This is a genomic window from Hoyosella rhizosphaerae (assembly GCF_014643175.1).
Lineage (GTDB): Bacteria > Actinomycetota > Actinomycetes > Mycobacteriales > Mycobacteriaceae > Lolliginicoccus > Lolliginicoccus rhizosphaerae.
In genome coordinates this window covers 1-57359 of the sequence record NZ_BMJH01000005.1, presented here as the reverse complement: position 1 = coordinate 57359, position 57359 = coordinate 1, and the positions used below count along the sequence as shown (strand labels likewise).

The 57359-nt window shown below is 57.6% G+C and carries 29 protein-coding genes; 2 read left to right on the top strand and 27 right to left on the bottom strand.

Translation table 11 applies throughout. The features are described from left to right. Positions 1-248 precede the first annotated feature (248 nt). From IEW73_RS16180 to IEW73_RS16110, 15 genes are all read right to left on the bottom strand, one after another. Entirely contained in the window at positions 249-20465 is a 20217-nt protein-coding gene (locus IEW73_RS16180) for a non-ribosomal peptide synthase/polyketide synthase (RefSeq protein WP_188677823.1), read from the bottom strand. 562 nt (positions 20466-21027) lie between these two features. Next, on the bottom strand, positions 21028-22221 hold the full coding sequence (gene tuf, locus IEW73_RS16175; protein WP_188677820.1) for an elongation factor Tu: 1194 nt from the start codon (positions 22219-22221) through the stop codon (positions 21028-21030). 136 nt (positions 22222-22357) lie between these two features. After that, positions 22358-24475 carry an elongation factor G gene (fusA, locus tag IEW73_RS16170; protein ID WP_188677815.1) on the bottom strand — a complete coding sequence of 706 codons (2118 nt, stop codon included), beginning with the start codon at positions 24473-24475 and terminating at the stop codon, positions 22358-22360. A gap of 164 nt (positions 24476-24639) precedes the next feature. Beyond that, on the bottom strand, positions 24640-25110 hold the full coding sequence (gene rpsG, locus IEW73_RS16165) for a 30S ribosomal protein S7 (protein WP_188677812.1): 471 nt from the start codon (positions 25108-25110) through the stop codon (positions 24640-24642). Further along, positions 25110-25484: a 30S ribosomal protein S12 gene (gene rpsL / locus IEW73_RS16160; protein ID WP_188677809.1), complete on the bottom strand. Its 375-nt coding sequence runs from the start codon at positions 25482-25484 to the stop codon at positions 25110-25112. Before rpsL ends, rpsG begins: the two co-directional genes overlap by 1 nt. A gap of 410 nt (positions 25485-25894) precedes the next feature. Next, positions 25895-26473 (bottom strand): DUF3558 domain-containing protein, encoded by a 579-nt coding sequence (locus IEW73_RS16155; protein WP_188677806.1) that lies wholly within the window; start codon positions 26471-26473, stop codon positions 25895-25897. Then, positions 26463-27026 (bottom strand): DUF3558 domain-containing protein, encoded by a 564-nt coding sequence (locus IEW73_RS16150; protein WP_188677803.1) that lies wholly within the window; start codon positions 27024-27026, stop codon positions 26463-26465. Before IEW73_RS16150 ends, IEW73_RS16155 begins: the two co-directional genes overlap by 11 nt. Before the next feature lie 35 nt (positions 27027-27061). Then, positions 27062-27688 carry a TetR/AcrR family transcriptional regulator gene (locus IEW73_RS16145; protein WP_229676082.1) on the bottom strand — a complete coding sequence of 209 codons (627 nt, stop codon included), beginning with the start codon at positions 27686-27688 and terminating at the stop codon, positions 27062-27064. Continuing rightward, entirely contained in the window at positions 27685-28494 is an 810-nt protein-coding gene (locus tag IEW73_RS16140) for an enoyl-CoA hydratase family protein (RefSeq protein WP_188677800.1), read from the bottom strand. The genes IEW73_RS16145 and IEW73_RS16140 overlap by 4 nt, the downstream gene beginning before the upstream one ends. A gap of 140 nt (positions 28495-28634) precedes the next feature. Then, entirely contained in the window at positions 28635-29792 is a 1158-nt protein-coding gene (locus IEW73_RS16135; protein WP_188677797.1) for an acyl-CoA dehydrogenase family protein, read from the bottom strand. Between the two features lie 2 nt (positions 29793-29794). Then, complete coding sequence (locus IEW73_RS16130; protein ID WP_229676081.1) at positions 29795-31810, bottom strand: acetyl/propionyl/methylcrotonyl-CoA carboxylase subunit alpha; 2016 nt, start codon at positions 31808-31810, stop codon at positions 29795-29797. A 5-nt stretch (positions 31811-31815) separates the two neighbouring features. Next, entirely contained in the window at positions 31816-33414 is a 1599-nt protein-coding gene (locus tag IEW73_RS16125) for an acyl-CoA carboxylase subunit beta (protein ID WP_188677794.1), read from the bottom strand. Further along, positions 33411-34580 (bottom strand): acyl-CoA dehydrogenase family protein, encoded by a 1170-nt coding sequence (locus IEW73_RS16120; protein WP_188677791.1) that lies wholly within the window; start codon positions 34578-34580, stop codon positions 33411-33413. The genes IEW73_RS16125 and IEW73_RS16120 overlap by 4 nt, the downstream gene beginning before the upstream one ends. A gap of 21 nt (positions 34581-34601) precedes the next feature. Then, positions 34602-36308: an acyclic terpene utilization AtuA family protein gene (locus tag IEW73_RS16115; RefSeq protein ID WP_229676080.1), complete on the bottom strand. Its 1707-nt coding sequence runs from the start codon at positions 36306-36308 to the stop codon at positions 34602-34604. 35 nt (positions 36309-36343) lie between these two features. Continuing rightward, complete coding sequence (locus tag IEW73_RS16110; RefSeq protein ID WP_188677789.1) at positions 36344-37162, bottom strand: TIGR03084 family metal-binding protein; 819 nt, start codon at positions 37160-37162, stop codon at positions 36344-36346. Positions 37163-37357: 195 nt separating this feature from the next. On the opposite strand from IEW73_RS16110, the gene IEW73_RS16105 reads away from it, so the two are divergent. Together IEW73_RS16105 and IEW73_RS16100 are read left to right on the top strand one after the other, a co-directional pair. Continuing rightward, positions 37358-37855 (top strand): SixA phosphatase family protein, encoded by a 498-nt coding sequence (locus IEW73_RS16105; RefSeq protein WP_188677786.1) that lies wholly within the window; start codon positions 37358-37360, stop codon positions 37853-37855. 44 nt (positions 37856-37899) lie between these two features. Continuing rightward, positions 37900-38649 (top strand): acyl-[acyl-carrier-protein] thioesterase, encoded by a 750-nt coding sequence (locus IEW73_RS16100; protein WP_188677783.1) that lies wholly within the window; start codon positions 37900-37902, stop codon positions 38647-38649. Between the two features lie 78 nt (positions 38650-38727). On the opposite strand, the gene IEW73_RS16095 is transcribed toward IEW73_RS16100, so the two are convergent. The 12 genes from IEW73_RS16095 to IEW73_RS16040 all read right to left on the bottom strand — a co-directional run bounded on the left by IEW73_RS16095 (position 38728) and on the right by IEW73_RS16040 (position 57271). Continuing rightward, positions 38728-42681, bottom strand: coding sequence for a DNA-directed RNA polymerase subunit beta' (locus tag IEW73_RS16095; RefSeq protein ID WP_188677780.1), 3954 nt, complete (start codon positions 42679-42681; stop codon positions 38728-38730). A gap of 168 nt (positions 42682-42849) precedes the next feature. Beyond that, positions 42850-46323 carry a DNA-directed RNA polymerase subunit beta gene (rpoB, locus tag IEW73_RS16090; protein WP_188677775.1) on the bottom strand — a complete coding sequence of 1158 codons (3474 nt, stop codon included), beginning with the start codon at positions 46321-46323 and terminating at the stop codon, positions 42850-42852. Positions 46324-46790: 467 nt separating this feature from the next. Next, positions 46791-47444 carry a hypothetical protein gene (locus IEW73_RS16085; protein ID WP_188677772.1) on the bottom strand — a complete coding sequence of 218 codons (654 nt, stop codon included), beginning with the start codon at positions 47442-47444 and terminating at the stop codon, positions 46791-46793. Positions 47445-47581: 137 nt separating this feature from the next. Continuing rightward, on the bottom strand, positions 47582-48268 hold the full coding sequence (locus tag IEW73_RS16080) for a hypothetical protein (protein WP_188677769.1): 687 nt from the start codon (positions 48266-48268) through the stop codon (positions 47582-47584). A gap of 138 nt (positions 48269-48406) precedes the next feature. Further along, on the bottom strand, positions 48407-49657 hold the full coding sequence (locus tag IEW73_RS16075; protein ID WP_188677766.1) for an MCE family protein: 1251 nt from the start codon (positions 49655-49657) through the stop codon (positions 48407-48409). Continuing rightward, positions 49654-50901 carry an MCE family protein gene (locus tag IEW73_RS16070; protein WP_188677762.1) on the bottom strand — a complete coding sequence of 416 codons (1248 nt, stop codon included), beginning with the start codon at positions 50899-50901 and terminating at the stop codon, positions 49654-49656. The genes IEW73_RS16075 and IEW73_RS16070 overlap by 4 nt, the downstream gene beginning before the upstream one ends. Positions 50902-50915: 14 nt before the next feature. Continuing rightward, positions 50916-52202 (bottom strand): MCE family protein, encoded by a 1287-nt coding sequence (locus tag IEW73_RS16065; RefSeq protein WP_188677760.1) that lies wholly within the window; start codon positions 52200-52202, stop codon positions 50916-50918. Next, complete coding sequence (locus IEW73_RS16060) at positions 52202-53197, bottom strand: MCE family protein (protein ID WP_188677757.1); 996 nt, start codon at positions 53195-53197, stop codon at positions 52202-52204. The genes IEW73_RS16065 and IEW73_RS16060 overlap by 1 nt, the downstream gene beginning before the upstream one ends. After that, on the bottom strand, positions 53194-54258 hold the full coding sequence (locus IEW73_RS16055; protein ID WP_188677753.1) for an MCE family protein: 1065 nt from the start codon (positions 54256-54258) through the stop codon (positions 53194-53196). Before IEW73_RS16055 ends, IEW73_RS16060 begins: the two co-directional genes overlap by 4 nt. Beyond that, a complete protein-coding gene (locus IEW73_RS16050) occupies positions 54255-55601 on the bottom strand; it encodes an MCE family protein (protein ID WP_188677750.1) in 1347 nt (448 codons plus the stop codon). Before IEW73_RS16050 ends, IEW73_RS16055 begins: the two co-directional genes overlap by 4 nt. Next, positions 55598-56458: an MlaE family ABC transporter permease gene (locus IEW73_RS16045; RefSeq protein WP_188677747.1), complete on the bottom strand. Its 861-nt coding sequence runs from the start codon at positions 56456-56458 to the stop codon at positions 55598-55600. Before IEW73_RS16045 ends, IEW73_RS16050 begins: the two co-directional genes overlap by 4 nt. Positions 56459-56461: 3 nt before the next feature. Next, the gene (locus IEW73_RS16040) at positions 56462-57271 is read right to left on the bottom strand and encodes an MlaE family ABC transporter permease (protein WP_188677744.1); all 810 of its coding nucleotides are present in this window, start codon (positions 57269-57271) and stop codon (positions 56462-56464) included. Between the last annotated feature and the right edge of the window lie 88 nt (positions 57272-57359).

Genomic DNA, 57359 nt, shown 5'->3' with positions numbered 1-57359 from the left:
GACGAGCGCTTATCCAGATTCACATACGAGACACTCCGGTCACCCTCAACCAACGCAACAGCAGTGGGATCCACCTCAAACGCGGAAGCCATCAACTGCGGAAGAAGTTGTGTTCGTGCCTGATTGCCGCTGTTCATCAATCCAAACCATCCGTATACGCTGAGGGTTAACGCGCGCTAATGTCGCAGTAATCCTATACGCATACAACTAATTTAGATCGCTAGTCTCCAGGTCTGACTCCTGAGCTGTTACGTCCCAACGGCGAACTCCATAGTCCCGTCGCTGTTCCATTTCGCCAGCACTCCGGTTCGGACAATTCGTCGAACGTCTTCACCATCCGGCGCCGGAATAATGTGGGTTGCCGTGCGACGAGGATCGTTCAAGTATTCGCGGGCGTGCCCAGTTCCACCGAGGTAGATCTCTCCTGTTTCTCCGTCGCCGACGGGGGCAAGGTGGGTGTTGAGTACCGCTAGTTGCATCCCGCGCAGTGGCTCTAGTTGGAGTCCCTTATCGCTGGCGGTGAAGTAAGCGGCGGGAAGTGCTCCATCAGGGGCGAAGAGTCCCGTCTTCCTGTCGCCACTTCCGTTTACGCCAGCGTCGAGCGCCACCCGCCGGAGGTGGATGTCGCTGTCACCTTGGTGTTCGCTGACGACCACTGGGGCACCACTATGAGCGGCCAGTGTCACAGCGAGGATTGTCATACTTGGGTGCTGATCCTCCGGAAGCGCCACCCGCGCGTCGGCGTTAACGCCCAGCCTCGATTGCAGGTCTGCCACCACACTGGCGATACCTGTGTGTGCGATCCCGCTTGCGCCCTGACTGCTGGTTGTGAAGTAGGCAGTGTTGGTCGTGCGGAGCGTTCCGAGTCGGTCATAGAACGAGATGGGGGTGGGCGGCTTTGTTTTCAGTTGCGCCTTGGTGCTTTCGTCGTCTAGCGCAATTACTGTGCCGTCCTCCGCATTTACAGCGATGGCACCCTGCGTGACTACAGCTACCGGTGCGCTGGTGGGCGTTGGTGAATCGACGCTGAGCAGTTCAATTGCCGCACCTGTCTTGGCGACGGCCCAGATCGCCACAACCATCTCTGTTGATACCGGCAACGCAATCGCGACACTTGTTTCCGGCGCTGCACCGTGAGCGATGAGGAGACGCGCCAACCTGGAGGACCTCTTGTCGAGGTTCATGAAGTTGACGTTCTTTTCCGCTCCCACGATGGCGGTACCGGTGGGGTTGGATTCGGCGCCGCGAGCCAAGATTTGCGCCAAAGTTTCCGGCGTCACCGCGGGTAGTCCATCCATAATTGCGGTGTCACCCGAGGCTGCGCTAGTCGGCTTTGACCCGCCTTGCACGATGGAGCTAGCTTCCTGCTCATCAACGATGTCGATGTCACCGATGATGATGTCCGGGTTGTCCGTGACGGCGTCGATGACTCGACTGAAACGGCGCCCCAGGCGCAGCATTGTGGATTCGTCGAAAATGTCTGTGCGGTATACCAGGGATGCGGTAATTCCTGCCGGGACCTGCTCGTCGGAGAACTTCTGTTCCAGCGTGAGTAGCACATCGAATTTGGCGGATTCCACTGCGCCTTCGAACGGCGCAATGGTCAGTCCTGGCAGTTCCAGCTTTCCTTGCTGTGGGTTTTGCAGACTGATCACCACTTGTGTCAGTGGGGCGTGCGCCGTGGTGCGTCGTGGTGACAGTGCTTCGACGAGTTGCTCAAACGGAATGTCGGCGTGTTCGAACGCTTCGAGGTCGACCCGGCGTACCTGGTTGAGGAACGCGCTGAAAGTGTCATCCGGTTGGACGTCAGTGCGCAGTACGAGGGTATTGACGAACATGCCGATCAGGTCATCAACCTGTTCCTCGCCGCGACCTGCCACCGGGGAACCTATGGGGATATCTGTGGTTCCGGTGATGCGGGACAGCGTGGCGGCGAATATGGCGTGCAGCACCATGAAAAGTGATGAGCCTTGTTCGCTGCCAAGCTTCATTAGCGCGCTGTGCGATTCTTCGCTGATCGCGAATGACGCCACACCGGCTTCCATCCCTGCATACGCGGGCCTCGGTCGATCTGTCGGCAGGTCGAGTAGGTCTGGCAATCCAGCCAGTGTCTTCTTCCAATAGTCGAGCTGCTCACTAGCAACCGAGTTGGGGTCGTTAATGTCGCCGAGTGCCTCGCGCTGCCAAATAGCGAAGTCGGCGTACTGAATTTCTAGTGGGTCCCACGCCGGTGCTTCACCAGCTGATCGTGCTGCGTAGGCCAGCATGACGTCCCTGGCCATCGGCGTCATCGATTCTCCGTCGCCGATGATGTGGTGCACCACAATGGCCAGGACGTGCTCATCGGGGGTGAGCTGATAGAGCGCGCTACGTAGCGGCACCTGCGCTGTGACATCAAACCCTGCTGTCACCAGCGAAGTGATGCGTTCCACGATGTTAGCTTCAGTAACCGTTTGCACCTGCATGTCGACATTGATGTCACGTGTAGGCACGATCTGTTGCCGAGGCCCGTTGGCAGAATCCGGGAACTTAGTGCGCAGTGACTCGTGCCTATCGAGAACATCATGCACAGCCATGGCGAGCGCTTGCGCGTTCAACTTCCCCGACAGGCGGACAATGAGCGGCATGTTGTATGCCGCCGAGTCCGGTTCGAATCGGTTGATGAGCCACATGCGCTGCTGCGCTAAGGACAGTGGGATGTGCTCTGGGCGTGGGTCCGCCGGAGCTAGCGGAGGCCGCCCCGCCCCGAGTGTCTGTGCATGTTCCACCCGGTGCGCGAGTTCGGCGACGGTGGGTGCTTCGAAGAGATCCTGCAGTCGCACTTTAACGCCGAGCGCGGTACTTATTCGCGCCACTGCTTTCATCGCTCCGAGCGAGTTACCACCGAGATCAAAGAATGGTGCTTCGATGGACACCTGGGGGTAGCCAAGAACCGTCGCATAGATCTCTGCGATTGTTTCTTCCACTGGGTTTGTTGGGGCAACGTACTCGTCGGTTGGCGCCCCGAACTGTGGCGTAGGGAGTTTGCGCCGGTCGAGCTTCCCACTCGGGGTGAGTGGGAACTCTGTGAGGACCTCATACGCTGAGGGAAGCATGTACGGAGGCAGAACCGCAGACATGTGTGCACGGATCTGCTCCACGTCTGGTTGCTGATCCTGAACCGCCACAAGATACGCAACAAGTTGGTCACCTGCGCGCTTGTCGTGGTGGACTTGCACATGGGCTTTGCTCACGTCCGGGAGCGCGGTGAGCACCGATTCGATTTCGCCGAGCTCGATGCGGAAGCCGCGAAGTTTAACCTGGAAATCAGTGCGTCCGAGGTAGTCGAGTTGGCCGTCTTCGCGCCATCGTGCGAGGTCACCAGTGCGGTACATTCGTTCGCCGGATTCCCCGTAGGGATTTGCTACGAATCTACTCGCGGTGAGTCCAGTGAGATTGCCATAGCCTCGTCCTACACCTATGCCGGATACATACAGTTCGCCACTCACGCCTGTGGGAACTGGTTTGAGGTCAGCATCGAGGACATACAGTGTGATGTTCGGAATCGCAGCACCAATGGGCACCGAGCCGTCACCATCTGGGGTGACTTCGGCCCATGACACCACGTCAGATGCTTCGGTGGGGCCGTAACTGTTGAAGATCCGCACACCGGCGGTGAGTAGATTCGCGATGGGTTTACGCCTAATCGCTTCCCCACCTAGGAACACCATCTTGGTAGCGGTCAATACGCCTTCGGTATCGGTCTCCACCAGCGCTTCGAACGCGCTTGGCGACATATTGCTTAACACCACTGAGTGTTGACGCACCGATTCAATGATGCTCATCGGATCGAAAGGATCGTCGGCGAGAACTAGCGTCGCACCGGAGAACAGCGCCGTCCAAACATTCTTTTGCGTTAGGTCAAATCCCGGCGAGGAAGCGACAAGCACGCCGTCACCTGGATTTAGGTTGGTGGCGTCGCGGTACCACTCAAGAGTGTTGGAGATTCCGGCCATCGGCACAAGTGTTGGCTTGGGGCGACCGGTTGATCCTGAGGTTGAAATGACGTAGCCGATACGTGCGCCGGCGCCACGTTCTTGCCAACGGTCCGGCAGCGCCGTAGACGGTTCTGCCACGTTTTCGATCATGTGGTCAATCCGCAGCACGCTGCGCGGTGGCAACAGCGTCTCCCAGTGCCCCGGCGTATCTGCGATTACCGCAACCGCCTGGGTGTCTTCCAGAACAGCTTCGATCCGGTCTGCTGGGAACTTAGGGTCTACCGGGGCGTATGCCGCGCCCGACTTCCACACGGCGAGCATGCCGACTACCCAGTGCACGCTTCGGGGCAGCATCAATGCCACAACATCGTCAGGCTTCACACCGAGTTCCACCAGTTGCGAAGCCACTGCTGTGGACGCTTCGTCAAGGTCGCGGTACGTCATGGAACCGGCAGAGTCGTGAATAGCCACCGCACTGAGGTTCGACGACTTCGCGGCCTCAAATTGTTGGAGTGGCGACAACTCGCCGGATGGCCGTCGTGCACCAGTCCCAATACTTGTAAGCCACCGTTGCTCATCGTCGCTCAGCCATGCGAGCTCACGCACAGGGATGTCGGGGTTGCTTAATATTCCCGTCAGGAGCTGCGAGAAACGTTGCCCGAAGGTCGCAATCGTTGACTCATCGAATAGGTCTGTCGCATAGGTGAATACGACCCGTATCCCGGCGGGTTCGGTGCCATCTTGCCACTGCTGTATCACGGCAACATCGAGGTCGAACTTGACGGTGTGAGTGTCAATTTCCACCGGTTTAACGGTGAGGCCGGGAAGTTCGAAGTGTGGCGCACTCGCATTCTGGAACGTCAGTAGAACCTGGAATAGCGGTGCATGCGCGCGCGATCGAACAGGGTCGATCATGTCGACGAGACGTTCGAACGGCACATCGGTGTGCGTAAAGGCTGCGATGTCCCTCTTCCGGACGTCGTTGAGGAACTCCGTCAGTGTGAGATGTGGATCCACCTGCGTACGCAACACAAGGGTGTTGACGAACATCCCCACGAGGTCATCGAGTGTGCGATGACCTCGCCCTGCCACCGGGGTTCCGATGGGGACGTCGGAAGTTCCCGACAACTTGGCCAGCAATATTGCCAGTGTCGCGTGGACCACCATGAATGGTGTTGCATTGTGCTGCCGCGCAAACTCACTTAGCTGAGTCTGCAGTGCCGAATCGAACTCGAAATCGTATTGCGCTCCGCGCTGAGACATCACCGCTGGGCGGGGCCGGTCAGTCGGAAGTTCGATGAGTTCAGGCAATTCTTCCAACGCATCGGACCAGTACCGAATTTGCTGACTGATCAATGCTTCAGGGTCTTCTTCAGAGCCCAGAACTTCATGCTGCCATGCGGCGAAGTCCGAGTACTGTACCGACAGCGGCTCCCAGCCTGGTTCATGCCCGTTAGCTCGTGCCGTGTAAGCAACCATGACGTCGCGGGCCAGTGGGGCTAGCGACTCACCATCAGCTGCAATGTGGTGGACGACCATTACCAGCACATACTCGTCGTCATCCATGCGGAATAGCCCAGCGCGGACCGGCGCCTGACGGGTGACATCAAAACCTGTTGTTGCCAACGCGGAAGCCCGTGCGATCAATTCGTCTTCCGAGTTGACCTCAGCTAGCGCAAGGATGGTAGCAACATCGCGTACTGGCAGCACATGAGGTGTCGGGGTCTCATCAACAATGGAGTAGACCGTCCGCAGCACTTCGTGTCGGGTGATGACGTCACGAATCGCTTCGGACATGGCATCGACGTCGAGTGTGCCGGTTAGCCGCAGCATGAGCGGGATGTTGTAGGCGGGTGATGCTGGGTCGAGTTGGTTGATGATGAGCATGCGGTTCTGCGCCATCGACAGCGGTGGCGTGGAACCCTCTGGGGCCGGTACTAGTTCGGGCCGGTTGGTGCCGGTTGTGGCTGATTCGACGGCGGCAGCGAAGTCAGTGACGGTGGGTGCGTCGAATAGTTCTCGGACACCAATTTCGCGGCCTGTTGCTTCGCTGGTGCGTGCTACAACACGGGTGGCGGATAGTGAGTTTCCGCCGATGTCGAAGAAGTTGTCGTCCGCGCCGACGCGTTCCCGTCCGGTGATTTCACCGAAGATTCCGGCGATGATTTCTTCCATCGGTGTGGCCGGGGCGCGGAACTCTTTTTGTAGCAGCGCGAGGTCCGGCGCGGGTAATGCCTTGCGGTCTGTCTTGCCGTTGACGGTGACCGGTATCGCATCGAGTTGGATGATGGTTTGCGGAACCATGTAGGGCGGTAGCGCTTGGCCAACGTGGTCGCGGAGCGCATCGATATCGAGTTGCGTTTCTGGCGTGGACGCAACTGCGTAGGCGACTAGGACATCTCCTACATGTGCGTCATGGAATACGTCGACCACGGCCTGTGCAACGGTGCTGTGCTGGGTGAGGGCAGCTTCGATTTCGCCGAGTTCGATTCGGAGGCCCCGGAGCTTTACCTGGAAGTCGGTACGTCCGAGGTATTCGAGGGTGTGGTCGTGTTTCCACCGTACGAGGTCGCCGGAGCGGTACATGAGCTCGCCGTCGGTGTATGGGTTGGCCACGAAACGGGACGCGGTCATGCCGTGGCGGTTGTGGTAGCCACGGGCGAGGCCGACACCAGCGATGTACATTTCGCCAGCAACGCCGACGGGTACTGGGCGTAGCCGGTCATCGAGCACGAGGATGTTGGTGCCGACGATGGGGCGACCAATGTCCACGGGGTTGCCAGGCTCCATCGGCGCGCTGACGGTGGACCAGATTGTGGCTTCGGTGGGCCCATAAAGGTTGAGCATGCGGCGCCCCGGTGCCCACTGCGCTACGAGCTCAGGCGGGCACGCTTCACCGGCCACGAGGAGCGTTTCGATGCTGTTCATCGCTTCGGGTTCGATGGAGGCGAGCACGGAGGGTGTGATGACGGTGTGGGTGACATGCTGTTCGCGCAGTACTTGTCCTACGGCGCCTGCTGCGTCGCGCCCTCCACCTGGTACGACGACCAGGGTGGCTCCGACGCCGAATGCCATGAGCAGTTCGAACACTGATGCGTCGAAACTTGGTGACGCAACCTGTAGAACTCGGGATTGTGTGGTGAGCCCGAATGCGTCGATTTGTTCGGCGACAACTGATGACAGCCCAGAGTGCGTGACGACGACACCCTTCGGAAGTCCGGTGGAGCCCGAGGTGTAGATCATGTATGCCGCAGATGTTGGCGCGACGGGTTGAATTTCAGTTATGGGCGCCGTTGATGCTGCGGCTAGTTCTCCCGCAATCGGAGCGCCGTCGATAGCAATCCAGTCGATGGAGTCGGGCAGAGCCTCCTGTGCTGACTCAAGTGCCACACCGATGATGGCGTCCGAGTCAGTGACCATGTGGATGATGCGGTCTTCTGGGTAGGAGGGATCGACCGGAACATACGCTGCACCGGCTTTCGCTACTGCCCATATCGCGGTGACAAGTTCGGCGGAACGCGGCATGGCCAACGCGACGACTGAGCCCGCGGTAACCCCGTGGCCGAGCAGAACTCGGGCGAACGCGTTGGAGCGTGCATCGAGTTCTCCGTAGGTCAGTTCGGTATCGCCGACGACGATCGCGGTTGCCGTCGGGTTCTTTGCTGCCGCACGGGCGAAAATCTCGGGCAGCGTCAGCGTTGGAGGTGCGTCACCGCCACGAACCGGGACGATAGCGGCGTGTTCGGCACCACTGACGAGGTCGATATCGCCGACGGGGCTTTGCGGAGCGGCAAGTACTTGTCCAAGGAGATGAACAAACCTGTCGGCGAAGCCCGAAATCGTCGCCTCGTCAAAAAGATCGGTGGCATAGACAAAGTGTCCACGCATACCGCTTGGCGCACCGTCGTCGTCCCATTGCTCAGCAAGATCGAGCATCAGGTCAAATTTGGTTGTGTGCACGTCTACTGTGTGGAATTCGGCTGCGACACCGTCCAGGTCGAACGCGATGGGGTCAGTGTTTTGGAACGCAAGCACCACTTGGAAGAGCGGGGCGTGCGCGCTCGACCGTGTGGGCTTCAGTGCATCAACGAGTTGCTCAAAGGGCACATCGGCGTGTGTGAATGCCGCGAGGTCCCTGTCCCGCACATCGGCGAGCAAGGTTTCGAAAGACTGCTCTGGATCGATGGGGGTCCGCAACACAAGGGTGTTGACGAACATTCCGACGAGCGGGTCGAGTGCACGCTCACCACGACCGGCTACCGGCGTGCCTATGGTGACATCGTCCGCGCGCGCAATCCTGGCCAGGAATGTGGCGAAAGCTGCATGCACCACCATGAAGATGGTCGTTCGGTTGTCGCGCGCAAGCTGTTGCAAACCGGACTGAAGGTCAGCCGGTATTGCGAAACCAAACGTCGCGCCGCGTTGCGATTGGGAAGCTGGTCGCGGGCGATCCGTCGGAAGTTCCAACAAGTCAGGAACCCCAGCGAGAGTGTCCCGCCAGAAAGCGATTTGGCGCCCTGCGAGCGACTCAGGGTCAGTGTCGTCGCCGAGCAATTGGCGCTGCCAGATAGCAAAGTCCGCGTACTGCACAGACAACGGTTCCCACTGCGGGGTATCACCGGCGGCCCTCGACATATACGCAGCCACAAGGTCGCTGGCCAGCGGATTCAGTGACGCACCGTCCGCCGCGATGTGATGAACCACCACGAGCAGCGTGTGCTCGTCTGGGGCCGTGCGAAGCAAGGCAGCACGGATCGGTGGCTCGGCTGTGACATCAAAGCCCACCGATGCAAGCGCGAACAGCTCCCGGTGAAGTGCTTCCTCCCCCGCCACGTCGACGGGTGAAACATCGAGATCCACCTTGTTAGCAGGCAAGACCACCTGCACAGGTTCGCCGTTGCGTGTCGGGAACACCGTGCGCAACGATTCGTGGCGGCCCACAACATCGTGGAGTGCTTCTTGCAACGCTGCCACGTACAGCTTGCCCGTGAGCTTGAGAACGAGTGGCATGTTGTACACCGCAGATGCGGAATCGTAGCGGTTGAGGAACCACATACGTTGCTGCGCAAGTGACAACGGGATGTCGCCGTCCCGGCTTTGTCGAACCAGTTTGGGGCGGTTTACCGTACGGGCACTCTCATGCTCGACCATTGCAGCAAGCCCCGCAACGGTGGGCGATTCAAATAGATCCCGCAGCGTCAGTTCGGCACCGAACGCATCGTTGATACGCGTAGTGACAAGGGTTGCGCTCAACGAGTTACCACCGAGATCAAAGAACGAGGTAGTAGCGCCAACGTGTTCGCGGGACGTTACTTCCGCGAAGATTCCCGCAATGATTTCTTCAACTGGGCCGGATGGGGCGATGTACGCTCCCACTGCTGTACCGAGTTCTGGCGTCGGCAGTGCTTTTCTGTCCAACTTGCCGTTGATGTTCAAGGGGAATTCGTCGAGAGCCATGATCACGCGCGGCACCATATACTCAGGTAATTTCCCGGCGGCGTACTTCTTGATGCCCTCTACTGAGACGCTGGTACCTGCCTGCGCGGTGACATAGCCGACGAGTTGATCTCCGGCAGCCGCGTCGTGGTGCAGTACGACTACGGACTGGTCAACATTGTCCGCCGTTTGAAGCACGGCTTCGATCTCGCCGAGCTCGATACGCAGACCGCGCAGCTTCACCTGGAAGTCGGTACGGCCGATGTATTCGATCTCGCCGTTCTTGCGCCAGCGGACAAGGTCACCGGTGCGGTACATGCGTTCCCCTGGCTCACCGTAGGGGTTAGCCACAAACCGGTCAGCGCTGAGATCTGGGCGTCCGACGTACCCACGGGCAAGTTGAATACCAGCGAGGTAAAGCTCGCCGTGCACGCCGATAGGAACTGGTGAAAGTCGGTTGTCGAGAACGTACACCTGTGTATTCCACACGGGCGCACCAATCGGCACGGTGACAGTGTCATCAGCGGTGTACTGGTGGTAGGTGACGTCGACCGCGGCCTCCGTCGGACCGTACAAGTTGTGCAGTTCTGTGTCGGACAAAGCCGCGAGGCTCGCCGCGGTATTGGGCGCAAGCGCCTCACCACTAGCGAACACAAGCCGCAGTGTGGAGATGGAATCTCGCCAACCACTTTCGGCAGCAGCTGCCACAAACACTGCAAGCATCGATGGCACAAAGTGGAGCACCGACACACGTTCCCGAGCAATAAGTTCCGCCAAATACGCCGGATCTCGGTGCCCGTCAGGAAGTGCGATGACAAGCTTCGAACCGATTTGTAGAGGCCAGAAAAACTCCCACACCGACACATCGAAGGTGAACGGAGTCTTCTGCAGGACAACGTCCGCAGGGGTCAGTTGGTACTCGTCCTGCATCCACAGCAACCGGTTGACGATGGCCCGGTGCGACACTGCAACACCCTTGGGTCGGCCGGTTGAGCCTGAGGTGTAGATGATGTAAGCGATGTTGTCCGGCAAAATTGGGCCGACAAGTTCCGTATCCATCAACTCGCCAGCGTCGTGCCCACTGACGTCTAGTTTATCGAGCTCAAGAGCGGTGATCCCGGCTGCTGACGGCACCCGGTCCCGTGTAGTCGTTACCACGCACACAGGGTCTGACGACGTCAGTACCCATTCGATGCGGTCCGCAGGGTGATCGGGGTCGACTGGCACGTAAGCGCCACCGGCCTTAACGATGGCGTACATTCCGACGACCATCTCAAGTGACCGCCGCATGACCAACGCCACGCGCGACTCCGGGCCTACACCCAGACCAATGAGGTGCCGGGCAAGCCGGTTCGACCATTCGTCAAGTTCAGCGTAGGTAAGTGACCGGTTTCGGTACTTCAGAGCAATCGCATCTGGCGTCCTTGCCACCTGCTGCGCAAACAACTCCACCAACGTCGTGTCGGGGCATGAATGTGCTGTGTCATTCCAACCAGCTTTTCCGGTGTCGCCCAACGCAAAGTTTTGCCCCAGCGCACCCAGAGCAAGCGAGGTGTCACCAGCAACCGCATCCAGGACAGGAACAAGCCTGTCTATGAGGCCGACAGCAGTTTCGTCATCCAGGGCTCCTGTGGCATACGTCAACAGCGCCAACGCGTAATGGCCGTCATCGTGGATGCGTGCGGCACCAATGCGCTCAGCAACGACACGTGCTCTGTCCTGGACCTCCTGGTAACTGATCTCGGCACCATCTACGACAAAAGCGGACCCGTTGGGGTCGTCCAGAATCGCGGATTCGACGCGTTGCTGCAATCGACCTGCTGGCCCTGGCTTTGAGGTAAATAGGTTCTGCTCTCGATCGCTAAGCAGGCTGATATCGCCAACAACGACATTGTGGTCAGCAACGACTGACTCCAGCACTCTCGTGTACCGCTCGGCATATTGTGCGATGGTGCGCCGCTCGAACAAGTCAGTTGCGTAGGTGAACTGTGCTTTGATCCCGGTGTGCTCACCGCTGTCGGTGTGGGTTTCCTCCAAGGTGAGCATGAGATCAAACTTGGCCGTATTAACGTCAAGGCCGTCCGCAACGACCTCAAGCCCACTTAACGCGAACCGCACCGGGTCCGTGTTTTGGAACGCCAACATCACCTGGAACAGCGGTGAATGGTCACTCGTCCGCTCAATCCCAAGTTCCCGCACCACACGTTCGAACGGAACATCAGCATTGTTAAATGCCGCAATATCTTGAGACCACACCTGTCGAAGCAGGTCCGAGAATGTGGCATCGGACTCAACCTGGGCCCGCAAAACTAGGGTATTGACGAACATCCCAGCGAGCCTGTCCACGGCTTCATCGCCACGTCCAGCAACCGGTGTACCGATCGCAATGTCGCTCGTTCCAGACAACCTGGCAAGCAAAGTCGCCAGCGCGGCGTGCGTCACCATAAACACCGTTGCATTGTGTTGGCGCGCAAGCTGGTCAAGTTTTTTGTGGATCTCGGCGTTGATGTGAAAAACAACAGTTTCGCCGTTAAGTGACTGTGTCGCCGGACGAGGATGGTCCGTCGGCAGGGGCAACAACGGCGGTGCGCCACGCAACGTGTGCGTCCAGAATGCCAATTGCTGCGATACCGCACTAGTGGGGTCAGTATCGTCACCCAGCACTTCTCGTTGCCACAAAGCAAAGTCGGCGTACTGAATCGGTAGCGGCTCCCATTCAGGTGCCGCACCAACCATGCGACGCGAATACGCATACATCAGATCTGCCGCAAGCGGCGCCATAGATGCACCATCGGCGACGATGTGATGCACCACAATAGCGAGGAAGTGCCGGTCCTGAGCGGTGCGGAACAACCGCGCGCGAATCGGCAGGTCATGTTGCACATCGAACCCGCGGGACACGAACTCCACCGCTGATTTCTCGGCGGGGTGGTTGTCGGCGTCCTGATCCTGTTCCAAGATTGGGACATCCTCGACATCCAACGCAATGTCGACTTCGCGCATGGGGAGGATCAACTGGTGTGTCCCCTCCATATCGGCGGGGAACAGTGTGCGCAATGCCTCGTGGCGTTCCAGAATGTCGCCCATCGCTGCCCGCATCGCATCAACATCGAGTTCGCCACTGAGCGCTACCCCAAATGCGATGTTGTACACCGGCGATGTGGGGTCGTATTGGTTGATGAACCACATGCCCTGCTGGGCTAGGGACAACGGAATACGCGCCGGGCGCTCTTTCGCCACCAGCGCGACGCGACCAGTGTGGTCAGCGCTGCTCGCCATTGCCCGCACAGCAAGTTCAGCAACAGTGGGAGCTTCGAATAGTTCCCGAACCCCAAGCTGACATCCGAGAGCCTTGTTGACCCGCGTGATCACCTTCGTTGCCGACAGCGAGTTTCCACCGAGGTCAAAGAAGCTATCACGCACTCCCACACGTTCAAGCCCCAGAACGCTAGCAAATACATCGGCGACGGCAACCTCTGCAGGAGTCGCAGGCGCGACGTAGATGTCGTCTTGGGACGTGAAAACAGGTTCCGGTAGCCGTGCACGATCAAGCTTGCCGTTGACCGTCAATGGAATCTCATCAAGCACAACGATGGCTGAGGGAACCATGTGTGAAGGCAGTGACTGCCCAACAAACTCCGTCAGCTCAGCCTGCTCGGGCGTCGCCCCTGCCACCGGCTTTACGTAGGCAACAAGACGAGTGATGTCAGTTTCCCCGGTATGTCCCAAGGTAACTGCGAAGTCCACATCTGGGTGTGCGCCAAGCACCGCATCGATCTCACCAAGTTCGATACGGAAACCGCGCACCTTGACCTGGAAGTCGGTACGACCAAGGTACTCAATCTCGAGTTCTCCGGACGGTCCGGCAAGGGTCCACCGCACCAGGTCACCAGTGCGGTACATCCGATCGCCCGGCGCCCCAAATGGGTCAGCGACGAATCGCTCCGCCGTCAGACCCGGGCGGTCGTGATATCCGCGGGCCTCACCAAAGCCTGCTACAAACAGTTCGCCTGGCACCCCAACAGGGACAGGGCGCAGCATGGAATCCAAAACCACACCGCGTGTCCCACGAATGGGTGGACCAATGGTGACTACCGGCTGGTCCGGCGCCATGGGGTCCGAAATCATCACCATGATGGTGGTTTCGGTCGGGCCATACCCGTTGTACATGCGACGACCCGGCGCCCAACGTGCAACGAGGTCCGCGGGAACGGCCTCACCGCCAGCCACGACATGCTGAAAAACATCGAGCCCGGCAGGGTCTACCGACGCGAGCGCTGACGGCGTAATAAACGCGTGAGTCGCAGCATTTTCGCGGATGATATCTGCGAGTTCCTCGCCACCAAAGGTGCCTGGTGGAACCACCACCATCGTCGCTCCGGTCCCGAATGCCAGAAGATATTCGAGGACCGATGCGTCAAAGCTCGGGGACGAAAAGTGCAACACGCGTGAGTCTTGCGTGACGGAGTACCGCTCACGTTGTTCGGCAGCGAAGTTGGCCATGCCGCGGTGCGTCACCACCACACCCTTGGGCACACCTGTGGAGCCCGATGTGTAGATCATGTACGCAGTGTTGGCGACGCGAATCTGTGCACGACGATCGTGATCGGTTACTGGCGCAGAAGAAAATTCACTGATTGCTGATTGCACATCGGGGTCGTCAAGAACGATCCATTCAGTGGTGTCAGGCAACCCGTCACGCTGAGCCATAAGGGTCAATCCGACAGCGGCACCCGAATCGTCGAGCATGTGTTCAATACGGTCTGCTGGGTAGCTTGGGTCCACCGGAACAAAAGCTCCACCGGACTTCACAACCGCCCACACGCTGAGCAAGGATTCTTGCGAGCGTGGCAGGCCAAGTGCCACGAACTGTTCGGTACGCACACCTCTGGCAATGAGGTAGCGGGCAACTTGCGACGAACGCGCATCAAGTTCGGCGTAAGTCAGCGTTCGGTCGCGATCAATAATCGCGATGTTGTCAGCGGCGTTCGCAGCCGTCTCAGCGAAAATATCCGGTAGCGGACGCGGCGTTTGTCCAGCAGGACCGTTAACCGGAGCAAGTTGGCTGCGCTCCCCCTCAGTCAAGACGTCGAACTCACCGAATGTTGTATCCGGCTTGTCTGCGATGCTGACCAAGGTGCGCACCATGCGCTGCAGCAACGACGTCATACGCTCCGCTGCAAGCAAGTCCGGGAAGTACTTCAAAATGATCTTCAACGCAGGTTCAGCGTGCGTGATGACGGTGACCGGGTAGTGCGCCGCGTCCAACCCCTCGATGTCAACGACTCGCATACCAGCAAGGTCGACGTCCTCACCGAGTCCAGCACGATCCACCGGGTACGACTCAAACACCGTCAATGTGTCGAACAGGGCCCCGTTGCCAGCCACGTCCTGGATCTCAGCAAGTTGCACATAGTGGTGTTCGAGAAGGTCAGCTTGTTCGCCTTGGACGCGCGTCAGCAACTCCGTGAAAGTTTCTCGCGGATCAAGCCGCAACCGCACCGGCAGAGTATTGATGAACAGGCCGATCATCTCTTCGACGCCGTCAAGTTGCGGCGGGCGCCCCGATACCGTGGCACCAAACACTAAGTCAGTGCGTGCCGTTTCCGTGGATAGGACGATTCCCCACGCAACCTGAACAACGGTGTTCACCGTGACACCTAGATCTCGTGCAACATGAGTGATGCGCGAACTCAGTTCAGCGCTGAACTCGTGCACTACTTCACGCGAAGGTGAGTCGTGCTTGCGCGCCCGTTCCAGCGGAATAAGCGTGGTCGGCTCGTCGAGGCCAGAAAGAGCATCCCGCCACGTTCGCAAAGACACATCCACGTCTTGCTGCTGAACCCACTCAAGGTAATCCTTGTACGACCGTGCAGACGGAAGCGAAGCCGTATCTCCATCGGAAACATACAACGCAATGAGGTCGCGCAGGTAGAGCGGTGTGGACCACCCATCCATCAAAATGTGATGGTTCGTGAGAACAACCCGATAGTCGCCCTCTCGCAGTTCCAACACAGTTACGCGCACCAAAGGTGCCGCAGTCATGTCAAACCGCTGCGACCGGTCTGCCTCCAAGAACTCGGCCAGCCCCGAATCTGGATCATTTGTGTTCGTGAGGTCGAGGTATTCGACGCCAACATCTACGGCACCAGCAACAACCTGAAGCGGGTCGCCATCCGCCGTTGCCGTGAACGCTGCGCGCAGGTTCGGGTGCCGCGCAACGACGCCCCGGACGGCGCGCGAAAGACGCTCCACATCCACGGCACCGCGAACATGCAGGACAAGTTGGACCATATAAGCGTCCACGCTGTCCTCAGCTAGCACTGCGTGAAACAGCATCCCCGCCTGCAACGGTGATAGAGGCCAAATATCAGCCAGCGACGGGAACTGCTGCTCCAAAGCCGCGATCGTGTCTTGGTCTATGTCGACCAGGCCCACATCGGATGGTGTAAGGCCCCCGGCAACCGGCGACTGCGCGTAATCGCAGACCGCGCCCAGAGCAGCCTTCCAGTGCTCGGTGAACTCGGAAATCTCAGCATCGGCGAAGAGACCCGACGGATACAGGACAACGACCTGCAGAACCTGACCGGCATCGGAAGGAGAAATCATCGCCGTAATGTCCAAAGCCCCGGGTGCGGCCATGTCTGGGGCGAAGGTGAACATCATTTCATCGGAGTCGTCGGCTGGCATCCAACCAAGCTCACGTAGACCCTCAGGAACTTCACCCGTGACAAACCTGCCCAGATAGTTGAACATCACCTGCGGGTTGGCTGCCCCCAGGCGTGCGGCACCGTCGGAATGCAAATACCGCAGCATGCCGAAACCAACACCGCGATCTGGAACCGATCGCAGCTGCTCCTTCACCGACTTAAGGACGACACCCGCATCCTCGCCACCGGAAAAAGCATCAGCAATATCGACATAGCTTGCATCGAACCGCACAGGTGCGATCGTGGTGAACCAACCCAACGTGCGGCTCACATCGGCGCCCGGTACAGCAGCTTCTTCTCGGCCGTGCCCTTCCAAGCCGATAAGAGGAGTCGTTGCGCCCTTCCACCGTGCAAGGGCGAGGACGAGCGACGCAATCAAACCGTCGTCCACTCCGCCGCGCAAGACCTCAGGAACAGTGGTCAACAGTGTTTCAGTAGCATTCGGCGTGATCTCGAACGTGGCGCGCTTCAAGGTGCGGTTGACATCAACCACGGGGTCTAGTGCCCGCGATCCGAGGATAGGTTCATCGCCCTGGATCATGTCTTCCCACAGCGTAAACTCGTCGGCTCGCGACTCCGCCATTTCCTTCAGACCGTGGGCCCAGCGTCGGAAAGATGTCCCCACCGGCGGCAATTCTGGTAGCCCGCCGTCGCGAATTTGTGCCCACGCTGCAATGAGGTCCGGTACCAATACGCGCCACGACACACCATCAACAGCGACATGGTGAATCACAAGCAAGACGCGACCGGCGGTATCGGGGCCTAGGTCGAACCACACCGCTTGCAACATGCGACCCGTTGATGGGTCGAGTCGTTCAGCCGATGCAGTGAGTGACTCCGACACAGCCGAAGCAAACTCAGCGGTACCAGGGGCTGCGTTTGGGCGAACCCTGGTGACGACTTCGTTTGCCGCGATACTCCCCGCGGGCAGTACTTCCAAGCCACTCCTACTGACGCATGCGCGCAGCAGATCATGGTGGTCGACAACAGCTTGCAAGGTTGCAGCGAGACCGTCTGCGGTGATGCCAACGGGCAACGTCAGCAGCGCGGCTTGCGAATACTGACCGAAGTCCCCGCCGCGCTCCACCATCCACGACATCACTGGAGTGAGCGGCACCGAACCTACGCCGCCGCCCTCAAGTTCGTTAAGAACAACCACATCCGTGGTTGCGTCAATCGACTTCGCTACCTGTGCAAGTGCAGCAACGGTTCGCCGCTCAAACACATCCCGAGGCGTGATGAGGATGCCCGCGGCTTTAGCGCGAGACACAACGTGGATGGACATGATGCTGTCGCCACCAAGTGCGAAGAATGAGTCATCAAGTCCGATTTCCGGGAGCCCCAATGCGCTCGCGAAAATCTCCGCAAGGATGCGTTCAGTTTCGTTCTTCGGGTCACGCGAGGACGACACCATCGCCCCGAAATTTGGTTCCGGAAGGGCTTTCCGGTCAATTTTTCCGCTCGCGGTTAGCGGGAGGCTATCTAAGACAACCAGCACAGACGGAACCATGTAGCCGGGCAGAAACTCTGCCACGTGACGGAGCACATCGCCGTCATCGACAACTGTGCCTTCAGCCGCGACGACATAGCCGACAAGCCTGTCTGGGGTGCCTTCACCCCGCAAAACCACAGCCGTCGCCTGGGCGACGCTGTCGTGACTGAGCAGTGCTAGTTCAATCTCGCCCAACTCGATGCGGAAGCCACGAAGCTTGACTTGGAAGTCGGTACGGCCGATGTACTCCAGTTCTCCATCTGCCCGCCACCGCACAAGGTCACCAGTGCGGTACATCCGCTCGCCAGAAGTTCCCTGCGGGTTGGCCACAAACCGACCGGCCGTAAGCGCCATCTGTCCGCCATAACCGCGGCCAACGCCCACACCGGCTACATACAGTTCCCCGGCAACACCAACGGGAACAGGCTGCAGTCTGCGATCGAGAACTAACAAATCAATGTTCGGCACCGGATGCCCAATAGGCACAGACACCGTGTCCGCGTCTGTCATCCGCGCGTAAGACACCACGTCCGACGCTTCGGTAGGGCCATAACTGTTGACCAACGAAACACCAGCGCCAAGCAGACCGCTCAGCGGGCGTGGGCGGATAGCTTCGCCACCCAGAAAAACCGTTTCCAGTCTTTCCAGCACGTGGCCAGTGTCAGCATCGACGAGCGCTTCGAAAGCAGACGGCGACATATTGGCGACCGCGACGTCGTACGTTTCGACAGCTGGCAAAATGTCGGCGGGGTCAAACCCATCCTGCGCGAGCACAATCGTCGCGCCACTTGCCAGCGCCGCCCAGACGTTCTTCTGTGTGAGGTCGAAACCAGGCGATGACGCGATCAGAACACCTCGGCCCTCGCCGATCGCCAATTCGCCTCGATACCAGTTCACGGTGTTCGCTACACCAGCCATCGGAACTACCGTCGGCTTAGGCCGCCCGGTCGAACCGGAGGTGGAAATGATGTACGCAGTTCGCAAACCCGCACCCGGTGCAGACCAGGGATCGGTCGCCGGACGGTAGCAGTCACCTGATGCAGCAAGAACGTCCACGTCGCACACAACCCGCTGACCGTCCGCAACAAACGACTCGTGCTCCCACCCTGCTAGGCACACCACTGCGGCTGCCTCAGTATCAGTCAGTACGGCATTCAGCCTGTCGGTGGGGAATGTCGGGTCCACCGGGGCATAGCCCGCACCCACCTGCCAGGCCGCGGCCATCGCCACCACCCACTCCACCGACCGGGGCAACGCAAGCGCGACAACATCATCTGGGCCCACACCGCGGCGATGCAACTGCGCCGCAAGCGCGTCCACGGCCCGACTGAAGTCGCCATATGTCACATGCCGATCACCCGCAACCACCGCGAGCGCTGACGACATATCCGCCTGTGAGGCCTTCAGAACCGCCCTCACAGCGATGGTCGGAGAATCTTCCGAAGAATCCTCGCGAGGTCCCCTAGACCAGGCCAGTACCGCCGCTGATTCTTCATCATCCATCAACGTGAGGTCTTGAACCACGACGCCATCGGCAGCTGCGACAAAGTTCTTCAGGTAACGCAAGAAGCGTTTGTGATGCCGTGCCAGTTCACTCTCGGTGTACCTATTAGGGTTTGCCTCAAAATCGATATGGATGCGCTCCTGCCCCGTAGCCGGGTACAGGTTCACTGAAAGGTCCTCGACGGGACCCGTGCTCAAAACACTGAGCTTGCCAACAACGTCTCCCAGGCGAACCTCCGGCTGGAACATCATGATGTTCACAGTGGGTCCAAAGAACTCACGATCAGCCGACAACGTACCTAAGTCGCGACGCAAGTCTTCATACCGATAACGCTGATGCCGCAACGCCGAAAACAACTGCTTCTGTACGTATTCCGACAATTCCTGCGGAGTTTGGTCGGGCCGCACCACAACTCGCAGCGGAACCACATTGGATACCATTCCGCCCGATGAACGCATAGTTTTTGTGACACGAGACGACACAGGCAGGCTCAGAACAACCTCGTCAGATCCGCTCACCCTCGCGAGATACGCGCCAAGCGCGGCGATCGTTACCGGCGCCCACGACCCGTTGTACTGCGCCGCAGACTCCTCCAACCCTGCATCAGTACTGGGGTCGACGTCCTCCGACAGGACAAGACTCCGTGGAGCTGCTGGCGCTGAGCGCAACGCCAACGTCACCTTGTTAGGCATATCGTGCGCGTAGTCAACCCAGAACTCACGGTCACGCTCAAACCGACTGGAATTCCGGTACTTGACCTCGGAATCATAGATAGCGCGAAGCGATTCCGTCGGCATAGGCGACGGTTCCCGCCCGACGACAAGCGCTGAATAGACTTCCGCGATACGGCTGATGAGATTCATCCCGCCGAATCCGTCAATCGCAATATGGTGCAGACGCATGTACCAGAAATAGTGCTGATCAGCGAGCTTCAGCAGCACCGAGCGACCCAACGCCCCGGCGGTGATATCAATTGGCGTCGAATATTCAGACCGCATCCACTCGCGCGCTGCCGCTTCTGGGTCCGCCTCTGACGAGACGTCGAGGAATTCAAGTCTCTGTTCGAGCGTGGGGTCGACTAATTGCCGCGGTTCACCGGATTCAGTATCGATGATGCGCAGATACCCTGAGCCCAATTCTCGCCCAGCTTGCAATATCGCTGCAGATAGCTGGTCACGCTGGACGTCGCCGAAAACCTCAACAAACTGCGCAATCGCAATGGGGGTTTCGGGCGAAAGTTGATGAGACATCCACATGCTGTATTGAGCGGCGGAGAGTGGAAAAGAGCGACGACCGTCTCCCTGAGAATCGTGGTAATCAAACTCAGGTACATCAGTGTGGCTCACGCGGTTTCTCCATCTCTACCCGCAACAGCGGGACGCATCTTCCTGCCGCTCACAACTTCGTTGTCGAGGCAACAGCTCAACGGACAGCGCACTGCCACGTTCACCGTACTCACGTTGGCAGCACAAAGGTGTTCAGACCCCAGACTTCTGTCTTAGGGCACCACACTTGTTCACGACACGAGACCGTCCTCCACTTCCTAGACCTAGTGTGTCAGTTTAGTGGCTTTAGGTAGCTACCTGGCTTGCAACAGCAGGTATTAGGTGCAATTTGCTGAATACAGCACATTAAGCCTGCGGCTGCGAGCCGCAAAGCCGCCACTAAACGATCGTGTGGGACACAGCCTTACCAGCTATCACCACGAGTTTTCCAATCACGTTCGAGGTCGCCCTCCATTGACCGTTATGCGAGGGCGACTTCGTCACGGATAGCTATGAGGTGTTTGTCTCATTGTGACTATGCAAACAATGCCACCTCAGAAGTTCATCACAGCACTCGCACGCAAAAGGCGCCCCCCCAGATGACTGGGAAGACGCCTCTTACAGTGCTGTATGCGAAACTAGATCACTTGATGATCTTGGTAACGCGACCTGCACCCACGGTGCGGCCACCTTCGCGGATCGCGAAGCGGAGGCCCTCATCCATGGCGACAGGCTGGATTAGCTTGACGAGCATGTCGGTGTTGTCACCTGGCATGACCATCTCGGTGCCCTCAGGAAGAGTAACCACACCGGTAACGTCGGTGGTGCGGAAGTAGAACTGAGGACGGTAGTTGTTGAAGAACGGGGTGTGACGTCCGCCTTCGTCCTTGGACAGGATGTACGCCTGGCCTTCGAACTCGGTGTGTGGTGTTGTCGAACCTGGCTTGACAACAACCTGTCCACGCTCAACATCTTCGCGCTTGATACCGCGGAGAAGCAGACCGACGTTGTCGCCAGCCTCGCCGTAGTCAAGAAGCTTGCGGAACATTTCGATACCGGTAACGGTGGTCTTGGTGGACTTTTCGCGGATGCCGACGATCTCGACTTCCTCGTTCACGTTGACCTTGCCACGCTCGATACGACCGGTAACAACGGTGCCACGACCGGTGATGGTGAAAACGTCCTCAACTGGCATGAGGAACGGCTTTTCGGTCTCACGCTCTGGCTCAGGGATGGACTCGTCGACAGCATCCATGAGTTCGACGATCTTCTTCGCCCACTCTGGGTCGCCTTCGAGTGCCTTAAGTGCCGACACCTGAACGACTGGAGCGTTGTCACCGTCGAATTCCTGCGAGGAGAGGAGCTCACGCACCTCCATCTCGACGAGTTCGAGGATTTCCTCGTCGTCAACCATGTCGCTCTTGTTCAGGGCAACAAGGATGTAAGGGACGCCAACCTGACGTGCGAGCAGGACGTGCTCACGCGTCTGAGGCATCGGGCCGTCGGTTGCGGCAACCACGAGGATTGCACCATCCATCTGCGCTGCGCCGGTAATCATGTTCTTGATGTAGTCGGCGTGGCCGGGTGCGTCGACGTGAGCGTAGTGACGCTTTTCCGTCTGGTACTCGACGTGCGAGATGTTGATGGTGATACCGCGCTGCTTCTCTTCAGGAGCTTTGTCGATCTCGTCGAACGCAAAGCTCTTGTTGAGAGCTGGGTAGGTATCGTGCAGAACCTTGGTGATTGCTGCGGTGAGCGTGGTCTTGCCGTGGTCAACGTGTCCGATGGTGCCGATGTTGACGTGCGGCTTGTTCCGCTCGAACTTCGCCTTCGCCACTTTATGTCCTCCTGGACTAATTAGTGCTTGCAGTTTGCAGCAGTACGGGTGTTCATGTTTTGGTCTTGCCGAGCCTTAGAGAAGCGGCCCCTAGGAAGCTTCCCGGAGATACTACCTGTGGTCGGCAGTTGGTGAATTACTCGCCGGTGGCCTTCGCGATGATTTCCTTCGCCACGTTCGCTGGAACTTCGGCGTAGGAATCGAACACCATTGAGTAATTCGCCCGGCCCTGAGTCTTCGACCGAAGGTCTCCAACGTAGCCGAACATCTCCGACAGCGGAACAAGTGCCTTTACAACACGAGCACCACTGCGCTCCTCCATGGCCTGAATCTGACCACGGCGGGAGTTCAGGTCACCGATAACATCACCCATGTAGTCCTCAGGAGTGATGACTTCGACCGCCATTAGCGGTTCGAGAATCACTGGATGCGCTTTACGCGCAGCTTCCTTGAGGGCCTGGGTACCGGCAATTTTGAAGGCCATTTCCGAAGAGTCAACCTCATGGTACGCACCGTCGAGGAGCGTGACCTTGATGTCAGTCAACGGATAACCTGCCAGCACGCCGTACTGCATGGCGTCCTGTGCGCCGGCGTCAACCGAAGGAATGTACTCCCTCGGAACACGCCCACCGGTGACAGCATTCGCGAACGCATAGTGCTCACCATCTTCGCCCTTGTAAGGCTCGAGCTTGATGATGATCTTTGCGAACTGACCAGAACCACCGGTTTGCTTTTTGTGGGTGTATTCGTGCTTCTCGACTGTCCCGCGAATAGTTTCACGGTAGGCCACCTGAGGCTTACCCACATTTGCTTCAACCTTGAATTCACGCTTCATGCGGTCTACAAGGATGTCGAGGTGAAGCTCGCCCATACCACCGATAACGGTCTGACCCGTTTCATCATCAAGGTGAACCTTGAATGTGGGGTCTTCTTCGGCGAGCTTCTGGATTGCTGTTCCCAGCTTCTCCTGGTCAGACTTCGTTTTTGGCTCGATGGCAACCTCGATCACAGGATCAGGGAATGACATCGACTCAAGGATGATCGGAGAAGCACCGTCACACAGGGTGTCCCCTGTGGTGGTGTCTTTCAGACCGATGAAGGCGTAGATGTGACCAGCGGATGCGCTCGGTACAGGGTTTTCCTTGTTCGAGTGCATCTGGAATAGCTTCCCGACGCGCTCCTTGCGACCCTTGGTCGAGTTCAGAACAGGCGCACCCGCGTCGAGTTTGCCGGAGTAAACGCGAACGTAGGTCAGCTTGCCGAAGAACGGGTGTGACGCAACCTTGAACGCAAGTCCCGCAAACGGCTCGTCCGAGCTTGGCTTCCGGCTGATTACTTCTTCTTCCTTGTCCGGCACGTGCCCTTCAATGGAAGGAACATCGAGCGGTGATGGAAGGAAGTCAATAACCGCGTCAAGCATGGGCTGGACGCCCTTGTTCTTGAACGCTGAACCACAGATGACGGGGTAGATTTCACCGGCGATGGTCAGCTTCCGGATTGCACCCTTGATCTCCTCAATGGAGAGTTCTTCTCCACCGAAGAACTTCTCAAGAAGCGCCTCATCGGTTTCCGCGATGGTCTCGATGAGTTCTTGCCGGTACTGTTCGGCCTTCTCAGCGAGGTCGGCAGGAATATCGACGACGTCGAATACCTGACCCTTAGTGTCATTGCCGTCAGCATCTTTGTCGTGCCAAATGATGGCGCGGTTTTCGATGAGGTCAACAACGCCGGTGAAGTCATTCTCAGCACCGATAGGAAGCTGGATGACTAGTGGCTTGGCGCCGAGACGGTCTTTGATCGTCTGAACGGTGAAGTAGAAGTCCGCACCAAGCTTGTCCATCTTGTTGACGAAACAAATGCGCGGGACGTCGTACTTATCAGCCTGACGCCACACTTGCTCGGACTGCGGCTCAACGCCTTCTTTACCGTCGAACACGGCCACTGCGCCGTCGAGGACGCGAAGTGATCGTTCCACCTCGACTGTGAAGTCGACGTGGCCTGGGGTATCGATGATGTTGATCTGGTTTTCGCCCCAGTAGCAGGTGGTGGCCGCAGAGGTAATCGTGATACCCCGCTCCTGCTCCTGTGCCATCCAGTCCATGGTTGACGCACCATCGTGCGTCTCACCGATCTTGTAGTTAATACCGGTGTAGAACAGAATCCGCTCGGTGGTGGTGGTCTTACCAGCATCAATGTGTGCCATGATGCCGATGTTGCGGACCCGGTTCAGGTCTGTCAGCACTTCAAGTGCCACTGGAATCTTCCCCGCTCGTGTCTTGTCGTTATGTGCGGATACCTTGTGGTGTGCGCAAAACTCGTTTTCTCACCAGGTAGTGCACCCTGCATATGGTTACTGTAACGAGTCGTGCGCTACGCGTAGACGGGTACCTCACCATTTCGGCGAGATACCCGTACGAATCACCAGCGGTAGTGCGCGAATGCCTTGTTGGCGTCTGCCATTTTGTGGGTATCTTCGCGACGCTTCACCGCAGCGCCAAGACCGTTACTTGCGTCGAGCAATTCGTTCGCAAGACGCTCGATCATTGTCTTTTCGCGGCGAGCACGTGAGTACGTCACGAGCCAACGCATTGCCAGAGTTGTCGCCCTGGCGGGACGTACGTCCACGGGAACCTGGTAAGTGGCGCCACCAACTCGGCGGCTGCGCACCTCAAGGGCGGGACGAACATTGTCGAGGGCACGCTTCAGTGTGATGACAGGATCAGTTCCAGTCTTCTCACGAGCGAGCTCTAGTGCGTCATACACGATTCCTTCAGCGATGGACTTCTTCCCATCGAGGAGGATCTTGTTCACCAGCTGAGTTACCAGGGGTGAACCGTAGACGGGGTCAGCGACCAGCGGACGCTTAGGGGCTGGGCCCTTGCGTGGCATTAGCTCTTCTCCTTCTTGGTGCCGTAGCGGCTACGCGCCTGCTTGCGGCTCTTGACACCCTGGGTGTCTAGGGAACCGCGGATGATCTTGTAACGGACACCCGGAAGGTCCTTCACACGACCGCCACGGACGAGCACCATTGAGTGCTCTTGAAGGTTGTGACCCTCGCCAGGAATGTAAGCCGTAACCTCAACCTGGCTAGTCAGGCGAACACGGGCCACCTTACGTAGCGCTGAGTTCGGCTTCTTCGGGGTGGTGGTGTACACACGTGTGCACACACCGCGTCGCTGGGGGCTCCCCTTTAGGGCTGCGGTCTTGGTCTTAGCGACCTTGTCGCGGCGCCCCTTGCGGACCAGCTGCTGAATGGTTGGCATAGACCGGCTTTCCTCTGGTGCTTCTAACTCTCTTGGTCAAGAGCGGGAACGTGTTCAAAATTTTTCCGGGTGAAACCGGACATGGTGTCCAGTTCCTCTTACCCCGAGGTCGGGAGTGTCGCATTCTTAACCAGATGTGCAAGCGCCTCGTTTTACGCTCGCACTTGAGCTACTTCAATAGACCTAAAGAAGTAGAAAACTGATATCAAGCATGCGATTCGCCCCGAATGCATCGGGCACGACCGGCAACAATACATCTAGTTGACCGTTCAGGTCAAAGCCGCTGGAAGTAATCCCGCGTAAGCGACTCCCTCACCGACACCCTACTAGAAAACTAGCGATAGTCCTCATCGGAGGCCGTGCGCACTTATCGAATGAAGTTTCGCCCCGGCGAATCCCGCGAGCGGTTGTCAGAAATGAATGCGAACGGCGAGTTCACCGAGGGCCATCGCGGCGTCGCAGGCGTCGACACCTCCGCCTGCAGCGTGCGGGTGAACCCACCAAATCAGGGCCCCGCCTTCCCCGGCTCGAGTGGCAACACCGCAGGACAGGGGGTCTCCGGGAACTCGCATCTCAAACCCGCCCTGCCCCGCGACAGTTACGTTCTCGACGGGGTATCCAAGCCGCTCTGTTTCACGCCGTTCATGGAACAATGAACTTTTTTCGAACCAGGCCATTGTCACACTGACTGGAATTGGCCCGCCATATATTTCGAATCGACAGATCGCCCCATAGAACGTATTAGTAAGGGCTTGAGCATCAAATACTTCAACCACCTGCTCGGCCGGAACAAGTTCGCATTCGTCAAGCAGGTTACGCAATTCCGCGTCATCAGTAGCTGTTTCTCGGTCAACCCCAACTGGACCGGAATCGTTCTGGCCGCCCGCCCCACACGAAACCAGAAAGACCAGCAAAGAGCACAAAAATAGCACTGAGACTGGCCGCTTCAGCGCGACGCTAACTGCACGCAACCTCCTGCTACTGCGCACGATTCACCGTCATTTCAGCCAAACTGAGCACACGGTCGCACATTTCTCTATCAGAAAATGGTTGCGTGAAAACAATAGACCAAACAAAGAAATCTGATTCCGACTGAATAGAAACTTCACAAATTGACGAACCGCGGCCAGCGAAACCGTGCAGTTCCCCTGCAGGGCTATTGACTGTGACGTCGAAAACGTCACGTCCGGATAGCTCCACGACGGCCCGTTCGCGCTCAATCGGGCTGCCACGGTACCAAGAGAAGGACGCGCGCGGACCAAAGAAAGACGATTCCCAACGACAGCCGACAGAGTTCCGCTCCGCGAGACTAAGCCCCCCGGTGCCCACTGCCGCAGTAACCTCATCGGTTCCGACACCGCCGCATTCACCAAAAAATAACCCAGGAACACGGACCTCAGTAGCGTCCGGCTGCTCGGTCGCTTCAGGCTGGTCACCGTCCGTCGAACAGCCCACTAACAGCACGGCGGCAAACAACCCCACTGCAAGCCCAATTAAGCATGATCGCCCGTGGCTGCCGGGATTAGCTGGTTGCGCGTCCACAAGGTGAAATGCTACCGGAGATCGGTATCGGCTGCTCAGAAGTTGTTGGCCACCTCCGGCTCATCCACTGTGGACAAAGCTGTCGACAAGTGCGCCGCCCACGTTTTCACGATTTCGGACCTGCGCCGCGAATCGTCAGTGAGGACATCGGCGAGCCCAAGTCCACGTGCGAGATCAAGTGTCGCCTGCACAAGGCGGTGCGTCGTGGGATCTTCGTCGTCGGCGTCAAGAAGTTCGATCGCAACCTGGTGGATCTTTCGTCCGAACTTCAACTCAAGCGGCAATACTCGCTCACGCAACGCGGCGTCTGCCGCTGCGGCCGTCCACACCTGGAGCGCAGCCTTAAAGAACACTCCTGTGAAGTAGTCCACCAGACGGACCACAACCGACTCCACGCGCCGCGGCCCAAACGGAAGACCTTCGGCAGCGATGCGGACCTCATTCATCCGATGATCGAACATGAACTCCAACGCGGACGTGATGAGGTCCTCACGGGTTGGAAAGTGATGTTGGATCGCGCCGCGCGACACACCTGCACGCTGTGCCACCACTCCGACCGTGGTTCCAGACCACCCACGGTCGGCGAGGCATTCAATGGTTGCTTCAAGCAGTCTCTGGTGTGTAGCGCGGCTGCGCTCCTGCTGCGGTTCGCGGATCGTCACTCGGTAGACCGTACCGCGACTTCAGCCCACCGTGGTGTGCGCCTTTGCAGGAATGCAATCATTCCTTCTCGCGCTTCCTCTGAGGCGAACAGACGCGCAGACATCGCTGCGAGCTCTTCGCCCCGCTCGTCGAACCCCGCTAGAACCGCAGCGGTGGTAAGCGATTTGGACGCAGCCAAGCCCTGAGGAGATGCCTTCACAAGTTCTGAGCACAGCGCTTTAACGGATGCTGCGGCATCGTCGTCAGCAGTTGTGACGAGTCCGATGCGCTGCGCTTCCTGCGCATCAAACTTCTCCCCCGTGAGGAAATAGCGCCCGGCTGCCCTAGCTGAAAGCTTAGGCAACAACGTCAGCGAGATGATGGATGGCGCGAGCCCCAATTTCGCTTCGGTCAGCGCAAAAGTGCAGCTTGGACCGGCTACTGCGAGGTCGCACGCACCGACCAAACCCATGCCCCCTGCACGAACGTGACCGTCAATTTGCGCGATGACAGGTTTGGGGTGAGCGACGATCGCCTTCAGCAAGTCACGCATTTGGCTGGTACGCAGTTGCGCAACCTTCTGCGGGTCAAGTGGCTGTCCATCGACTTCGGATGCCTCAGAGAGATCTGCGCCTGCGCAGAATGTTCCCCCGGTGTGGGTTAGCACAATCACACGCGCATCGTCGTCTTCAGCTGCCGCATTCAGGCTGTCATGTACACCCTTGACGAGCTTTGTCGACAACGCGTTTCTGTTGTGCGGCGAATCCAACGTGATTGTGGCCACGCCTGCTTCAACTGCGTACTTTACAAACTCTGATTCACTCATTGAGGACCTCATTGTGTGGTTCTGCGCGATTGTGTGGCTCTGCGCGACTGTGTGGTTCTGCATGGAAGGCGGATAGAAACACCGCGTGGCACCGGAAAGAGTTTGATCTTTACGAGGCCACGCGGTGCGACGGGTTCAACTCAGTAGGACTTAGGAAGTCCTAGGTTGGCTTGCGCAACAAAGTTCAAGATCATTTCGCGGCTCACCGGTGCAATTCGAGTCAGCCGTGATGCAGCAATCAGATCGACCAACCCGTATTCGGTGGCAAGGCCATTGCCGCCGTGGGTGTGAACAGCTTGATCCACTGTCTTCACGCCAGCCTCACCAGCCGCGTACTTGGCCATGTTGGCGGCAGATGCTGCGGCCCAGTCGTCACCCGAGTCGTACAGGAACGCTGCCTTTTGCATCATGAGCTTGGCCAATTCGATCTCGATATGGCACTGGGCAAGCGGATGCGCGATCGCTTGGTGTGCACCGATTGGAGTTTTCCACACGGTACGTTCCTTGGCGTATGCAGTGGCTTTGTCCAGCGCGTAGCGGGCCATACCCAATGCCATTGCTGATGCCATGATGCGCTCAGGGTTAAGTCCGGCGAACAACTGCATAAGTGCGGCATCTTCGGACCCGACGAGGGAATCGGCGGGTAGGCGCACGTCGTCGAGGAACAGCATGAACTGCTTCTCGGGGCTTGCGATCCCCATTTCGATCTGCTGGTATTCGAAGTTCGGCGCGTCAGTTGGAACAATGAACAGCGCCGGCTTCAGCTTGCCTGTTTTTGCATCCTCGGTACGCGAAACGATGAGTACAGCCTGCGCCTGGTCCACACCAGAAATGTAGGTTTTGCGACCGCTGAGCAGCCACTCGTCGCCATCGCGACGGGCGGTGGTAATGATCTGGTGCGAGTTGGAACCAGCATCAGGTTCCGTGATCCCGAACGCCATCGTGATCGAACCGTCCGCGATGCCTGGAAGCCACTTCTTCTTCTGGTCTTCGGTGCCGTACCGGTTGATGATTGTGCCGCAGATTGCGGGTGACACAACCATCATCAAGAGCCCTGTTCCGGCAGCGGCGAGCTCCTCGAGGACAAGAGAGAGCTCATACATGCCAGCGCCACCGCCGCCATACTCCTCGGGGAGGTTCACACCGAGGAAGCCCAGCTTGCCTGCTTCTTCCCACAGTTCGGTGGTCTTCTCACCCTTCTGTGACTTTTCCAGCATGTAGCGCCAGCCATACTTAGCGCCCAGTTCCGAGACAGCTTTCCGGAGTTCTCGCTGCTCTTCAGTCTCGATGAAAGACATGTTTATTCTCCTTCTGAGGTGGCGGCGTCAGCGTCGCCGACGACTGCCAAGATTGCGCCAACGTCCACTTGTTGCCCTGCTTGCACGTTTAGTTCAGTAACGACGCCGTCGGCAGGCGCAGCGATGGTGTGCTCCATCTTCATTGCTTCGAGCCACAAAATGGGTTGCCCAAGAGTCACTGTGTCTCCGACCTCGACCGCTACCCGGATGACAGATCCGGGCATTGGCGCTAGGAGTGAGCCAGCAGCGACCGCCGTGGAGGGGTCAATAAAGCGCGGAAGTGCTGTGAAGGTCGCATGGCCTAGGGGTGAATCAACACACCGCATATCGCCGTACCGTGCCACGCTGAAGTGACGACGTACACCATTAACATCGGCGATCACACTGTCGGGCTGTGCATTGACTACAACGAAGTCGCTGTGGTCAGACACGGTAATTCCGGACCGCGTCTGCTGGTACTTCACCTCAATGGTGTCTGTCGCCGACGCATAGTCGCGTTGCTGCGTTTGCGATGGCATGTTCCGGTACCCCGCGGGAATCCTCTTCTGCACCTTCGCATTACCACGCTCTTCTTCTGCGTCAGCCAGGGCTGCAGCGATAGCGCTCCAAGCGTGCGCTTCCGGGGAAGTAACCGGCTGCGAAAGGGTGTCGAGACCGTGGGTGTTGAAGAACGCTGTATCGGTGTCCCCCGCAAGGAACGCAGAGTGGCGAAGGATATTCACGAGCAGGTCGCGGTTTGTCACAAGCCCGTGAAGTTTCATCCCTGTGAGGGCGTTCGCGAGGACCTGGGCGGCTTGGCGGCGGGTCGGTGCAAACGAAATGACCTTTGCGAGCATCGGATCGTAGAACACACTAACAACGGAGCCGTCAGTCACACCCGAATCAAGCCGGACACCGATTTCAGTGAGGACCTCAAACTCGTTGCGAGTCCCTGGCACGGACAGGTGATGCACTGTTCCACTTTGCGGTTGCCAGTCTTGCGCCGGGTCCTCGGCATATAGGCGGACCTCAATGGAGTGGCCGCGCATGGCCGGTTGTTCGGCCGGAAGCGCTGCACCCTCAGCGACGTCAATCTGGAGCTGCACAAGGTCAAGTCCGGTGGTGCACTCTGTGACAGGGTGCTCCACCTGCAGCCGGGTGTTCATTTCGAGGAAGTAGAAATGTCCCGATTCGTCTGCCAAAAACTCGACGGTGCCCGCTCCGACGTAGTCGATAGCTTTTGCGGCAAGCTGTGCCGCCTCGAACAGGCGATCACGCATGCCTGTGTCTACAAGCTTTTCCACCAGCGGCGAAGGAGCTTCCTCTACTACTTTCTGGTGTCGGCGCTGAATAGAACATTCGCGCTCACCCACCGACCACACAGTTCCGTGCTCGTCGGCCATGACCTGGACCTCAATGTGCCGTCCAGTTTCGAGGTAGCGCTCACAGAAGACTGTCGGATCACCGAATGCGGATGCGGCCTCGCGCTGCGCGCCTTCGATTTGGTCTTGCAGTTCAGCGACATTACGCACCACGCGCATGCCGCGACCGCCACCACCTGCGGATGCCTTGATCAGTACAGGCAGGTCAGCTTCGGTAACAGAACTAGGGTCGAGCTTCTTGAGCACCGGAACCCCGGCCGCATCCATCATCTTCTTGGATTCAACCTTCGAACCCATCAATTCGATGGCTTTAACCGGTGGGCCTATCCAGCGCAGACCCGCATCAATCACGGCCCGAGCGAAATCAGCGTTCTCCGAAAGGAAGCCGTAACCCGGGTGGATAGCGTCGGCGCCAGCAGCTTTTGCTGCCGCGATGATCGCGTCGCTACGCAGGTATGTTTCACCGGGGGTGTTACCAGGTAGGCGGACAGCCGCATCAGCTTCGGCGACGTGCGGGGCATTTGCGTCGGCATCTGAAAAGACAGCGACAGTGTTAATTCCCGCCCGGCGACATGTTGCGAACACTCGACGTGCAATCTCGCCGCGGTTGGCGACGAGCACGCTGGTGATGTTGTGCATGGTTATTTCTCCCGTCATTGCACTCACATCCGGAATACGCCGAAGTTGTCAGTGCCTTCGACCTCGTTGGTGTGGATAGCTGATAGGCACAGGCCCAGGATGGTGCGCGTGTCGCGCGGATCAATTACACCGTCATCGAACAGACGGCCGGAGAGGAACAGCGGCAGCGATTCCGCTTCGATCTGTGCCTCGACCATGGCCCGCATGTTCTTGTCGAACTCTTCGTCGAATGGCTTGCCCTTTGCTTCCGCGCTTGCGCGCATCACCAGCGAGATAACACCCGCTAGCTGCTGGGCACCCATCACGGCCGATTTAGCGCTTGGCCATGCAAAAAGGAAGCGGGGATCGTATGCTCGCCCGCACATGCCATAGTGGCCAGCGCCGTATGAAGCACCCATCAGCAACGAAATGTGCGGAACCTTTGAGTTTGACACCGCGTTGATCATCATCGAACCGTGCTTGATGATGCCGTTCTGCTCGTATTCCTTACCGACCATGTAGCCGGTTGTGTTGTGCAGGAACAACAGTGGCGTATTGGCCCGGTTCGCCAGCTGGATGAACTGGGTGGCCTTTTGGGATTCTTCGCTAAACAAGATGCCTCGGGCGTTGGCCAGGATGCCCACTGGGTACCCGTGCAACTGTGCCCATCCGGTGACGAGTGACGAACCGTAGAGAGGTTTGAATTCGTCAAATTCGGAACCGTCAACCACGCGGGCAATAACCTCGCGAGGATCGAATGGGATTTTCAGATCGCCCGGTACAACACCAAGGAGGTCTTCCGAATCAAACAGCGGATCAGCGTAGTCCGTTTTCGGTTCGGGGCCCTTTTTCTTCCAGTTCAGACGCGCAACAATGTCGCGGCCAATTCGGATTGCGTCGCGCTCATCCACTGCGAAGTAGTCGGCGAGACCAGATTTGCGGGCGTGCATTTCCGCACCACCGAGCGACTCGTCGTCCGACTCTTCCCCTGTGGCCATCTTGACCAGAGGAGGTCCACCAAGGAACACCTTCGACTGCTCTTTGATCATCACCACGTGGTCCGACATGCCTGGGATGTAAGCACCACCAGCCGTGGAGTTTCCGAACACCAGCGACACTGTGGGGATCCCCGCCGCGGAAGCGCGGGTCAAGTCGCGGAACATCTTGCCGCCCGGAATGAAAACTTCCTTCTGGGTCGGAAGGTCAGCGCCACCAGATTCGACCAGGGAGACCACTGGTAGGCGGTTTTGGAAAGCGATCTCGTTTGCCCGGAAAGACTTACGTAGCGTCCACGGGTTGCTAGTTCCGCCCTTGACGGTCGGATCATTAGCCACGATGAGGCATTCGACATTGTTGACGACACCGATGCCGATAACGACGCTGGCGCCTACGTGGAAGTCACTCCCCCATGCTGCAAGCGGGCACAGTTCCAGGAACGCGGAATCTGGATCAATGAGCAACTCGATGCGCTCGCGTGCTGTGAGCTTGCCGCGTTTGCGGTGGCGCTCCATTTTGTCGACGCCGCCGCCGGACAGCGCCTTAGCGTGCTCGGCTTCAACCTCGGTAAGTTTTGTCAGCATGGCTTGGCGCGCTGCTTCGAAGTCTTCCGACGAAGTGTCGAGAGTTGATTGCAATATTGTCATGGTTTGAACCCCAACACCTTGGCTGCTAGTCCGGTCAGAATTTCGTTCGTCCCGCCTCCGATGCCGAGGAGGCGCATGTCTCGGTACTGTCTCTCCACTTCGCTCTCCCGCATGTACCCCATTCCGCCGAAGAGTTGTACTGCCTGGTTGGCAACCCACTCGCCTGCCTCGACTGCGGTGTTTTTTGCGAAACACACCTCAGCGATGAGGTCACTGTCGCCGTAGAGCGCCCGTTCGCAGAGAACGCGGGTGTAGGTGCGCGAAATGTCGATCTTGCGGGCCATTTCGGACAACGTCGCTTGGACAGTTTGTCGGCTGATGAGCGGCCGCCCGAAGGTGTCGCGGTCCCTACACCACTGCACTGTGAGGTCGAGGCACCGTTGAGCACTGGCGTACCCCTGCACAGCGAGCGCAGCCCGCTCGGTAACAAAGCCACGGGCAAGTTGCGCGAACCCGCTGTGCTCTTCACCGATGAGGTTTGCGACGGGAACCCGCACGTCGTCGTAGTGAAGCTCTGCCGTATCCGAGCACAGCCACCCCATCTTGTCGAGCTTGCGCGCGACGGTGAAGCCGGGGGTGCCCTTTTCCACCACGATGAGTGAGAGCTGCCCCTTCTCACCGGTGCGGCACACGGTGACTACGAAGTCAGCGCGAACAGCCGAGGTGATGAAGGTCTTGGAACCGTTGATGACAAACTCGTCACCCTCACGACGGGCTACGGTACGCATGTTCGCCACATCGGAACCGCCACCGGGCTCAGTGATCGCGAGGGATCCGATCTTGTCTCCAGCAAGTGTGGGCTTAGCCCATTTCTCGATGTGATCGGGGTCGCCAGCTTCAATCATGTGCGGCAAGGAAATGCCATGGGTGAACAACGATGCCAGGAGTCCGCCAGCGGCGCCTGCGTAGCACAGTTCTTCCGCGACGATCATCGCGTCGATGATGTCGCCGTCACCGCCACCCGCGAACTCTGGGAATCCAGCGCCGAGAAGCCCGAGGTCGCCGGCTTTCTTGTGGAGCGAACGGGGCAGTTCACCGGCCTTCTCCCACTCTTCTTGGAAAGGAAGAATGTGCTGTTCGGCGAACCTGCGTACAGTTTTCCGCAGTTCTTGGCGCTCTGGGCTTTCCCACAGGGAGCGGGACGGCCACGTACTTGTGGTGGTCATAGAGTTAAAGCCTTTCGTTAATTACGCATCGAGGAACGCGACGGGAATTTCAAGGTGGCGAGAGCGCAACCACTCGCCGAGGCCCTTTGCTTGTGGATCAAAGCGAGCCTGGGAGGCAACCCCCTGGCCAAGAATTCCTTCGATTACGAAGTTCAGAGCGCGAAGTTTCGGGAATACGTACCGGTGGACAGTGAGGTCCTGCGCTTCGGGCAACAGTTCCTTCAGGTTGTCCGAGGTCAAAGTGTGAGCTAGCCAAAGCCACTCGGCATCGCTTCGCACCCACACTCCGATGTTGGCGTTGCCGCCCTTGTCACCACTGCGCGCACCGGCAATCGTTCCGAGCGGCACGCGCTTCGTTGCACCGAGGTCTGCGGGTGCCTCAACCACAGGGTTGTCAGCATCTACTAGCGGCAAGGTCTCCGGTGCAGGCGCAATGTCCTTGCGAGTTCCGTCGGCCAGTACTGCTACGTGCGGGACCTGCGCCTGAGGCACATAGCCAGGTGTGAAAAGTCCGTAAGGCTGCGCGTTTGCGGGAGGAGCGGTAAGCGCAAAACCTGGGTAGCTGGCCAGCGCGAGTTCAACGGCAACGCTAGTGAAGTTTCGACCAACGATCTTCGGGTCCATGTCCTTGACGATGCACCGCAGGATCGAACTTGCTTGTTCCTCGGTAGGCGCATCGTCACGAGCCGTGCCCGACACTTCCCAACGAAGCTCAGCTGGTGGTTTCGTCAGCCATGCTTCGAGCTGCTCCTTCGCAAGAGCAACCTTCTTATCGATATCGAGGCCGGTGACAATAAAGTCAGCCTGGTTGCGGAAACCACCAAGCGTGTTGAGAGACACTTTGAGGTCCGGCGGCGGAGCTTCCCCGGTGACGCCACTGATGCGCACGCGGTCCGGGCCATCTTCACTTAGCTCGATCGTGTCCATCCGGGTGGTCACGTCAGGTCCCGCATACCGCGCTCCCGAGATCTCGTACAGCAACTGTGCGGTGACAGTACCGACGCTGACTTCTCCCCCAGTGCCCTCGTGCTTGGTGATGACGCTGGAACCATCGGAGTGGATCTCGGCGATCGGGAAGCCTGGACGCCCAAGGTTGGAGATCTCAGTGAAGAAGGAGTAGTTTCCGCCCGTTGCCTGCGTGCCGCACTCAATTACGTGGCCTGCGACTACGGCACCTGCTAGCTCGTCGAAGTCCGTGCGTTCCCAACCGAATGCCGCGATCGCCGGAGCGACAATGACAGAAGCATCGGTTACTCGCCCGGTGACGACGACGTCAGCGCCATCTTTAAGGCACTCGGCAATCCCAAAAGCGCCGAGGTAGGCATTCGCGGTGAGCGGTGCGCCGAGGCCGAGTTCTTCTGCCCGTTCGCGAAGGTCATCACCCTCGACGTGGGCGACATTGACCTTAAGCCCCTGGTTGTCAGCGATCTCTCGGATCTTTTCAGCCAAGCCCGCGGGGTTGAGGCCACCTGCGTTGGTGACGATCTTTACACCCTGCTCGAGCGCGAGTGATAAGCATTCCTCGACCTGTCGCACGAAGGTCTTCGCATACCCCAAGCTGGGGTCCTTCATACGATCACGCCCAAGGATGAGCATCGTTAGTTCCGCAAGGTAGTCCCCCGTGATGTAGTCGACGTCACCGCCTTCAAGCATTTCCCGCATCGCTGAGATGCGATCGCCGTAGAAGCCGGAGCAGTTTCCGACCCGAATCATCTTCTGTTGTGCCATGCGTGGCTCCTAGTGTCAGAATCAAGCTTTGAAAGTTACTTTTTCCCCAGGGGGGCGCGACCGTTACCGGGAGGGCCCGCGAATGCCTGCGCAATCGTGAGCCACTTTTCGGCGTCTGCGCCTTCCGCGCTGAGGTCGAGATCCGCAAGGTTGCGACGTTGCGTAACGAGGTAGCAGAAATCCAAGGCCGGCCCGCTCACACGTTGCTTGGCATCCTCAGGGCCCCAAGTCCAGGTTTCACCGTCCGGCGCAGCGAGCTCTACGCGAAATTGCTCGGCCGGCGGAGTGAGCTGGTTGAGTGCGTAAGCGAAGTCACGAGCACGCACGCCGATGTGGGCTACATGCTTAATCCGTGAAGTTGGTTCGACAGTGACGCCCAACGTGTCAGCGACGTCGAGTCCATGTGCCCACGTTTCCATAATTCGGGCACTCGCCATCGAGGCTGGACTCATCGGGGGACCAAACCACTGCACCTTGGTTCCAGGCTCAATGTTGCGAAGTGCTTGAGACAGGTCTGCTCGCAAAGTGCGCCAGCGTTCCAGTAGCTCCACGGGGGCAATTGAGGACCACTCTTCTGCCGCCTCGTCAACAAACCCCGTCGGGTTTGTCCATGCCTGCTGAACCAACGCTTGGAACGCGTCGGGGTTTGTCGCTGCAGCGATAGAGGCATTATCTGTCCATGCGAGATGGCCGATTTGGTGCGCGATTGTCCATCCCGCGGCGGGTGTGGGAAGCGCCCAACTGTCAGCGGGAAGATCAGCTATTAGCGCGTCGAGCGCCGCTCCTTCCGCGTCGAGATCGTCCACAACTTTGGCTACCCGACTTTGAGCGTCGAGCGGAGAAGGATTGGACATGCACTCACTCCCGATAGGGTTAATTTATGTGAGACAAGCCTGACAGCTTCCCTCAAAAGAAGCAAGCACGATTGCTTCTTTTTTTGCTACGTGTTTGCTAAGAATTTGCCAGCAGCTAGCAGATGTCCAACATTTTGGGCACGAATCCGATACATCAACCGCCCGCTCATGAGGGCATTAGTAGCCTGAGAACCCATGGACAACGGCCGAAAGCTCATCTTCATGCGCCACGGAAAGTCGGCGTACCCCCTCGGAGTCGCCGACCACGACCGCCCCCTCGCCGACCGAGGACAACGCGAAGCTGGCCTAGCAGGAGACTGGCTTCGGACCAACGTGGGCTCCATCGACCTCACGCTCTGTTCCACAGCTACGCGAACCCGAGACACCCTCGCCGCCACAAAACTCGACGGCCCAGTGTCATTCATCCCGGAGTTCTACGGCGCAGACATCGACACCATCATCGAAGAATTACGACTCGTCGAAAACGACGTCACTTCCCTACTCGTAATAGCCCACTGGCCAGGCATACCCGATACGACTCTCTGGTTAGCCGAAAACGACACAGGCGAAGCTGCACAACACATTCGAACGAAATATCCAACATCAGCTCTAGCGGTATTGTCCACCGACCAACCATGGGACAGACTAAACAATGGCAGTTGTCACCTCGACACCTTTCATGTCCCCCGCTAGCCCCGCAGTCGCAAATACTCCCCCGCCGCAAGAACAAGGACCTCATGTTCGACACACGTCTCGCCCCCAAACCCGACGAGCATCCTGCCGTATTCACCACAAGTTGGCCTGTACGAGCCGGAGATGTCGATCGCAACCGCATACTTCGCCGGGACTCCGTAGCCCGCTACCTTCAAGACGCAGGGTTTGACCACCTCGACCACGTCAGCGCCCGCGCCGAACATCCCGTCTGGGTCGTGCGGCGCACCATCATCGACGTCATCGAACCCATCACTTTCCCCGGCAGAGTCTCAGTTTCCCGATGGTGTTCCGGCATCTCCAGCCGCTGGTGCTCGATGCGAGTGCAACTGAGCACCGAGCAAGGCGGACTGATCGAAACCGAAGGCTTCTGGATTAACCTCAACGCCCAGAGCGGGATGCCGGCGCGCATCACCGAAAGCTTCGAGCAAATGTTAGGTAGCACCGCAGAAAACAAGAAGCTGCGATGGAAGCCAATGATCACTGAGACACCCGGTGAAAACGACCACAATGTGCCGTTTCCGCTGCGCTCAGTCGACATCGACCTGCTAGGCCATGTCAACAATGCTGTTTACCTTCAAGCGGTGGAGGACGTGCTCACTCACCGCCCAGAATTGACCGCTATTCCGACCCGCACAGCGATCGAATACCTCGCCCCAACCGCCCCAGACAGCGACCTTCAACTCGCAGTCCGACACGAGGACAAAAGCTTTACCGCGTGGTTCGCAATCGACGGAAAGACACACGCACAAGCAAGGGTCGCCCCCCTCGACTAGTACGTCGCAGATGCAAACGTAAGTGGCCCCCAGGATTTGATCCTGGGGGCCACTTACTTAGTTACTGCATTCTGCTTGTCAGCGAATGTCTTGGAATCCACCGAAGTCATCGAGTGGAACCGCAACACCGGAACTCGCACCAAAAGCATCAGGGCTGTAGTACTGGTCCTCGTACGATGTGACCGAGTAGGCAGCTTCGCGCGCTTCCTCAGTCGGCTGAACCTGAATGTCGCGGTACTGGCCAATGCCTGTACCAGCTGGGATCAGCTTACCGATGATGACGTTTTCCTTCAGACCGATCAGCTTGTCACTACGGCGGTTGATCGCCGCATCTGTGAGCACCCTGGTGGTTTCCTGGAACGAAGCCGCAGACAACCATGAATCGGTTGCGAGCGATGCCTTGGTGATACCCATAAGCACTGCACGACCTGCTGCCGGTTCGCCGCCTTCAGAGACGACCCGACGGTTCTCAGCTTCGAACTCAGCGCGCTCAACAAGCGAACCTGGGAGGAACTCAGTCGCTCCCGAGTCGATGATGGTAACGCGACGAAGCATCTGCCGGATGATCACTTCGATGTGCTTGTCGTGGATCGACACACCCTGTGACCGGTAGACCTGCTGAACTTCGTTGACAAGGTGGATCTGCACCTCACGAGGACCGCGTACACGCAGAACCTCGTGCGGATCAGCGGAACCTTCGAGAAGCTCCTGTCCAACCTTTACATGGTCGCCTTCGGTGAGGATGCGCTCAACGCCGTCGTCATGCTTGAACCGCGCAAGACCCTGACGCTTAGGCAACTTGTCTACCACGACCTCGTCGCTACCGTCATCAGGAATGATGACGACCTTGAAGAAGCGATCGTCGTCTTCGACGCGAACACGACCGGAAACTTCAGCAATAGGTGCTTTGTTTTTCGGTACACGAGCTTCGAAGAGTTCCTGCACACGTGGCAGACCGCCAGTGATGTCCTCACCGACACCACCCTGGTGGAAGGTACGCATTGTCAACTGGGTACCAGGCTCACCGATCGACTGGGCCGCAACGATACCGACGGCTTCACCGATATCAACGAGTTGCCCAGTAGCCATCGAACGGCCGTAGCACATCGCACACACGCCAGTGGCTGTAGTGCATGTCAGCACCGAACGAACCTTGACACCAGTGATGCCAGCTTCGAGAAGCTTCTCAATCGCAGGGTCACCAAGGTCGTGTCCGCGCTCAACAACGACGTTTCCGTCGGCGTCCTTCGCATCTGCGGCCAGTGTTCGTGCATAAACGCTGGTCTCAACATGCTCAACTGGAATGAGCGTGCCGTCTGGGCCCTTCTCCGCGATCGGAATTTCTAGACCACGGCTAGTGCCACAGTCGACCTCGCGGACAATGACGTCCTGAGAAACATCCACGAGACGTCGCGTCAAGTAACCCGAGTCAGCGGTACGAAGCGCTGTATCAGCAAGACCCTTACGTGCACCGTGAGTGTTAATGAAGTACTCAAGAACCGTTAGGCCCTCACGGAACGACGACTTAATAGGCCGCGGAATGAACTCACCCTTGGGGTTCGTCACCAAACCCTTCATGCCCGCAAGCGAACGAATCTGCGTCATGTTACCCGCAGCGCCCGACTTCACGATCATCGGAATCGGGTTGTCATCTGGGTAGTGAGCCTCCATCGCGCGCCCCACCTCTTCGGTGGCTTGCTTCCAGATCTCAACCAACCCGTCGTGACGCTCAGCCGATGACAACGCACCACGCTGGTACTTCTTCTCAAGCTTCTCAGCCTTCAATTCGTACCCTGCGAGGATGTCTTGTTTCTCCGGCGGAATAAGCACATCCGACATCGCGACGGTTACACCTGATCGGGTTGCCCAGTAGAACCCGGCATCCTTCAGCTTGTCCACAGTTTGCGCGACAACGATCATCGGGTAACGCTCAGCAAGATCGTTAATGATCACTGCTTGACGCTTCTTCGGCATAACGTCATTGACGAAGTAGTAGTCACCCGGAAGCAGATCGTTGAAGATCACACGCCCTAGCGTGCTGTCCGCGATCCAGTCATCGCCGTACTTCCACCCCTCAGGGAAGAGAACCTTCTCGTCCTCACGGGTGGGGCGACGGTGCGACAAACGGATCTTGATTGGTGCCTGCAGGGCAAGTTCACCACGGTCAAACGCCATGATCGCTTCAGCTTGCGATGAGTACACACCGCGCTCTGGGCCTTCAGCAGTTGCGGCTGTCCGAGCACCCTTGCCGTCTTCAACGAGACGAGTGAGGTGGTACAGACCCGTGACCATGTCAAGACGTGGCATAGCCAACGGACGCCCGGAAGCTGGCGACAGAATGTTGTTCGACGAAAGCATCAGCACGCGGGCCTCAGCCTGCGCTTCGGCCGACAACGGCAAGTGCACTGCCATCTGGTCACCGTCGAAGTCGGCGTTGAAAGCCTCACACACGAGCGGGTGAAGCTGAATCGCTTTACCTTCGATGAGGATTGGCTCAAACGCCTGAATGCCAAGACGGTGCAGTGTAGGAGCACGGTTCAGCATCACTGGGTGTTCCGTGATGACCTCTTCCAGAACTTCCCACACTTGCGTGCGCTGACGCTCAACCATCCGCTTTGCGGACTTGATGTTCTGCGCGTGGTTGAGATCGACAAGACGCTTCATAACAAACGGCTTGAAGAGCTCAAGTGCCATCAGCTTCGGCAAACCACACTGGTGCAGCTTGAGCTGCGGACCAACAACGATGACCGAACGACCTGAGTAGTCAACGCGCTTACCAAGAAGGTTCTGGCGGAAACGACCCTGCTTGCCCTTAAGAAGGTCAGACAGCGACTTCAGCGGCCTGTTACCAGGACCAGTCACAGGGCGTCCACGGCGACCGTTGTCAAACAGTGCGTCGACGGACTCCTGCAACATGCGCTTTTCGTTTGCGACGATGATTTCGGGTGCACCGAGATCAATTAGTCTCTTCAAGCGGTTGTTGCGGTTGATGACACGGCGGTACAGGTCATTGAGGTCGGATGTAGCAAACCGGCCACCATCAAGCTGAACCATCGGACGTAGCTCCGGTGGAATCACCGGAACAGCGTCGAGAACCATACCCAGTGGGGAGTTTCCAGTGCTCTGGAAAGCCGCCACTACCTTCAGTCGCTTGAGCGCACGAATCTTCTTCTGACCCTTACCGCTGCGGATAGTTTCCCGCAGGATCTCAGCCTCAGCGTCGACGTCAAAGGTTTGGAGAAGCTTCTGAATTGCTTCAGCGCCCATTCCGCCTTCGAAGTATTCGCCATAGCGGTCAACGAGTTCGCGGTACAGAAGTTCATCGAGGATGAGTTGCTTCGGAGCCATCTTCGCAAAGACGTTCCAAATTTCCTCAAGGCGATCGATCTCACGCTGTGCGCGGTCTCGGATTTGCCGCATCTCGCGATCGGCACCGTCCTTGACCTTCTTGCGCACGTCGGCCTTAGCGCCCTCGGCTTCGAGTTCAGCCAAGTCCGATTCAGCCTTCTGCGCACGCTCCTCTAGGTCGGCGTCGCGCTGATCTGCGACAGCCTTCTTGTCGACATTCATCTGCGCTTCGAGCGTAGAAAGCTCGTTGTGGCGCAGTTCGTCGTCAACCTGAGTAATAACGTAAGCGGCGAAATAGATGATCTTTTCGAGATCTTTCGGCGCAAGGTCGAGAAGGTAGCCAAGACGACTTGGAACACCCTTGAAGTACCAAATGTGCGTTACAGGAGCAGCAAGAGCGATGTGGCCCATGCGCTCACGGCGAACCTTCGCACGCGTCACTTCGACGCCGCAACGCTCACAAATAATTCCCTTGAACCGAACACGCTTGTACTTACCGCAGTAGCATTCCCAGTCCCGAGTTGGGCCGAAGATCTTCTCGCAGAAGAGTCCGTCCTTCTCTGGCTTCAATGTGCGGTAGTTGATCGTCTCCGGCTTCTTGACCTCGCCGTGGGACCAGTTCCTGATGTCATCCGCAGTGGCCAGGCTGATCTGGAGTTCGTCGAAGAAGTTGACGTCTAGCACGTAACTTCCTTTCCCCGTAAGGGTTAAGGCCTCGCAAGTGGTTTCGTGGGTTCCGACTTGCGAGGCCGGACTGCATTACCTTCTACACCTAAAGCACCCGGAACGCGCTTACGCGACGGGCACTTAAGTGCCGCAACCGTTGGTAATCCAACCGTTACGGCACTCATATCAGATCGCTCGGCTGTTCATCCCGAAGCTAGCAGCAGTGCGCTCAATGTCTTCGTCATCTGTGTCGTGCATAGGAATGGGAACACCGTCTGATGACAGCACTTCCACGTTCAGACACAGTGACTGGAGCTCCTTGAGAAGAACCTTGAAGGACTCCGGAATACCCGGTTCAGGGATGTTCTCACCCTTGACAATCGCTTCGTAGACCTTGACACGGCCAACGACGTCGTCCGACTTGATCGTCAGCAGCTCTTGCAAGGTGTAGGCCGCACCGTAGGCCTGCATTGCCCAACATTCCATCTCACCGAAACGCTGACCACCGAACTGCGCTTTACCACCAAGCGGTTGCTGGGTGATCATCGAGTACGGACCAGTTGACCGTGCGTGAATCTTGTCATCCACCATGTGGTGCAGTTTCAAGATGTACATGTAGCCAACAGCGACCGGGTAAGGGAAAGGCTCGCCAGATCGTCCGTCGAACAAGTCTGCCTTGCCGTTTGGCGCAACCATGTGGTCACCATCGCGGTTCGGGAGTGTCGACCCTAGAAGCCCAGTGAGTTCGTCTTCCTTGGCGCCATCGAATACCGGTGTGGCTGTGCGGATGTTCGGCGGAGCCTCCAGAACTTCCTCTGGCATCTTCGATGCCCATTCGGGAAGCCCCTGCGAGGTATCAACCTTCCAACCAGTCTTTGCAATCCAACCGAGGTGCGATTCCAAGACCTGACCGATGTTCATACGACGTGGAACACCGTGCGTGTTCAAGATGATGTCAATCGGTGTGCCATCGGCCATGAATGGCATGTCCTCAGTAGCAAGGATCTTTCCAATCACACCCTTGTTACCGTGTCGACCTGCGAGCTTGTCGCCATCCTGAATCTTACGTTTCTGTGCAACGTACACACGCACAAGTTCGTTCACGCCAGGAGGCAGATCGTCATTCTCGTCTCGCGAGAACACACGAACGCCAATAACCTTGCCTGTTTCACCGTGAGGAACCCGCAGCGAGGTGTCACGAACTTCGCGAGCCTTTTCACCGAAGATTGCACGAAGAAGGCGCTCTTCTGGCGTCAGTTCAGTCTCACCCTTCGGTGTGACCTTTCCGACTAGGATGTCGCCGTCACGCACTTCAGCGCCGATGCGTACGATGCCGCGCTCATCAAGATCAGCGAGCACATCATCTGCAACATTGGGGATATCGCGAGTGATTTCCTCGGCACCTAGCTTGGTGTCGCGGGCATCAATCTCGTGCTCCTCGATCTGAATCGATGTGAAGGTGTCTTCCTCAACCAGACGCTGCGAAATGATGATCGCGTCTTCGTAGTTGTGGCCTTCCCACGGCATGATCGCTACGAGCAAGTTCTTCCCGAGCGCCATTTCACCCATGTCGGTGCAGGGGCCGTCGCCGACGATTTGGCCAGCTTCAACGCGCTGCCCTTCATCAACGATCGGACGCTGGTTGATGCAGGTGCCCTGGTTCGAGCGGCTGAACTTGCGCAACTGGTACGTCTGACGTGTGCCATCGTCCGCCATCACTGTGACGAAGTCGGCTGACACTTCCTCGACAACGCCAGCTTTTTCACTGACGATTACGTCTCCGGAGTCATACGCTGCACGCAGTTCCATGCCCGTACCAACGAGCGGCGCTTCGCTACGCAGGAGCGGCACAGCCTGACGCTGCATGTTCGCACCCATGAGTGCACGGTTAGCGTCGTCGTGCTCAAGGAACGGAATCATCGCTGTAGCGGCTGACACCATCTGGCGAGGCGAAACGTCCATGTAGTTAACGTCAGTCGCGCCGACGTACTCCACTTCGGAGTCACCTTCGTGTCGCACGCGGACCAGGATGTGATCCTCGATGAACCGGTTGTCCGCGTCAAGCGGAGAGTTGGCCTGAGCGATGACGAAACGGTCTTCTTCATCTGCGGTGAGGTAGTGGATTTCATCCGTGACCTGACCGTCGATGACCTTGCGGTACGGCGTCTCAATGAACCCAAATGGGTTCACCCGAGCGAACACCGAAAGTGACCCAATAAGACCAATGTTCGGGCCTTCAGGGGTTTCGATAGGACACATACGGCCGTAGTGCGACTGGTGAACGTCACGAACTTCAAGCCCGGCGCGTTCACGCGATAGACCACCAGGTCCCAATGCAGACAGGCGTCTCTTGTGAGTCAAGCCCGAAAGTGGGTTGTTCTGGTCCATGAACTGACTGAGCTGCGATGTTCCGAAGAACTCCTTGATCGCTGCAACAACAGGTCGAATGTTGATCAACGTCTGCGGTGTGATCGCTTCGACATCCTGAGTTGTCATGCGTTCACGCACAACACGCTCCATGCGAGACAAACCGACCCGAATCTGGTTCTGGATCAGTTCGCCCACAGTGCGGAGACGACGATTACCAAAATGATCAATATCGTCGACACCGACGCGCAAATCGACACCGGTAACGCTGGTCATTCGACGTTCGCCTGCTTGCAAGCGAACTAGGTACTCAATCGTTGAGACGATGTCTTCATCAGTGAGGACAGTCTTGTCAGATTCTGTATCTAGACCAAGCTTCTTGTTGATCTTGTAGCGGCCGACGCGAGCGAGATCGTAGCGCTTCTCCTTGAAGAACAAGTTCTCGATCAGGCTTTCGGCGCCTTCTTTAGTCGGCGGCTCGCCTGGACGCAGTTTGCGATAGATGTCCAACAGTGCATCGTCAGTGCCTGCAGTGTTGTCTTTCTCAAGCGTGGACATCATGATCTCGGAGAAGCCGAAACGCTCCGTGATTTGCTCATTCGTCCAACCACGCGCCTTCAGCAGCACCGTGACGGGCTGGCGACGCTTGCGATCAATACGCACACCAACGGTGTCGCGCTTGTCGATGTCAAACTCGAGCCAAGCACCACGGCTTGGAATTACCTTTACGCTGTAAAGGTCCTTCTCCGTCGACTTGTCGCGCGTCTTGTCGAAGTAAACACCCGGCGAGCGAACAAGCTGTGAAACCACAACACGCTCGGTGCCATTGATGACAAAGGTGCCCTTGTTGGTCATCATGGGGAAATCGCCCATAAAGACTGTTTGGCTCTTGATTTCACCGGTCTCGTTGTTGATAAACTCGGCGGTGACGAACAGAGGCGCCGCGTACGTCATGTCTTTCTCTTTGCACTCCGCGACCGAGGCCTTCACCTCATCGAATCGCGGATCCGAGAAGGACAACGACATCGACTGTGCGAAGTCCTCAATCGGCGAGATTTCAGAAAGTACATATTCGAGACCGCTGGCGGAAACTTCTTCGCCACGAGCAGCTGCGCGTTCACGCCAACTGTCGGCACCGATCAACCATTCGAAAGAATCCAACTGAAGGTCGAGCAATCCGGGCACTTCAAGGGGTTCGCGAATTTTCGCAAAAGATACCCTTGTAGGAGCTCCGGGAATGCCGGCCACTGAACTGATCTGGCGGGAGACTGCCAAGATGCGTCCTTCCAGCACCTCACGCGCGCCGCCCGGCCCGCGGACGGCAAACGCTTTCGTCTGCTTTACTGAGTGTTTGAGTCCGCTGGACGCAACCGGAACGAACCCTCACCAGTCAAAGAAGCGCGTAACGCGCCAATTTGAAAGACAAGGAATGAACAGGGGGCAGCCAGCGCAACGTCCAACGATAGACCATTCAGCCAGACTTGTCGAATCCCACACCGATTTCATCGACACTTGTCAAAAAATGCCGACGCACAGGCCATGAAAACCCAGGGCCATAGAGCCACCGGCCCTGAAAACTGCGGGCCTTAAATACACGGGCCTTGCAAACCAGCCCGCCACTCACTGAACGAAAAACAGACAACGCGAGAGCGTGCGTAGAGTTTAACCTCATGACCGCCACCGTGACTAGCCCAAACGTCGACTAGTCCAAACTTCGCCCCACCCGCGGGTTGAGCGATCCACGCTCATCCTCGCCGCGCTCAGCGCTCGCGGATCGCGTCCACCAGCCATTCCCCGTCCACCAAAGCCAAGTCCACCAAAATTGGACCGGAGAACTGTTGATCCGGAATTCCACCAGTCTCGGTAGAGACAACAGCCAGGGCAAGCACCTCAGCCGCATCCCGAGTCAGCGACACCACTCCAGACCTTCGCACCGCCATCTGCACAGACGCCTCACGTTGCTCAGCGGCCTGCCGAGTCGTCTCTATGGTGGACTCGTAGTCTTCACGCATCGACTCAGTCAGAAATGCCCTCGCCGTGTCAAAGTCTTCGTCCAACGTCTGGTAGCTGTAACTAAAAATCCCCGCCAAAGCTGCTTCTGCGCGATCCTGAACTGCAAGCGTCCCGGCGCTATCAATGAAGGCATTGTTGTCCTGAGAAGCCTTCCCGATCAAAGCACCAGGGCCGTGAACTCCAACTAGCACCCCCGCTGCGATGAGCGCGACTAGACCGATGCCTCCCGCCGCCAAAACAATGCTTTTCGGCGCGCCATCGCTGTCAGTTTCCACGCCACTACCCGAGGGCGGGTTCTCGACGGTGTCACCTGTTTCCAATGGATCCGTCGTGTTCTCTGCCCCGGCAGATTCACTCGGCACAGCAGCCTCGTTGGGTACAGCGGAGTCTCGCGGGCTCATTCGCCCAGCAACCTTTGGTCGGCGCGAACGGTCAGCTGGTCCTCTTTGTGGACGTTGCGGACGCGACATAACAGATCTCCCTTAAAGTTCTCTCTCAGGCAGGTAAAGGTGCCACAGCGGCAAATCGAGAAGATTTCCTACTCACCAGCATTGTCAGGTTCGTCAGTGCCCGACTCATCTGGCGAGTCGACAGCAGGATCTTCCTCTTCAGGAATATCCGCCTCAGGAATATCCACGTTGGGCAGTTCAGCCTCTGCGCCTTCGGACATTCTGACCAACGCCGGTGGACCCACCTGAGTTGAGTTCGACACCCGCCAGCGATCCTCAACCTTCGTCAACTGCATTTCCATCATGACGCGTTGCGTCACAAACGCACCCTCTGGTCCGGTTGTAGTGCGGTTAAGCACCGCAACAGCAACTGCTGTATCAGCACCTGGGTCGAACGAAACGAGCGCAATGTCAGTTACATCCGCAGTTATGGCACCACCAGTGGGCGCCTCAGTCTCCAGCGTCCTTCGAGCTTCAGCCATCTCGGCCGCGAATTCATCGCCTGTAATAACTGACTCGATGTTAGAGAAGGTCGTCTCAAGATCGAGAGTATCGAACGTACTGATGTAGATGGCAGCTTGATGCGCATCGGTCAGCGCTTGGTCACGCTCATTCGCGGCTCGCCCATCGCTGAAGGCTTTCCACCACATCGCGCCCACCCACAGAAGTGCGGCAACGACAACAACCAACACAACAGTCAAGACGATCTTCGACGTCTTCGCCCGCCGTGATCCTGCTGTCGTTCTACCCTGCACCGTGTTCTGGTTCTCACTCACGCCATCACCGTACCTTTAAAAATCTACGGAACCGAATACCCACACTTTCTCTCAGCGAAAGAAAAGGGGTGCTGGAATTCGGCACGGAAATAGCTGCGGGGTCTAGCCGAAGCCAGACCCCGCAGCCAACTTACTTTCTCAGTTCCAACCAACCAGGTTGAGCAGCTCAACTGTCTGTTGAGCGAAGGGGTTCAGGTCCACTGTGTCTGGCGCACGCTTAGGATTGTTGTCCCATGGCTGCGGTACACGCGGATCTGCGTAAATCATCTTGTTCGCTGTACGAACACCGGTGGGATTACCTTGCGGAGTACGACAACCGACTGTCGTGTCCCACTCCCAGTCAGCATGAGTGCCGTTATACACCGCATCAACAGTTGGCCCCGCTGGCATTCTCGCGTATGTGCCTTCGTAACCAAGGGTGCACGCAGGCGGGTTGTTCAGCTCAAAAACCAACCCGAAGTACGCAGTACCATCACCCGGCGCAACCGTGTCTGCTGCAGCCCCAAGCGCTGGCAATGCCTGCAGGACTGGACGTAGGAACCGTCCACGCTCCCCCAGCACAGCAGTAACTGGCTCGGTAGTCGCCAGGAACTCGGTGAGCGCAGGTCCACCACGATCTAGCAGCGCGCTTACTGCATCACCCGCGTTGGTTGATGTCTGGATAATTCGCCGAATGTCCTCATCGCTCTGTTGCAGCTGTGACGTGATGAGGCCGAGGTCTCGGGAGAACGACCTGATTTCATTGGACTGCTCAGCTTGCGTCCGCAGTACAACACTGCCATCGCGTAGGAACTGGAGAATCTCCGGCATCGATTCGTTCGCTTCTTCTGAGAAGACATCGAAGGAGTCGATTATTGTGCCGAGATCCTCACCCCTGCCATGGAAAACCGAAGCGGTTTCCTGCACCACTTCGCGGAACTTCGCCAATGGAATCGATTGCGACAGGTCGTGCAACCCGTTGAGCAGAGCTTCAACTCGTACGGGCGCTGCACTGTCTTCGAAGCCAATTATTGATCCACGTTCGAGGTAAGGGCCCTCGCTAGTTTCCGCACGCAGATCGACGTATTGCTCACCGGCGGCTGACCGGTTTGAAACCAGTGCAGTCGACGAGGCTGGAATGTCTGGTGATCCCGTACGAATCAGAAGTTCGACGCGGGTACCCCCAACGATGGGCTCAAGATCCCCCACCGTTCCGACAGGGACTCCCCGGTAGGTGACCTCAGCTAGCGGGAAAATACCACCGGTATTCTCCATCTCGACATAGACCGGAAACTCACCAAAGCCGAGCAACGTATGCAATCGGGCATATTTCGCGCTCACGAAAATGACGCCCACGACGGCAATCACCACGAACATGATGAGCTGGATTTTGACAAATCGTGAGATCATGGTTGTCCAACTCCCAAAGAATCAAGAAGATCCTGAATCGGCCCGGGCATTGGGCCTGCTGCAGGCATTTGTACCGGCAGCAAATTGCCCAACGGAATCAATGGACCAGTTCCTGGTCCTGGTACAGGACCCCGACCACCGACGTACGGATTCCGTGGATCCAGAACGGGCTGCGGTTGGCCATATGGTGGGATGTACTGCGGAATGCCCTGCCCTACACCAAGGTTTTCCAACGTGTCGGCGATCTGCAAATCTACCGCCAACCAGGTGTTGATTGCCCCGCCAAACGCCGTATCGATCGACGCATCCGAGAACGGGTAAGTGGGCAGAATCGACAGCGAGTTCGGCAAATTATCGCCGGTGTTTGCCAACGCCTGCACCACAGGCCTCAACGCCCGCAAGTCGGCAATCAGATCTTCTCGAGCTCGGCTCACCACATCCGCGCCAACAGTGCCGAGTGCATCAACCTGACGCAACATTTCGATCAATTGCGGAGTCTGCTCTGCAAGGATTTGAGTTCCGCGTGGAATCTCCTCCACTACTCGACTGATCTCATCGCGCTGTGTATCAAGCCGCGCCGACATCCTTTCCAGGTTGTCGAGTGCGCGCTGGATTTCGGACCGCTGATTGTTGAGGCTGTTGACGAGTGCGTTGGTTTCAGTCAATAGCGACTTGATCTGCGGCTCCCGCCCACCAAATGCCTTTTCTAGCTCATCAAGAATTGGCTGGATCTGCGCTACACCGCCACCGTTTAGGAGCAGCGACAATGCGCCGAAGATCTCTTCAATCTCAATCTGCACGCGGGTGTTATCGAGCGGAATTACGTGGCCATCGTCGATGACGGTAGGCGCACGATCGACGGTAGGTGGCTCAATGGCTAGGAACTTCTCACCGAGCAAGCTGGTCTGTTGGATCGATACCAGCGAGTTGGTTGGCAGGTTCAAACCATCTTGCAGGCGAACTGTGACGATCGCATTCCAGCCATCGTCGCTGAGTTCTACATCGTCGATCATTCCGACGTTTACACCGTTGACCTTGACTAGCGTCGCGGGGAACACCTCAGGAACTTGGTCGAACGCGACAGTTATCTGGATCGGGTCGGCGCCCAAGCTCGGCCCACCGGGAAGCGGAAGCGTGTAGATCCCGTCCTCCATTACACAACCCGACGTAGTGAGTGCGAGTGCAGACACCACTGCCGTCATTCCAGCAGCTCGCAAGCGAATCTTTCGCGAGTGCGAGCGCATTTTACGACGCCGTATCACTGTCCACCTCCAGCAATTGGCCCTACCAATGAACGCTCAACGTCGGACAACGTAATTGGCGCCGGTGATCCCGGTACTGTCCCCGGGACGGGACCAGACCGTTCCGAGATCTGGTTGCTCATAATGCCCAGCGGCAATGTGACACCAGGGCTTCGTACACCCGCATTGACCTGTTCGGCCAGACCCTGGCACTGTTCCAAAATTGGCGCCATTTGCCGTCCGAGATCGGCGAAGCGCTGGTCGCCGGGGTATAGACGTTGGAGGTCAACCAACCCACAGATTGAACCGCCAATGTCCTGTAGTTCAAGCAGATTCAATCGTGCGGCTAGCGCGCCAGCTTCTGCGTCATAGGCATTCGCAAGGTTACTGATCGCCAGCGGGGCGTTAACTAGAATCTCCCCAATTGCGTCAGTTTCTTGCGCCATCCGGGAAGTAATCTGTGCGAGACCCTCAACATTTGTGGAGAGCGCTTCGCGGTGGTCATTGACGAACCGTGCCACATCATCTAGCGCAAACGACAATGCGTTAATGGCATCGCCTAGGTTCTGACGTTCGTCTGCGAGGAAGCTCGTGAACGTGGCCATTTGCGCATTGAAGTTCCGCACCTGGGCATCGTTCTCAGCTAGCGCTGTCGTGAATACTTGCAGGTTACGGATGGTCCCAAAGAAATCATCAGAGCCATCAGCGAAATACCGAGAGGCCTCTGCCAATTCAGTGATGGACTCACCCAGCGCTTGACCGATTCCGTCGCAATCGTCCTCGATCGCCTCTGGACCACACAAGTTGGCGTGTGCCGTGTCGATAAACCGTGTGAGGGCGCCGTCGGCGTTGGCTCCGTCAGGACCCATTGCCTCAGTGAAATCTGCCAATGATTGATAGATCTCATCGACTTCTACGGGGGTGGCTGTGCGCTCCCGTGGAATTTCGGCTCTTGGGCCTTCGAGCTTCGGCCCATCGGTGTAGGCGGGCGCGAGCTGGATGTACCGATCGGAGACCAACGACGGGGTCATCTGCAGTGCAAACACTTCTTCAGGCAGGTCGATGCCCCGATTGATTCGCATTTCCACGCGAACCTCGCCGCCCTCCGGGGTGACGCTTGTGACCTTGCCGACGGGCATTCCGAGAACTCGCACAGTCGATCCGCTGTAAATACCCACAGAGGTCGGATAGTAGGTGGTGATTTTCAGCCCTGGCCGGAAGAACACAAACCAGATCACTGTCCCGGCGAGAAGGACCAACACGAGAGCCGCCGCGATTACACCTAAACCTTTTCGCTGCGTCATCAGTTGCCTCCTCCGGTGTTGATAGGAGCACGGATACCTGGAACGTCAGGCAGTCCGGGCGGCGTGATGTTGACGATCGCGATGTCAAACCAGCGGCCGGTTCCTAGTGTGTCCGCGAATACTCGATAGAACGGTGCGAGTAGATTCGTACCTCGCTGGAGAGCTTCTTGGTTTCGCACCAACATGTCTGTCACGCCTTGTAGTTGTGCAAGTGCCGGTCCGAGCTGCTGCTCGTTATCGGCGACCAAGCCTTGAAGCTCAGCCGAAAGTTCTTGTGACGATTGCAGAAGGATTGAGATGGCTTGACGCCGAATATTGAGTTCCTCGAGTAGCAACCCTGCGTTCGAGACGAGGCGTGCGAATTCCTCGTTACGGTCAGCGAAGATTGCTGTCGTCTGCCGGGTCTCATCTAGTAATTGCAGGATTTCTTGATCGCGGGAGGAAATCGTTTGAGACAAACGTGTAACTCCCTCGATCGCGTTCCGCATATGCTCCGGTGTGTCTTCGAAGGCTTCCGCCAATGTATCGAAGGCATCCGCGGCAAGATTCATATCGATCTCGCCGAGTGTCTCAGCTGCGTCTGAGAAAGCCGGGATTACGTCGTACGGAGATGCCGTGCGTTCCAGCGGAATACGGTCGCGTGGGTTCAACGCTTCGGTGCCGCGTGGATCAAGTGCAACGTACTTCTGTCCCAGCAGCGTCTTGATCTGGATGGAGGCTTCTGTCCGGTCACCGATCCAGGTGTCTTGGACGCGAAGATCAACAGCAATTCGGTCACCTTCGAGGCGAACGTCAGTTACTTCACCCACGCGGACGCCGGCGACACGTACTTCAGACCCCTTTTCAAGGCCAGCTGCTTCACTGAATTCTGCAGTGTAGCGAGGTGCTGCTCCATACATCGGGACATCGTTCAGGAAGAACGCTGCACCCGTTGCGAAGAGAATCATGATTACACCAATGAAACCAGTTACTGCTGGATTGCGGTGGTTCGTCACTGGATACCCCCTGGTTGGCAGCGATCCGCAGCGTTGGTGTACAGGGGCTGGTTCACTGTTGGGATTCCGCCCGGGAGGTTAACTCCGGTTGGTGTTCCCGGTCCGACAATGATGTCCAGTCCGCATAGGTACATCGAGAACCAAGAACCGAGTGACGCTGTCTTACCGATTCGTTCAAGCTTGACTGGAAGGTTCTGAATCGTTCGTTCGACTGTGGCACTGTTCGCATTGAGGTTGCCAGCCAGCTGTTCCACACCGCTGATGGTTCCTTGAATCGACGGCCTTGTTGGTTCGAGCAGTTCAGTCAATTCTTGCGTCAGAACGGAGAGTGACTGAACAGCACTTCCGACGGTGTCGCGGTCATCGGCTAGGCCACTAACGAGAATGTCGAGTGACGAAACCATTTCCCGAATATCGTCGTCGTGCTCATTTACCCTCTCAAGCACTGAGTTCAGGTTGTTGACGACCTCACCGATTACCTCATCCTTGTCTGCGATGGCGTTGGTGAGTGTTCCGACGTTCGCCACCAGTTGCGTGATCGTCGCCGATTCGCCCTGGAAGATTTGAATAATCTGGTCGGCTAGCCGGTTCACATCTTCAGGCTGCAGAGTTTGGAACAGCGGACGGAAACCGTTGAACATCACTGTCAAGTTCACTGCGGGGGTAGTGCGGTCGAGCGGAATTGTTGAACCTGGCTCTAGATTGCCAGCTTCGGTGCCCGATCCCCTGCTCAGCAGAACGTAGCGCTGACCTGCTAGGTGGCGATACCGTATCGCGGCGTTGACGTCACTCGGTAGTTCGAGACCGTCTCGAATCTGGAATTCGACTTCAGCTTGGTCTCGGTCAGCGAGTTTGATGTCGGTAACTTTTCCGATTCGCACACCAGCGATACGTATTTCGTCGCCTTTTTCAAGAGACGTCACGTCTGTGAATCGCGCCTTGTAGGTGTGGCCCGAAGTAGGGATGTAGTTCGCAATAGCGACTGCTAGCACTGCCACTGCCGAGATAGTAATTATCGCGAACAGCGCAAGCTTGATTAGTGGAGCTGCGAGCCCTCTCATTCGAAACTCACCTCAGCTCCCCTCAATACGGGTGCACCGATCATCGTCGTCCATCCTGGGACGTCTTGTGGCGACATCCCGTTCGATTGGCCGTACACAACAGCTAGCGCATCGCGTTCCGCTGGGGATCCGGCCAGGTCTGTTTGCCCGCCTTGATTCGCAGTCGGCCCAACAGATGCTAGTGGGTCGGGAAGTTCCTGCAAGTTTTGCGGTCCCGGGTTGCGGGAAGGAACTGGATAAGTGCCATCGTTGATAGCTCCACCTGGGTACTGGCCGAACTTTCCTTGACTCCTCGGCACCGATTGGTAGCAAATCGGGCCTCGAGTATCGAACATGCGCGGCTCATCCTGGTTTGGCAGGTAGCGGCCACGAGGGTTCGCGAGCTGCACCGTGACGTTCAGGCCAGGTCCTCGATCTTCGACGCCAACACCGAACACCCTGTCAATTGTTGGCACGAGGTTCGCAAACGATTCAATTGCGCATCCGTAGCTTGGCGAGTACCGAGCGAGGAGTTCCAGTGTTTCCCGTGAGTCAGCGGAGATATTAACGATTCGTTCGCCGTTGACGTTGAGGAAGTTTGCTAGTTGACCTGATGACATGGTCAAGGATTCCAGCATCGCATCAACCGATGAACGCTCCTCAACGAGGATCCGGTTCGTTGTCCGGAAATCATCTAGGGCTGAAATGAGGTCGGGAAGCGCGTCTGCGTATGTGTCCGCGAATGTCGCCAAGTCGACTACGGTCGCTTCAAGGTTCGGCAGTTCTGTATTGATGCCGGCTGCCATTTCCTGGAAGCGATCGATCATCGCACCGAGTTTGTCGCCACGGCCGCTGAAGGTCTGGTTGAGAGCGCCCAGCGTTACCGCAAGATCTGACGGCGGAACAGCGGTGAGAAGGTCGTGGAAGACGTCGTACATACGTGATGCATCGATGGCACTACCTTCTGCGTCCTCGACGATGACGGCATTGGCCTGGATTTCACCAACTGGGTTGTCGGGCATGACGAGTGCTACATACCGCTCACCGAAAAGTGTCTTGGGAAGGATCTGCGCCGTCACGTTCTCAGGCACCAAGTGCGCCTTATTTCGGTCGATTGCGATATCGATCTCGCCGCGGCCATCAGGAGCAAGACTCGTACCACGAACCTCGCCAACATCGACTCCGCTGATTTTTACGTCAGCCTCTTTGGCTAGCGCATTACCAAGGGTCTCGACATTTACTGTCGCACGCACAACTGGCTTGAAGGCCTTCGTGAATGTCAGCGTGCAAAACAGCACGAAGACAATGATCAGCACAAGGAAAGCCAGGCCGATCAGCCTCATCCGGTTCTTTGATGGGTTCATCCCGCCAACCTCACAGTCGTTGTTGTACCCCAGATAGCGAGACTCAGGAAGAAGTCGAGGAGTGCAATCGTCACGATCACTGTGCGAACGGAAGTTCCTACAGCAACACCCACACCAGCAGGTCCACCACTGGCGTTATAGCCGTAATAACAGTGAATCATGATGAGCACGAAGGCGAAGACTAAGACCTTGCCGAATGACCAGAGCACATCTTCAGGGGGCAAGAATAAGTTGAAGTAGTGATCGTAGGATCCAGTCGACTGTCCGTTGAGATAGATATTGATCCCTCGAGACGCCCAATACGCAGAAAGCAAACCGACGATGTAGAGCGGGATGACTGCTACGAAGCCTGCGATCATGCGAGTAGTGACGAGGAACGGAAGGCTAGGAACCGCCATTACCTCAACTGCGTCAATTTCCTCGGAGATGCGCATCGCGCCAAGCTGAGCGGTGAATCCACAACCAACGGTTGATGACAGTGCTAGCGCCGCGATGACGGGAGCAATTTCACGTGTGTTGATGTAGGCCGAAATAAAGCCGGTCAACACCGCGGCACCGATCTGGTTCAGCGATGCATACCCCTGCATCCCGACCACAGCACCTGTGAACATCGACATCGCGATGATCACGCCGAATGTTCCGAGGATGACAGCAAGACCGCCGGTGCCGAATGTTACTTCGGCTAGGAGCCTGGTGATTTCCTTCGGGTACTTCTTAATGGATGCCGGGATCCAGGCGATTGCGCGCCCGTAAAACGAAAGCTGTCCACCAAGGGTTTCGAGAGAGTTGAGGGGCTTGCCAGCTACGCGTTTAGCTTTTCGCCCCATTACGTCAAGGCGGCCTTTGGTTGCAGTCATGCCTTAAGCCCCCTTCGGTGGAATGATTTGGATGTATACGGCCGTAAGGATGAAGTTGGCGAAGAAGAGCAGGAGGAAGGTGACAACAACACCCTCGTTCACTGCGTCGCCAACGCCCTTTGGTCCGCCCTTAGGGTTAAGTCCCTTGTAGGCCGCGATCACACCTGCGATCACACCGAAGATCATTCCCTTAATCGTGCCGATCCAAAGGTCAGGTATCTGCGCGAGCGCCGAGAAGGCCGCAATGTAGGTACCTGGCGTTCCATCCTGGATCATGACGTTGAATACGTAACCTCCGGCAACACCAACGACCGATACAAGGCCGTTGAGCAGTGCGGCGATGAGGATCATGGCGATAACGCGAGGCACCACCAACCGTTGGATTGGGTTGATGCCCAGTACTTCCATCGCGTCGATCTCTTCACGAATTGTGCGAGAACCAAGGTCGGCGGTAACTGCCGCGCCGGCCGCACCAGCGACCAGGAGCGCAGTAACCATCGGACTGATCTGCTGCACAACTGCGAGCGAACTCGCGGACCCCGTGAACCCTTCCGCACCCAACTGCCTGATGATCGATGCAGTTTGCATCGAGACCACCGCGCCGAGCGGAATCGCAACCAGCGCTGTTGGCAGAATGGTCACGTTCGCAATGAACCACGACTGTTCAATGAATTCGCGTGTCTGAAAAGGCTTCCGAAAGGTATTCCGGATTACGTCAACGAATAGCTGAAAGATCAGCCCGGCTTGCCGGAGCATTCCTTCAGCAGCTTTGGTGACCCTGTTCTCTCGCAGGGCCTTTGTAGATACCGCCATCACGAGCTCCTGGCTTCAGCTTGCTCAGCCTCATACTCAGCCAACTCCTGCTCAATCGCACGACGCGCAGGCTCAGGCAACTCATCCA

Coding starts and splice junctions, on each gene's coding strand:
- IEW73_RS16075 (WP_188677766.1), bottom strand. CDS start 49,657: ATGATCTCACGATTTGTCAAAATCCAGCTCATCATGTTCGTGGTGATT.
- IEW73_RS16055 (WP_188677753.1), bottom strand. CDS start 54,258: ATGAGAGGGCTCGCAGCTCCACTAATCAAGCTTGCGCTGTTCGCGATA.
- IEW73_RS16105 (WP_188677786.1), top strand. CDS start 37,358: ATGGACAACGGCCGAAAGCTCATCTTCATGCGCCACGGAAAGTCGGCG.
- IEW73_RS16110 (WP_188677789.1), bottom strand. CDS start 37,162: ATGTCCAATCCTTCTCCGCTCGACGCTCAAAGTCGGGTAGCCAAAGTT.
- IEW73_RS16040 (WP_188677744.1), bottom strand. CDS start 57,271: ATGGCGGTATCTACAAAGGCCCTGCGAGAGAACAGGGTCACCAAAGCT.
- IEW73_RS16100 (WP_188677783.1), top strand. CDS start 37,900: ATGTTCGACACACGTCTCGCCCCCAAACCCGACGAGCATCCTGCCGTA.
- IEW73_RS16140 (WP_188677800.1), bottom strand. CDS start 28,494: ATGAGTGAATCAGAGTTTGTAAAGTACGCAGTTGAAGCAGGCGTGGCC.
- IEW73_RS16130 (WP_229676081.1), bottom strand. CDS start 31,810: ATGACGGGAGAAATAACCATGCACAACATCACCAGCGTGCTCGTCGCC.
- rpsL (WP_188677809.1), bottom strand. CDS start 25,484: ATGCCAACCATTCAGCAGCTGGTCCGCAAGGGGCGCCGCGACAAGGTC.
- IEW73_RS16070 (WP_188677762.1), bottom strand. CDS start 50,901: ATGCGCTCGCACTCGCGAAAGATTCGCTTGCGAGCTGCTGGAATGACG.
- rpsG (WP_188677812.1), bottom strand. CDS start 25,110: ATGCCACGCAAGGGCCCAGCCCCTAAGCGTCCGCTGGTCGCTGACCCC.
- IEW73_RS16085 (WP_188677772.1), bottom strand. CDS start 47,444: ATGAGCCCGCGAGACTCCGCTGTACCCAACGAGGCTGCTGTGCCGAGT.
- IEW73_RS16115 (WP_229676080.1), bottom strand. CDS start 36,308: ATGGCACAACAGAAGATGATTCGGGTCGGAAACTGCTCCGGCTTCTAC.
- IEW73_RS16065 (WP_188677760.1), bottom strand. CDS start 52,202: ATGACGCAGCGAAAAGGTTTAGGTGTAATCGCGGCGGCTCTCGTGTTG.
- IEW73_RS16120 (WP_188677791.1), bottom strand. CDS start 34,580: ATGACCACCACAAGTACGTGGCCGTCCCGCTCCCTGTGGGAAAGCCCA.
- IEW73_RS16135 (WP_188677797.1), bottom strand. CDS start 29,792: ATGTCTTTCATCGAGACTGAAGAGCAGCGAGAACTCCGGAAAGCTGTC.
- IEW73_RS16125 (WP_188677794.1), bottom strand. CDS start 33,414: ATGACAATATTGCAATCAACTCTCGACACTTCGTCGGAAGACTTCGAA.
- IEW73_RS16050 (WP_188677750.1), bottom strand. CDS start 55,601: ATGAACCCATCAAAGAACCGGATGAGGCTGATCGGCCTGGCTTTCCTT.
- IEW73_RS16045 (WP_188677747.1), bottom strand. CDS start 56,458: ATGACTGCAACCAAAGGCCGCCTTGACGTAATGGGGCGAAAAGCTAAA.